This window comes from Pseudomonas sp. B6002 (assembly GCF_013385985.1).
Classification (GTDB): domain Bacteria; phylum Pseudomonadota; class Gammaproteobacteria; order Pseudomonadales; family Pseudomonadaceae; genus Aquipseudomonas.
Map to the genome: position 1 here is coordinate 456,800 of NZ_JACAOY010000004.1, position 56,070 is coordinate 512,869.

56 protein-coding genes and 5 tRNA genes (2 of these 61 only partly in view) are annotated in these 56,070 nt (G+C 60.5%); 22 read left to right on the forward strand and 39 right to left on the reverse strand.

The genetic code is table 11. The features are described 5' to 3' along the window. Positions 1-736 carry the 5' portion of a phosphoenolpyruvate--protein phosphotransferase gene (gene ptsP, locus HX792_RS05590; RefSeq protein WP_176995133.1) on the reverse strand. 2,123 nt of this gene lie to the left of the window's left edge, so only the first 736 of its 2,859 coding nucleotides appear in the window; it begins with the start codon at positions 734-736; its stop codon lies off the left edge, out of view. Positions 737-1,030: 294 nt separating this feature from the next. Here ptsP and cra point away from each other — a divergent pair, with 294 nt between their 5' ends. Then, positions 1,031-2,026: a catabolite repressor/activator gene (cra, locus tag HX792_RS05595; protein ID WP_176995134.1), complete on the forward strand. Its 996-nt coding sequence runs from the start codon at positions 1,031-1,033 to the stop codon at positions 2,024-2,026. A gap of 2 nt (positions 2,027-2,028) precedes the next feature. Further along, positions 2,029-2,805 carry a TatD family hydrolase gene (locus HX792_RS05600; protein ID WP_176995135.1) on the forward strand — a complete coding sequence of 259 codons (777 nt, stop codon included), beginning with the start codon at positions 2,029-2,031 and terminating at the stop codon, positions 2,803-2,805. On the opposite strand, the gene HX792_RS05605 is transcribed toward HX792_RS05600, so the two are convergent. From HX792_RS05605 to HX792_RS05625, 5 genes are all read right to left on the reverse strand, one after another. Beyond that, entirely contained in the window at positions 2,752-3,189 is a 438-nt protein-coding gene (locus HX792_RS05605) for a hypothetical protein (RefSeq protein ID WP_176995136.1), read from the reverse strand. The genes HX792_RS05600 and HX792_RS05605 overlap by 54 nt on opposite strands. Before the next feature lie 127 nt (positions 3,190-3,316). Beyond that, positions 3,317-5,347 (reverse strand): methyl-accepting chemotaxis protein, encoded by a 2,031-nt coding sequence (locus HX792_RS05610; RefSeq protein WP_176995137.1) that lies wholly within the window; start codon positions 5,345-5,347, stop codon positions 3,317-3,319. A 152-nt stretch (positions 5,348-5,499) separates the two neighbouring features. After that, positions 5,500-6,336, reverse strand: coding sequence for a regulatory signaling modulator protein AmpE (gene ampE / locus HX792_RS05615; RefSeq protein ID WP_176995138.1), 837 nt, complete (start codon positions 6,334-6,336; stop codon positions 5,500-5,502). Continuing rightward, complete coding sequence (ampD, locus tag HX792_RS05620) at positions 6,333-6,896, reverse strand: 1,6-anhydro-N-acetylmuramyl-L-alanine amidase AmpD (protein WP_176995139.1); 564 nt, start codon at positions 6,894-6,896, stop codon at positions 6,333-6,335. The genes ampE and ampD overlap by 4 nt, the downstream gene beginning before the upstream one ends. Positions 6,897-6,957: 61 nt before the next feature. After that, positions 6,958-9,114, reverse strand: a complete 2,157-nt coding sequence (locus tag HX792_RS05625) for a DUF1631 domain-containing protein (protein ID WP_176995140.1) — start codon at positions 9,112-9,114, stop codon at positions 6,958-6,960. Between the two features lie 244 nt (positions 9,115-9,358). On the opposite strand from HX792_RS05625, the gene nadC reads away from it, so the two are divergent. After that, on the forward strand, positions 9,359-10,207 hold the full coding sequence (gene nadC, locus HX792_RS05630) for a carboxylating nicotinate-nucleotide diphosphorylase (protein ID WP_176995141.1): 849 nt from the start codon (positions 9,359-9,361) through the stop codon (positions 10,205-10,207). Positions 10,208-10,302: 95 nt separating this feature from the next. On the opposite strand, the gene HX792_RS05635 is transcribed toward nadC, so the two are convergent. From HX792_RS05635 to HX792_RS05650, 4 genes are all read right to left on the reverse strand, one after another. Continuing rightward, positions 10,303-10,608 (reverse strand): DUF6388 family protein, encoded by a 306-nt coding sequence (locus HX792_RS05635; protein WP_176995142.1) that lies wholly within the window; start codon positions 10,606-10,608, stop codon positions 10,303-10,305. Between the two features lie 150 nt (positions 10,609-10,758). Further along, positions 10,759-10,831 (reverse strand) — tRNA-Thr (locus HX792_RS05640). Positions 10,832-10,870: 39 nt separating this feature from the next. Continuing rightward, the gene (locus HX792_RS05645; RefSeq protein ID WP_176995143.1) at positions 10,871-12,280 is read right to left on the reverse strand and encodes an O-antigen ligase; all 1,410 of its coding nucleotides are present in this window, start codon (positions 12,278-12,280) and stop codon (positions 10,871-10,873) included. Positions 12,281-12,316: 36 nt separating this feature from the next. Next, positions 12,317-12,721: a pilin gene (locus HX792_RS05650; protein WP_176995258.1), complete on the reverse strand. Its 405-nt coding sequence runs from the start codon at positions 12,719-12,721 to the stop codon at positions 12,317-12,319. Between the two features lie 202 nt (positions 12,722-12,923). Between HX792_RS05650 and HX792_RS05655 the strand changes: the two genes are divergently transcribed. Genes HX792_RS05655 through yacG form a run of 4 tightly spaced genes read left to right on the forward strand, consistent with a single transcriptional unit; the run spans position 12,924 to position 15,812 of the window. Beyond that, positions 12,924-14,132: a type II secretion system F family protein gene (locus tag HX792_RS05655; RefSeq protein ID WP_176995144.1), complete on the forward strand. Its 1,209-nt coding sequence runs from the start codon at positions 12,924-12,926 to the stop codon at positions 14,130-14,132. Continuing rightward, positions 14,129-14,995 carry an A24 family peptidase gene (locus tag HX792_RS05660; protein WP_176995145.1) on the forward strand — a complete coding sequence of 289 codons (867 nt, stop codon included), beginning with the start codon at positions 14,129-14,131 and terminating at the stop codon, positions 14,993-14,995. Before HX792_RS05655 ends, HX792_RS05660 begins: the two co-directional genes overlap by 4 nt. Next, entirely contained in the window at positions 14,992-15,615 is a 624-nt protein-coding gene (gene coaE, locus HX792_RS05665) for a dephospho-CoA kinase (protein ID WP_176995146.1), read from the forward strand. The genes HX792_RS05660 and coaE overlap by 4 nt, the downstream gene beginning before the upstream one ends. Further along, complete coding sequence (gene yacG / locus HX792_RS05670) at positions 15,612-15,812, forward strand: DNA gyrase inhibitor YacG (RefSeq protein WP_003188437.1); 201 nt, start codon at positions 15,612-15,614, stop codon at positions 15,810-15,812. The genes coaE and yacG overlap by 4 nt, the downstream gene beginning before the upstream one ends. Here the strand turns inward: yacG and HX792_RS05675 are convergent. The 3 genes from HX792_RS05675 to HX792_RS05685 all read right to left on the reverse strand — a co-directional run bounded on the left by HX792_RS05675 (position 15,809) and on the right by HX792_RS05685 (position 17,254). Next, positions 15,809-16,024: a hypothetical protein gene (locus HX792_RS05675; protein ID WP_003171680.1), complete on the reverse strand. Its 216-nt coding sequence runs from the start codon at positions 16,022-16,024 to the stop codon at positions 15,809-15,811. The genes yacG and HX792_RS05675 overlap by 4 nt on opposite strands. 76 nt (positions 16,025-16,100) lie before the next feature. Further along, on the reverse strand, positions 16,101-16,790 hold the full coding sequence (locus HX792_RS05680; protein ID WP_176995147.1) for an energy-coupling factor ABC transporter permease: 690 nt from the start codon (positions 16,788-16,790) through the stop codon (positions 16,101-16,103). Continuing rightward, positions 16,787-17,254: an FAD/FMN-containing dehydrogenase gene (locus tag HX792_RS05685; protein ID WP_176995148.1), complete on the reverse strand. Its 468-nt coding sequence runs from the start codon at positions 17,252-17,254 to the stop codon at positions 16,787-16,789. The genes HX792_RS05680 and HX792_RS05685 overlap by 4 nt, the downstream gene beginning before the upstream one ends. Positions 17,255-17,355: 101 nt before the next feature. Here HX792_RS05685 and HX792_RS05690 point away from each other — a divergent pair, with 101 nt between their 5' ends. The 3 genes from HX792_RS05690 (at position 17,356) to HX792_RS05700 (ending at position 19,607) form a co-directional block, all read left to right on the forward strand. Further along, entirely contained in the window at positions 17,356-17,985 is a 630-nt protein-coding gene (locus HX792_RS05690; RefSeq protein WP_083360208.1) for a DUF1780 domain-containing protein, read from the forward strand. A gap of 89 nt (positions 17,986-18,074) precedes the next feature. Beyond that, positions 18,075-18,248, forward strand: a complete 174-nt coding sequence (locus tag HX792_RS05695; RefSeq protein WP_176995149.1) for a DUF3094 family protein — start codon at positions 18,075-18,077, stop codon at positions 18,246-18,248. A 60-nt stretch (positions 18,249-18,308) separates the two neighbouring features. Next, complete coding sequence (locus tag HX792_RS05700; protein ID WP_176995150.1) at positions 18,309-19,607, forward strand: NAD(P)/FAD-dependent oxidoreductase; 1,299 nt, start codon at positions 18,309-18,311, stop codon at positions 19,605-19,607. 52 nt (positions 19,608-19,659) lie between these two features. On the opposite strand, the gene HX792_RS05705 is transcribed toward HX792_RS05700, so the two are convergent. The 9 genes from HX792_RS05705 to rluD all read right to left on the reverse strand — a co-directional run bounded on the left by HX792_RS05705 (position 19,660) and on the right by rluD (position 26,602). Then, positions 19,660-20,547 (reverse strand): LysR family transcriptional regulator, encoded by an 888-nt coding sequence (locus tag HX792_RS05705; RefSeq protein WP_176995151.1) that lies wholly within the window; start codon positions 20,545-20,547, stop codon positions 19,660-19,662. Positions 20,548-20,579: 32 nt separating this feature from the next. Next, entirely contained in the window at positions 20,580-21,323 is a 744-nt protein-coding gene (locus HX792_RS05710; RefSeq protein WP_176995152.1) for a cysteine hydrolase family protein, read from the reverse strand. 167 nt (positions 21,324-21,490) lie between these two features. Next, a tRNA-Pro gene (locus tag HX792_RS05715) sits at positions 21,491-21,567 on the reverse strand. A gap of 94 nt (positions 21,568-21,661) precedes the next feature. Continuing rightward, positions 21,662-21,737: transfer RNA gene (locus tag HX792_RS05720), tRNA-Lys, on the reverse strand. Positions 21,738-21,742: 5 nt separating this feature from the next. Next, a tRNA-Pro gene (locus tag HX792_RS05725) sits at positions 21,743-21,819 on the reverse strand. Positions 21,820-21,828: 9 nt separating this feature from the next. Then, positions 21,829-21,904 (reverse strand) — tRNA-Asn (locus tag HX792_RS05730). Between the two features lie 302 nt (positions 21,905-22,206). Then, entirely contained in the window at positions 22,207-24,771 is a 2,565-nt protein-coding gene (clpB, locus tag HX792_RS05735) for an ATP-dependent chaperone ClpB (RefSeq protein WP_176995153.1), read from the reverse strand. A 146-nt stretch (positions 24,772-24,917) separates the two neighbouring features. Next, entirely contained in the window at positions 24,918-25,643 is a 726-nt protein-coding gene (gene pgeF / locus HX792_RS05740; protein ID WP_176995154.1) for a peptidoglycan editing factor PgeF, read from the reverse strand. Next, positions 25,640-26,602, reverse strand: coding sequence for a 23S rRNA pseudouridine(1911/1915/1917) synthase RluD (gene rluD, locus HX792_RS05745; protein WP_010213248.1), 963 nt, complete (start codon positions 26,600-26,602; stop codon positions 25,640-25,642). The genes pgeF and rluD overlap by 4 nt, the downstream gene beginning before the upstream one ends. A gap of 149 nt (positions 26,603-26,751) precedes the next feature. Between rluD and HX792_RS05750 the strand changes: the two genes are divergently transcribed. After that, positions 26,752-27,777: an outer membrane protein assembly factor BamD gene (locus HX792_RS05750; RefSeq protein ID WP_176995155.1), complete on the forward strand. Its 1,026-nt coding sequence runs from the start codon at positions 26,752-26,754 to the stop codon at positions 27,775-27,777. Positions 27,778-27,902: 125 nt separating this feature from the next. Beyond that, a complete protein-coding gene (locus HX792_RS05755) occupies positions 27,903-28,136 on the forward strand; it encodes a PP0621 family protein (RefSeq protein ID WP_176995156.1) in 234 nt (77 codons plus the stop codon). Here HX792_RS05755 and thiO read toward each other — a convergent pair. The 5 genes from thiO to pilV all read right to left on the reverse strand — a co-directional run bounded on the left by thiO (position 28,123) and on the right by pilV (position 31,434). Further along, positions 28,123-29,232, reverse strand: a complete 1,110-nt coding sequence (gene thiO / locus HX792_RS05760; protein WP_176995157.1) for a glycine oxidase ThiO — start codon at positions 29,230-29,232, stop codon at positions 28,123-28,125. The two genes, HX792_RS05755 and thiO, sit on opposite strands and share 14 nt — an antisense overlap. A gap of 62 nt (positions 29,233-29,294) precedes the next feature. Then, positions 29,295-29,696, reverse strand: a complete 402-nt coding sequence (locus HX792_RS05765) for a type IV pilin protein (RefSeq protein WP_176995158.1) — start codon at positions 29,694-29,696, stop codon at positions 29,295-29,297. Positions 29,697-29,707: 11 nt separating this feature from the next. Next, a complete protein-coding gene (locus HX792_RS05770) occupies positions 29,708-30,238 on the reverse strand; it encodes a PilX N-terminal domain-containing pilus assembly protein (RefSeq protein ID WP_176995159.1) in 531 nt (176 codons plus the stop codon). A gap of 6 nt (positions 30,239-30,244) precedes the next feature. Next, positions 30,245-30,952, reverse strand: coding sequence for a PilW family protein (locus HX792_RS05775; protein WP_176995160.1), 708 nt, complete (start codon positions 30,950-30,952; stop codon positions 30,245-30,247). Further along, on the reverse strand, positions 30,949-31,434 hold the full coding sequence (pilV, locus tag HX792_RS05780; protein WP_176995161.1) for a type IV pilus modification protein PilV: 486 nt from the start codon (positions 31,432-31,434) through the stop codon (positions 30,949-30,951). The genes HX792_RS05775 and pilV overlap by 4 nt, the downstream gene beginning before the upstream one ends. 205 nt (positions 31,435-31,639) lie before the next feature. On the opposite strand from pilV, the gene HX792_RS05785 reads away from it, so the two are divergent. After that, positions 31,640-32,218 (forward strand): GspH/FimT family protein, encoded by a 579-nt coding sequence (locus HX792_RS05785; RefSeq protein WP_176995162.1) that lies wholly within the window; start codon positions 31,640-31,642, stop codon positions 32,216-32,218. On the opposite strand, the gene ispH is transcribed toward HX792_RS05785, so the two are convergent. The 6 genes from ispH to murJ form a co-directional block, all read right to left on the reverse strand. Beyond that, entirely contained in the window at positions 32,172-33,119 is a 948-nt protein-coding gene (gene ispH, locus HX792_RS05790) for a 4-hydroxy-3-methylbut-2-enyl diphosphate reductase (RefSeq protein ID WP_176995163.1), read from the reverse strand. The genes HX792_RS05785 and ispH overlap by 47 nt on opposite strands. A gap of 185 nt (positions 33,120-33,304) precedes the next feature. After that, on the reverse strand, positions 33,305-33,742 hold the full coding sequence (gene fkpB / locus HX792_RS05795; protein ID WP_173390393.1) for an FKBP-type peptidyl-prolyl cis-trans isomerase: 438 nt from the start codon (positions 33,740-33,742) through the stop codon (positions 33,305-33,307). 7 nt (positions 33,743-33,749) lie between these two features. Beyond that, positions 33,750-34,259, reverse strand: a complete 510-nt coding sequence (gene lspA / locus HX792_RS05800; protein WP_105697447.1) for a signal peptidase II — start codon at positions 34,257-34,259, stop codon at positions 33,750-33,752. Further along, positions 34,252-37,083: an isoleucine--tRNA ligase gene (gene ileS, locus HX792_RS05805; protein ID WP_176995164.1), complete on the reverse strand. Its 2,832-nt coding sequence runs from the start codon at positions 37,081-37,083 to the stop codon at positions 34,252-34,254. The genes lspA and ileS overlap by 8 nt, the downstream gene beginning before the upstream one ends. 14 nt (positions 37,084-37,097) lie before the next feature. Beyond that, a complete protein-coding gene (gene ribF, locus HX792_RS05810; protein ID WP_176995165.1) occupies positions 37,098-38,036 on the reverse strand; it encodes a bifunctional riboflavin kinase/FAD synthetase in 939 nt (312 codons plus the stop codon). Between the two features lie 119 nt (positions 38,037-38,155). Further along, positions 38,156-39,694 (reverse strand): murein biosynthesis integral membrane protein MurJ, encoded by a 1,539-nt coding sequence (murJ, locus tag HX792_RS05815; RefSeq protein WP_176995166.1) that lies wholly within the window; start codon positions 39,692-39,694, stop codon positions 38,156-38,158. Between the two features lie 254 nt (positions 39,695-39,948). On the opposite strand from murJ, the gene rpsT reads away from it, so the two are divergent. After that, positions 39,949-40,227, forward strand: a complete 279-nt coding sequence (gene rpsT / locus HX792_RS05820; RefSeq protein ID WP_003171647.1) for a 30S ribosomal protein S20 — start codon at positions 39,949-39,951, stop codon at positions 40,225-40,227. Positions 40,228-40,526: 299 nt separating this feature from the next. On the opposite strand, the gene HX792_RS05825 is transcribed toward rpsT, so the two are convergent. Next, on the reverse strand, positions 40,527-41,012 hold the full coding sequence (locus tag HX792_RS05825) for a peptidylprolyl isomerase (protein ID WP_176995167.1): 486 nt from the start codon (positions 41,010-41,012) through the stop codon (positions 40,527-40,529). On the opposite strand from HX792_RS05825, the gene HX792_RS30550 reads away from it, so the two are divergent. From HX792_RS30550 to HX792_RS05840, 3 genes are all read left to right on the forward strand, one after another. Next, a complete protein-coding gene (locus HX792_RS30550; protein WP_176995259.1) occupies positions 41,011-41,301 on the forward strand; it encodes a DUF3565 domain-containing protein in 291 nt (96 codons plus the stop codon). The two genes, HX792_RS05825 and HX792_RS30550, sit on opposite strands and share 2 nt — an antisense overlap. Before the next feature lie 79 nt (positions 41,302-41,380). Then, positions 41,381-43,480: a phosphate acetyltransferase gene (gene pta, locus HX792_RS05835; protein ID WP_176995168.1), complete on the forward strand. Its 2,100-nt coding sequence runs from the start codon at positions 41,381-41,383 to the stop codon at positions 43,478-43,480. Further along, positions 43,481-44,380, forward strand: coding sequence for an acyltransferase (locus HX792_RS05840; RefSeq protein WP_176995169.1), 900 nt, complete (start codon positions 43,481-43,483; stop codon positions 44,378-44,380). Positions 44,381-44,556: 176 nt separating this feature from the next. On the opposite strand, the gene cysN is transcribed toward HX792_RS05840, so the two are convergent. The 3 genes from cysN to HX792_RS05855 all read right to left on the reverse strand — a co-directional run bounded on the left by cysN (position 44,557) and on the right by HX792_RS05855 (position 48,409). Then, positions 44,557-46,455 carry a sulfate adenylyltransferase subunit CysN gene (gene cysN, locus HX792_RS05845; RefSeq protein WP_176995170.1) on the reverse strand — a complete coding sequence of 633 codons (1,899 nt, stop codon included), beginning with the start codon at positions 46,453-46,455 and terminating at the stop codon, positions 44,557-44,559. 9 nt (positions 46,456-46,464) lie between these two features. Beyond that, the gene (gene cysD, locus HX792_RS05850) at positions 46,465-47,382 is read right to left on the reverse strand and encodes a sulfate adenylyltransferase subunit CysD (protein WP_005784641.1); all 918 of its coding nucleotides are present in this window, start codon (positions 47,380-47,382) and stop codon (positions 46,465-46,467) included. 268 nt (positions 47,383-47,650) lie between these two features. Next, positions 47,651-48,409, reverse strand: coding sequence for a Nif3-like dinuclear metal center hexameric protein (locus HX792_RS05855; RefSeq protein WP_176995171.1), 759 nt, complete (start codon positions 48,407-48,409; stop codon positions 47,651-47,653). Between the two features lie 102 nt (positions 48,410-48,511). On the opposite strand from HX792_RS05855, the gene algW reads away from it, so the two are divergent. Beyond that, positions 48,512-49,666 (forward strand): Do family serine endopeptidase AlgW, encoded by a 1,155-nt coding sequence (algW, locus tag HX792_RS05860; protein ID WP_176995172.1) that lies wholly within the window; start codon positions 48,512-48,514, stop codon positions 49,664-49,666. A gap of 111 nt (positions 49,667-49,777) precedes the next feature. Then, entirely contained in the window at positions 49,778-51,871 is a 2,094-nt protein-coding gene (locus HX792_RS05865) for a TonB-dependent siderophore receptor (protein ID WP_176995173.1), read from the forward strand. Positions 51,872-52,009: 138 nt separating this feature from the next. Here the strand turns inward: HX792_RS05865 and hemH are convergent, their stop codons facing one another. Together hemH and HX792_RS05875 are read right to left on the reverse strand one after the other, a co-directional pair. Continuing rightward, positions 52,010-53,032 carry a ferrochelatase gene (gene hemH / locus HX792_RS05870; protein ID WP_176995174.1) on the reverse strand — a complete coding sequence of 341 codons (1,023 nt, stop codon included), beginning with the start codon at positions 53,030-53,032 and terminating at the stop codon, positions 52,010-52,012. A gap of 14 nt (positions 53,033-53,046) precedes the next feature. Continuing rightward, a complete protein-coding gene (locus HX792_RS05875; protein ID WP_176995175.1) occupies positions 53,047-53,946 on the reverse strand; it encodes a TIGR01777 family oxidoreductase in 900 nt (299 codons plus the stop codon). Positions 53,947-54,156: 210 nt separating this feature from the next. Here HX792_RS05875 and HX792_RS05880 point away from each other — a divergent pair, with 210 nt between their 5' ends. The 3 genes from HX792_RS05880 to HX792_RS05890 all read left to right on the forward strand — a co-directional run. Continuing rightward, positions 54,157-55,143 (forward strand): NAD(P)/FAD-dependent oxidoreductase, encoded by a 987-nt coding sequence (locus HX792_RS05880; RefSeq protein WP_176995176.1) that lies wholly within the window; start codon positions 54,157-54,159, stop codon positions 55,141-55,143. Then, on the forward strand, positions 55,140-55,355 hold the full coding sequence (locus tag HX792_RS05885; RefSeq protein ID WP_176995177.1) for a TIGR02450 family Trp-rich protein: 216 nt from the start codon (positions 55,140-55,142) through the stop codon (positions 55,353-55,355). Before HX792_RS05880 ends, HX792_RS05885 begins: the two co-directional genes overlap by 4 nt. A 111-nt stretch (positions 55,356-55,466) precedes the next feature. After that, a protein-coding gene (locus tag HX792_RS05890) for a DUF523 and DUF1722 domain-containing protein (RefSeq protein WP_176995178.1) crosses the window boundary here: on the forward strand, positions 55,467-56,070 show its 5' portion. Its footprint extends 356 nt past the window's final position; the window shows 604 of its 960 coding nt (coding positions 1-604); its start codon is at positions 55,467-55,469; the stop codon falls past the right edge of the window.

Sequence of the window (56,070 nt, forward strand, 5' to 3'; positions counted from 1 at the left end):
GCAACGCTTGGTGCGCCTCGCCGAGGCTGGCCAGGCAGAACACGCCATTGAGGGGCTGGCCGAGGTAACGCATGGGTTTGTCGGGGGTGACGAAGGCAAGGCCGGGGCGCTTCACCGTCTGCTCACTGTGCAGCCACCAGAGGCCATCACCCAGGGGCAGGGCGTCGACTTGCTGCAAGACGGCGGCGAAACCATTGCTCACGCAATCGGCCTGGCGCAGCAGGCGTGCGCCTCGCCATACCAGCTCTTCAAAATCATCGGCGGACACGCCCAGGCTGATCATCTGTGCATCCAGCGCCAGTTCCTGTGGCGCACCTTGCAGCAGTTTCAGCAAGGCTTCGGCGGAACCGGCACGACGCAGCGCCTGGCCCAGGTCGGTTTCACCGAGGGCGCGGGTAAGCAGTTGCAGCAGGCGCAGGTGTTCATCGGATTTGGCGGCAATGCCGATGGCCAGGTAGACGATCTGGCCGTCGCCCCAATCCACCCCTTCGGGGAACTGCAGCAGGCGCACACCGGTGGAGAACACTTGGTCGCGGGTTTCGGGAGTACCGTGGGGAATGGCGATGCCTTGGCCGAGAAAGGTCGAGCCTTGGGCTTCACGGGCTTGCAACCCACTGAGGTAACCCTCGGCGACCAGGCCGTCGGCCACCAGTTTGTCCGCGAGCAGGTGCAAGGCAGCAGATTTATCCACAGCCACCTGGCCCATGGAAATCTGCTCTACAGTGAGCTCAAGCATGCCGTTCTCCTAGTTAGTGCGAGGGGCGCACTAGGTATTGTTTTGAATAAATCAGCGCACGGGTGTTCAAAAATAACTGACTGAGTGGTCAATTGGCAGTAGCCACTGAGTCACGAACGTCGTAAAAATACGCCAGCTGAAACGTTTAATCTAGAATTTATGGCAGGTTAACCGCTAATTGAGCATCCTTGAAGAACCACTCGGCGCTTGAGCCCAGACGTTAGTCGCGTGCAGGAATCGGTTACGATTGGACAAAATGTCGGGGCAAGCTCTAAAAAACAAGGAAATCCCGGTTTGAAACTCAGCGATATTGCACGTCTGGCCGGTGTGTCCGTGACCACCGCCAGCTATGTCATCAATGGCAAGGCCGAACAGCAACGCATCAGCAACGCGACCGTCGAGCGCGTGCGAGCGGTGGTCGAAGCCCATGGCTTTACGCCCAACCCCCAGGCGGCCGGACTGCGCAGTCGGCATACGCGCACCTTGGGCTTTATCCTGCCGGACCTGGAAAACCCCAGTTACGCACGGATCGCCAAGTTGCTGGAGCAAGGCGCCCGCGCCCGGGGCTATCAGTTGCTGATCGCCAGCTCTGACGATGAGGCCGACAGCGAACGCCAACTGCTGCAACTGTTTCGCGCCCGTCGCTGCGACGCACTGTTTGTGGCCAGCTGCCTGCCAGCCAGCGATGACAGCTACCGCGAGCTGCAAGCCAAAGGCCTGCCGGTGATCGCCATCGACCGGGTGATGGACACGGGCCAGTTCTGCTCGGTGGTCAGTGACGACCGCCAGGCCTGCCAACAACTGACCAGCAGCCTGCTGCAACCACTACCCAAACAGATCGTGCTGATCGGCGCACACCCCGAGCTGAGCATCAGCCAGGAACGCGCCGCCGGTTTTCGCGAGGCACTGCGCGACTTCAAGGGCGACGTGCTGATCGAACAGGGCGAAGCCTTCAGCCGCGACTGCGGTCGGCAGTTGATGGAACAACTCCTGCAGCGTCTGGGGCATTTGCCGGATGCACTGGTGACGACGTCCTACGTGCTGCTGCAAGGCGTGTTCGACGCGCTGCATGACTTCCCGCTCAAATCGCGACCGTTGCGCCTGGGAACCTTCGGTGATACGCAGTTGCTGGACTTCCTGCCTTTGCCCGTCAACGCCATGGCCCAACAGCATCAACTGATCGCCGACACCGCCCTGCGCCTGGCCCTGGCCGCGATTGAAGAAGAACAGTACCAACCCGGCGTGCACGCCATCAGCCGTACCTTCAAGCAGCGTATTCACGAGGCCTGAGTGTGGAGCTGATCGACACCCACACGCACCTGGACTTCCCGGACTTCGACAGCGATCGCCGGGAAGTCCTCGCCCACAGCCGCCAACTCGGGGTGCGGCGCATGGTGGTGTTGGGGGTCTATCAGCAGAATTGGCAGCGCGTGTGGGATCTGGTGCAGGGTGACGACAGCCTCTTCGCCGCCTTCGGCCTGCATCCGGTCTACCTCGATGAACATCGCCCGGCCGACCTGACGGAATTGGGTGATTGGCTGAGCCGCCTCCAGGGCCACCGGCAAGTGTGCGCGGTGGGCGAGATCGGCCTGGACTTTTTTCTTGAGCACCTGCACCGCGAGCGTCAGCAAAACCTGTTCGAGGCACAACTGAAACTGGCCGCGGACTTCCAACTGCCAGCGCTGTTGCACGTACGCCGCAGCCACGCTGCCGTGATCGCCACACTCAAACGTATGCGCGTGCCACGAGGCGGCATCATCCACGCGTTTGCTGGCAGCTACGAAGAAGCCCGCGAGTACATCAAGCTCGGTTTCAAGCTGGGCCTGGGCGGTGCCGCGACCTGGCCCCAGGCCTTGCGCATGCACAAGGTTCTCGGCCAACTGCCCCTGGACGCCGTAGTGCTGGAGACCGATTCACCGGACATGGCGCCCGCCATGTACCCCGGCCAACGCAACAGCCCGCAACACCTGCCGGACATCTGTACCGCCCTGGCCGAACGCATGGGCATCAGCCCGTCACGACTGGCTGAGACGAGCACACGCAATGCGTGCGAGCTGTTCAATTGGTAACCCGCCGACAGGTTTGGCAACTTGCAGGCTGAGCGTTATCCGCTGCCGATGATGGGCATAACGCAACACCAGGAAATGGACCAATACCACCACCAGCGAAATATTGAGTTGCTCAATCACGCTGACCAAACCCACCCACTCGGCGACCAAGGCCACGACCAACACCATGCAGGTCAGTATGACCATGCTCGGATGCACCAGGGCCCAGTGATCCAGCGCCTTGAACTGACGCAGTTGTTTGGGACAGTTCAATTGCAACGTTCGCTGGCAGTACGGGCAATCAAAAGGTTCATGGATAGCAATGGCATTCAATTGCCAAGACTTGAGTTCAAACGTGATATCGCAATGGGCGCAGTGCCCTTTGATGCCGATGGCAATGGTCATGGTGGTGCCCTCCCCTGATCCGTGACTAGCTGAAACAAATTCTCACCCATTCACTCAATCAAAAAAGGGACACGGGGAAATCAAGACATGCACCACGCCCCATACCGAGTATTCCTACCCAAAAGCCCTACACGCGAAACGCGCCGATCAATTGCTTCAACTCGATGACCTGCATCGATAGCTGACGGCTGGCTGCTTCAGTCTGATGCGCACCCTGCGCTGCATGCTCACCCGCACGGTTGATTTCGACGATGTTCCTGTCGATATCGTGGGCCACCGCGGTTTGTTGCTCGACGGCGGCAGCAATCTGTTGGTTCTGATCGACGATCATGCCCACAGCACCAAGGATGTTTTCCAACGCCTGCTGAACCTTTTCCGACTGCCCAACCGTTCCGCTGGCCATGGCATGGCTGGTGCCCATGGCCTTGACCGCCGCGCCGACGCCCGTGTGCAGCCGGCTGATCATCTGTTCGATCTCTTCGGTCGAACGCTGGGTGCGACGCGCCAGGGTGCGCACTTCGTCCGCCACCACCGCGAAACCACGCCCCTGCTCGCCGGCACGTGCGGCCTCGATCGCGGCATTGAGCGCCAGCAGGTTGGTTTGCTCGGCAATGCTTTTGATCACTTCCAGCACACTGCTGATGGCCTGGCTGTCCGTGGCCAGTTGGTTGATAACCTGCACCGACGCATCAATTTCGGACGCCAAGCGCGCGATGCTGCCCTGCTGGGATTGCACCAACCCACGGCCGCTGACCGTCTCATCGTTGACGCTATGGGCACTCCTGACGGCCGCGGCTGCGCTACGCGCCACTTCCTGGGCGGTGGACGACATCTGGTTCATGGCCGTGGCCACTTGTTCGATCTGGCTGCGTTGGCCGGAAACCGCCTGGTTGCTCTGGGCCGACACGCTCTCCACTTGGCCGGCTTGCACCTCGACCTGGCTGACGGTCTGGCCGACGCGCTCGATCAGATCGTGGATCTTGGCGACCGTGCCGTTGAACACCTTGCCCAACTCCCCCAACTCGTCGCGGCTGTGCGCCACAAAGCTGACCGTCATATCGCCCGCTGCCACGTTGTCCATCATCAAGCCCAGGCGCCGCAAGGTGGTGCGGGTGGACGCATAGAACCCTGCATACAGGTAGAAAATCAGTGAAAACACCGCTGCCAGTGCACACACCAGCACCACCATGTGCGTACGGTTTTGTGCCAGGCGCTGCTCCAGTTGCTGTTGAATGAAGGCCAAAGTGGCGTCATCCAACTGGTAGGTCTTGGCCATCAATTGGCTGACGCTGGCATAGAACCCTTGCCACGGGGCGTCGAGGGTTTCGGCCATCACCACCTGTTCCTCGAACAATTCGCTGCCTTGCTTGAGGCTGGCCTGGCTGGCTTGCGCCATTGAATCGAGGGCGCCATGCGCGGCGTTGCTGGCACCCAGTGCGTCTTGCAGTTTCAGGGCGTATTCGCCTTGCAGCTTCTCCAACTGCTGCAACAACTCATCAAACCGAGTGCTGGAAGAGGAATTGATAAACCCCTGGCCCAGAGAGTAAGCACCCATTGCACGCCCTTCGCCGAGGGCCTGGGTCACTTGCGGAGTGATCCCGGTCACTAGGTCGCTGAGCTGGCGCAGATCACTCTGCGAGTCGCGACTCAAGCCGGATTGGCTGGCAATAATCTGGCTGAGCATCTGGGCTTTATTGAGCAGCTTGCCGATCAACGCACTTTTGTTCAGCAGTGACGTTTCCTGCTGTTGGGCCTTGAACGCTGTGATCAATTCGTCGCGCTTGCTATCAAACGCAGCAATTTGCTCGGGGTCGGTCGCCATGGCGGTGAGGCCTTGCAGGCGCGAGAGCACGTTGTGCTCCAAAGCGCTGATCTGGCCTTCAAGGTCGCCCGCCTTGCCAGACTGGCCGAGGGTTGCGTTGATTTGTACCTGGTTGTTGAGGGTTTCCAGATCACGCCGCAGGGTCAGGCTGCTGCCAAGCAAATCGAGGCTTTGCAACTCAATACGCGTACCCTGGAATTCACGCCAGGAATCACGCACCAGGAAATAGTTGGTCGCCAGCATCGGCAGCAAAAACAGCACGCTGATCAGGCTGAACTTCATGCCGAAGCTCAAGCGGTTCATCAGCGCGACGGCGGGATAGAGCAAGCTCTTCACAGGTGAACTCCCTTTCTTTTATTTTTATTGAGGCGCAGGGCGGCGGCAGATAGCCACTATTTGGCGCTCTGTCTGTATAGCTCAATTCGAAAGGGAGTTTTGTAACGTAAGGTTAACGGCAGGGAAGGCTGAAGCTTCCCTGCCGGTGGGTATCAGGGCAACACGGTCCAGATGGCGAACCCGGCATACCACAGCACCGCCGCACGCAGCAGCAGTTCCCACAGGCGATCCAGGCTGTTGATGCCATCGGCACCCACCACCGGTGGCGGAATTTCTGCCGCAACCAAACCAACCTTTTCTACCAGTTGGGCAGCGCTGATGTCCCAACTCAGCAACTCGTGGAGCATCACCCGGCTGACCGCGACAAAATTGCCCACCAACGCAAAACTGGCTGCCAGCAAGCGGACCGGCAACCAGTCGAACGCATGCCGCAGTTGCCCGGCGCGCTCGGCCACCAGAGGGTTCTGGCTGTGCTCGCTGGCCAGCGCCAGCAGGCGATAAGCCAGGGCCGCCACCGGCCCGAGCAGGAAGTACCAGAAAATCACCGCGAAAAAGCTCTGGTACGCCTGCCACAGCAGATGCCCCTGAACCCGTTCGAGCAGTTGCTCGCCGCTGTCTGCAGCGAGCTTGAGATCACGTTCGGCCACATGTTCGGCGGCCTGCAAGTCACCCCGTCGCCAGGCATCACGGAAAGGCCCGAGCCCAGCCAGCAGGTCGCCCCGCCCCAGGCTGTAGATCACCACCAGCAGGTGCACCGGCAATGCCAGCAGGCCATAGGCCACGGGTTCAAGCACCACCAGCAACAAGGCCAGCAAGGCCACCGGCAGCAATACCAGCAACGTAAGAATCAACCAAGGCTGTTTGCCCATGCGGGGGCTCGATTCCAGCTTGGCCAGTTCACGCAGCCATCCGCCGTCGCGCTGCAGCCGCTGGCGCAAGGCCGAGAACTTCTCGATCCACACCGCCAGCACCAACACCAGGAAACTCATTGTGCGTGTCCTCCATCCTGCAGGGCGCTGCGAAAGCGCGCCCAATCAAAAGCGGGGCCCGGGTCTGTCTTGCGGCCCGGGGCAATATCGCTGTGACCGCAGATACGCTGGCGGGTGATGCCTGGGTAGGCCGCCAGTAACTGACGCGTCAGGTCAATCAGCGACGCATATTGCGCGTCGGTGAACGGCAGCTCGTCGGTGCCTTCCAATTCAATCCCCAGTGAATAGTCATTGCAGGTGTCCCGCCCTTCAAAGCTGGAAACCCCGGCATGCCAGGCACGGTCCTGGCACGCCACAAACTGCGTCACGGCACCGTCGCGCTCAATCAGGAAATGCGCTGACACACGTAGGTGAGCGATCCCTTCATAGTAGGGATGTTCCGTGACATCCAGCCGGTTCTGGAAAAACTCCTGCACTTTGCCCGTGGCGAACTGCGCCGGTGGCAAGCTGATGTTATGCACCACCAACAGAGAGATTTCGCCTGCCGGGCGCTCGTTGAAGTTGGGCGAAGGGCAATGACGAATGCCCTTGCACCAACCGCTGGTGGGGTCCAACTGCATACGGGTTCCTTGATTAAGACGAGGTGTTACCAGTATGCCGCGTTCAGCCCTGCGGTTGCGATCACTTGCCGCGATTGAGTTGACGCAGGTTGTCGGTCACGGAGGCCAGCGCACGCTCAAACAGCAAGCCTTCGTCCAAACGGCGCAAGGTGCCGCCCTTGAACGCCAAAGCCAGTTGGCCCGCGCTTTTCTCCTGGACCTTGAGCCCCATGCGGCTGACGAAAATGTAGGTGTTGGACGGCGCAACAATCGCCATCAGCTTGCAACGCAGGGCTGCGGCATCGTTCTGCTGGAACTCAAACCAGCCACCGGCCTGCAGCTGTCGCGCCTTGAGCAGGTCAGGGTCATCGCCCGGCAGGGTATCGACAGCATCGGGCAACCCGCTGTCGAGCACAAACGGCTCACGCACTTCCATCAATGCCTCAAGCCCCTCACCGTCAAACGCCTGCACATGCATGGCCTGCAAGCGCACGAAGAATTCACGGGTACTGAACGGGTCGAACGCGGCGCTGGTCAACCCGTCACGCAGCGCCTTGAGCAACCCGGGCAGTTGCTCCAGCAAATGCCGTCCGGCCTCGGTGTCTTTCTGCAGGCCTACGCTCCAGATCAGCTCGTCCATGGTGCGCAGCCCCGCCTGCCACTGCACCGACTGCTCGCCATGCTTGAGGCTGGCCAACAACAGCACCTGGCTCCAGGCCTGCTGCAGAAACTGCACCACTGCCTGGGGCAGCGTCTTACCCAACAACCGCCGATTAAGCACGTCGGCGACACGTTGGCGGGCGGCATCCGTGCGCATCCGACCTTCTTCGGCATCGCGGGTGTGTTGTTCCAGCAGCTCGCAGCGTCGGCGCTCATCAGCAGTAAAAGTGCAGAACTCGGCCAGCAGTTGGGAGAAAATCCCCTGGTCCTCGACGAACTCATTCAATAAACGCTGCACCACCTGCTCGATGCGCAGGTACAGGCTATCGCGCAGGTAATCATCGTTCGGGCTCCAGCCCAGGGCAGCCCTGGCAATTTCGTTGAGCAAACGACGCGCCGGGTGGCTGGTGCGGCTGAACAAGCTTTTGTCCAATACCGCGACTTTTAGCAAGGGCACTTGCAAGCGGGCGATCAAGGCCTTGAAAGCGTCGGGCACGGCGTGATCTTTAAGGATGAACTCGAAGAGCAGCGCGATCAGATTGATAACGTCTTCGTCGGCGTTTTCCACCACCCGGGACTTGCCACTCTTGACGCTGACCCGGGTCAGCAACTGCTCAAGATGGTTGCGCAGATCGAAATCGTCCTCGGCCTCGGGCTCAGGTACGTATTGCTGCAAGTGAGAGAGCAGGCGCAACAGGTCACGCGAGGCAATGGGTTGTGGCTCGGCACTGGCTTCAAGGGTAGGGGCCACACGACCGCGCACGGCCACCAATAAGGCTTGCAGGGCGGTGAAGGCTTCATGGCCATTATCTTCGAACGGCGGCTCGGTCATCGGCTGCCGGCCTTCGCGTTGCTGGTCACGTTCTGCTCGACCGCCGGGGCGACGTGACGGCACCGCCTTGAGCTGGGGCAGTACGCCGATAGCCACCAGCAACTGATTAGCCTCGCCATACAGTTGGTCAGCGTCACTGAGTACGTATTTCTCAAACAGCTTGAGCATGATCAGTTTGACACGGATCTCCACACCCAGGCTGCGCCCTGCCCGCAGGAAAAACTCGCAGAGCAGCGCCGGGCCCAAGGGGTTCTCACGTTCTTCCAGTTGCTTGTCCAACAACGCACTCAAACGTGCGGTGAGTTGCGCAAGCGCCAAGCCATCGCGATGTCGTACGCGACCGAGCATAGCCTCCAGTGCCACGGCCTTTTCCAGATCATCACGGGAGGTGCCCGGTATTGCATCGTAAGACACCACCGGCACCAGGTGCAGGTCGCTGCGCCCTGACTGCCCCAGCAGCGCGAAGGCGGCGAACAGTTGCTCCATGAACACGCGTTCGAAATTCTTGCGCTTGAGGCGCAAGTCGCGCATGGCTTCGAAAAAAATATGGTGATCGACGTTGCTTCGAGCCTTGTCGGCCATTTCGAACAGGGTGTCGTCGGCGTTATCGAACAGTTCCTGCAGGCCCTGCTGCAGCTGCTGCGCCGCCTTGTCACGCACCTGCAACAACACCACCGGCAGGCGCGCGAGCGGCGATGGCGTGGCATGTACCTTGTTGATAGGCACCACCTTTCCGTCATTGTGCATCCTGGCCTCCTGAAACGGCGGTGTTGATGGGGAAATGCTCGGGCACAGGCCCGGACGGGCACTGCGAATACCCAGTCATTACCAAGACGTCAAAGCTATGACGCCAATTGCAAGGCGCGAGATTATCTTGCAAACGAGGGCTGTTGCGCCAGCAAACTCTGTCATTTGGTCGTAAATGAGCAGGTCGCTGGGTTCAAACGCGCACTGCCCCTATAATCGGGGCACTTTGTTTGTGGAGCCTGTTATGCCGAATCTCCGTCTTGCCGACCTCACCGCCGAAATCGAAGCCAACGTGCGCCGCGCACTGCTGGAAGACATCGGCAGCGGCGACATCACTGCACAGTTGATCCCGGCCGAACGGCTGGCCAAGGCCACGATCATCACCCGTGATGCGGCTGTGATTGCCGGTACAGCGTGGGTAGATGCTGTGTTCCGCCAACTGGACCCGCGTGTGGCAGTGCATTGGCAGGTGGCCGACGGTGAGCGCGTCAGCCCCAATCAGGCGTTGTTCCATCTCGAAGGCCCGGCACGCTCGTTGCTCAGCGGTGAACGTTGTGCGCTGAATTTCCTGCAGCTGCTGTCCGGCGTGGCCACCCGTGCGCAAGACCTGGCGGATTTTGTCGCCAGCACCCAGGTCAAGCTGCTCGATACCCGCAAAACTCTGCCGGGGCTGCGCCTGGCGCAAAAATACGCGGTGACCTGTGGCGGCTGTCACAACCATCGCATCGGGCTGTATGACGCGTTTTTGATCAAGGAAAACCATATCGCCGCGTGCGGCGGTATCGCCCAGGCCATTACGGCCGCGCACAAGATTGCGCCAGGCAAGCCGGTGGAAATCGAAGTTGAAAGCCTGGAAGAACTGCGTGAAGCACTGGCGGCGGGTGCCGATATCATCATGCTCGACGAATTGAGCCTGGATGACATGCGTGAAGCCGTGCGCCTGAACGCCGGCAAGGCCAAGCTGGAGGCCAGCGGCGGAATCAACGAAACCACGCTGCTGCCCATCGCGCAAACCGGGGTGGACTACATCTCCATCGGGGCGATGACCAAGGACGTGAAGGCAGTGGACCTCTCGATGCGCCTTAGCATCTGAAGCACTGCAGGAGCCGGCTTGCCGGCGATAGGGCTCGTGAGATTACCTTGAACCTCACAGGCCTCATCGCCGGCAAGCCAGCTCCTACGGGGTAATCAGACGACCAGGTCGTTCATCTCGCAATATTCTTCCCAGTCGACACCCAGCACCTCGGCGGCCTCTTTGTGCAAGGCCAGCCGTGCGGCTTCAAACGCTTCCGGTGTGGAGGTGTACTTGAGGGTCAACTCCCAAGGCTGGTAGCCCTGGCTCTCCGCCTCGTCCTCGAATGCCCATTGGATCTGGTCGCGCTGATCATCGGCGCTCAGGTCTTTGATCTCTTCTTTAAGCTGCGGCGTGTCCTCAAGGTATTTCTTGAGGGCTTCTTCGTGCCGAACTTCCTGGGTCATTTCAGTCGTGGTCATATTGTTCTCTTAGATCGAGGAATGGGGATGCATCTGGGTCATCAAGGTTGCGCAGATACAAAAGAACAGGCAGGAATGCCGGCTCGTCTGGCCTTCAGAACCATTCTGGGATCATCTGAAAACGTTGCCTTTGAAGCAGTGTTGCCTTTTTGCCCGAGACAGGAATCGAACCTGCGACCTTCGCGTTACGAGTGCGCTGCTCTACCGGCTGAGCTACACGGGCGGTGGGCTAAAGCTAGCACCGCATCGGGCGTCCGGCAACTTACTGGCCAGGGAGTGCGATCACACCCTGGGCCCAGAAGCGTGGCTGCAGGTGATCATGACCGGCGCGCAGGTAGTCCGCCTGGTCTTGCACGGTATGAGGCAGGTCGCGTGCAGCGATAAATAACATCAGACCAACGGCCATCACACCGGCTATTTGCCACGCTGCGCCCGCCCACTTCAGCCCGCTGTCCAAGGGAGTTCGCCCTACGTGCAACGCCATCAACCAACCTACCACCAGCGCCAGCCATACCTGTGAGTTGGGCATCACGATGACACCGTCGACCATCGACTGCACCAACGTACCCACCAACGCCGCAAACAGGCACAGCCGCAGCAGGTCTTCACCGGCCTCAGACAATGCTCGTGCGCGCACTATCCTGCACGTCGCCCAGCCAGCCCGCCACGCCAGGACGGCCACACATAGGGCTGACGGCACGCCCCACTCACTGGCCCACTGCAGAACCGCCTGGTGCGGGTGGGCCGCTATTTCATTGGCGATATCGGCAAAATGCATGGGACCGAAGCCTAGCCAGGGGCGCTCTTCAATCATGTGCCAAGCTTGTAACCAGATCGGACCGCGCCCCGACAGCGAGGTGGTCAGGCGATCGCCTGCGCCACTGCCAACTTCAATCCCCAGATAGCCCGCCAACCCCACGAACAACAGCCAATACAACACCAGGCCGCCACATAGCGCCGCCAGTTGCCAGGCAACCCAACGCCGCCCCCAAGGCCCCAGCACCGTCAACACCCCAGCCGCCACCGCCAGGCCAAGCCACGTACCGCGCGTGCCGCCACTGATGGCGATCAACCACCAGACACACAGCAGCGCAAACACCCCGGCACGCATGGCGCGGGTAACATTCGCTAAAAGCAAAGGGAGCGCCAACAGCGCCAAGGTGAAGGTCTGAAACTGGCCATAAAATCGCTTGTTGGAAAACCCCGACAGCAGATGGTCGAGGTTCAGCACATCGTTACCACTGGTAAAGGCCGATGCTGCGGCCCACAGGTACTGCAAAGACTTGACCAGGCACAGCAGCAAGACAATCAGGATCAGGGCGCGATCCATCGGCTCACCACCCTGACGTCGAAGCAAGGCGAACGCCACGGCGATCGCGCCACAACCGACAAACAGCGCCACTTCGGTGAGCGCCCACAACGGCTGATGAGCCAGTACGGAAGAGATCACGCCCAGCCCGATGATCGCCATCAGCCCATAGGTGCTGGGCCGGTCCAACAACCGCTCGCCTGAACCGGCCGACAGCCCATACAGCACCGCGCCCAGGCTCATGACAATCTGTGTGGAACGTTGCAGATCATGCCCACTGAACGGCAAGCAGATGCCCACCGCCAACAGGCATGCAGCCACTACCAGAAACACATTGCCTCGCTGTTGCAGGGACAACGACATGGGCCACCCTTACTTCCGTGTTGTGAGGTCAGGCAATCAGGCGCCGCAACCTTTGGTGACGTACTGCGCATCCGCCGTGGTTGCGCACTTCCAACCCGTGGTTGCACTACGCGTCAACGTGATGGTCTTGCCCAGCACAGGCGCCGGGGCGTCAAGGATTTCGCAACTGATGGACCCTGCCCCCGTGGCCACGTCCCCAACTACGTCGATCTTGCAATTGGCGGTAGGGCTGGTGCCGCCGATCAAGGCCAGGGTCGGTACAGTGCCTTGATTGAGGGTGTCTTCATAGCCGGCCTTCAATGCGGAGATTTCCGCCAACCCCGCCGTGAACTTGGCCTTGGCCTGGTGCTTGGTGTACATGGGCAAGCCGATGGTGGCCAAAATGCCGATGATTGCCACGACGATCAATAACTCGATCAAGGTAAAGCCTTTCTGACGCATCACATTCACTCTCCAGGATAGAACTCATGACAAGGCGCGTCCTGCGCCTCGTGGTTTATTGCCGCGCCAGTGTACTCACCCAAATGGGGTCAATCGCGCTCAAGACGCACATTCTGACATTTTATCGTGCAACACCGGCCGGCCCGAATCCGTCATCTGACTAAGCTATAAATCTTCCACTCCCTCAGTGCGCAAACGAGACATGAACGACACTTCGACGATCTACGCCTGGGAAGGCATCAACCGCAAGGGGCGCAAGGTGTCCGGGCAAACCGTTGGCCACGATGTGGCACTGATCAAGGCACACTTGCGCCAGCAGGGCATCTGCCCCGAACGCGTGCGCAGGAAACCTGCCGGCATGCCCCGCCTGGCCGCAACGATCAAGCCTGCGGACATTGCCCTGTTCACCCGGCAGTTGGCGACGCTGCTGAAGGCCGGCATTCCCCTGTTGCAGGCCTTCGACATCATCAGCGAAGGCTTCGAGAACCGGCAGGTGCGCGAACTGGTAAAAGGGCTCAAGCACGCGATAGCAACCGGCAACAGCCTGGCGACGGCACTGCGCAAGCACCCGCGCTACTTCGATGAGCTGTATTGCAACCTGGTTGCCGCAGGGGAATTGGCCGGTGCTTTGGAAACTCTTCTGGAACGCGTCGCCATCCACCTGGAGAAAAGCGAACAGCTCAAGGCCCGCATCAAGAAAGCCATGACCTACCCCATCGCGGTACTGCTGGTCGCCAGCGTGGTCAGCACGGTGTTGCTGATCCATGTCGTGCCGCAATTCCAAAGCCTGTTCGCCGGGGTCGACAGCCAGTTGCCCGGGTTCACCCGACAGGTCATCGCCCTGTCGGAGTTTCTGCAGCGCGCCTGGTGGGGTGTTGCACTGGGGCTGGGTACCGCCATGATCGCAGTACGCCAAGCCTATCGGGGGTCCCGTAGTTTTCGATACAAAATAGATACGGGTTTGTTGAGGGTTCCACTAGCAGGCACACTGCTGAAAAAATCCGCCGTCGCTCGTTACGCCCGCACGCTTTCCACCACCTTTGCAGCAGGCGTGCCCCTGGTACAAGCGCTGGGCTCCGTGGCAGGCACCGTGGGCAATGGGCCCTTTAAACAGGCAATCGAACACATGCGTCACGACGTCTCAACCGGCATGCCGCTGAACCAATCCATGGCCGCCAGCAACCTGTTCCCGGGCATGGCAATCCAGATGACTGCGATTGGCGAAGAATCAGGCACCCTGGACCACATGCTGGAAAAGGTCGCCAACCACTATGAGGCCGATGTGGAACACCTGGTCGATAACCTCACCAGCCTGATGGAGCCGTTGATCATGGTGGTGCTGGGCGGCATTGTCGGTGCGCTGGTGATTGCCATGTATCTGCCTGTCTTCCAATTGGGTTCGGCATTTTGAGCCTGCTGTTGAGTGAGCACCCGTGGGCGTTTACCGCGATGGCGCTGGTGCTGGGCCTGATTGTCGGCAGCTTCCTCAATGTGGTGGTGTGGCGCCTGCCGAAAATGCTCGAACGGGACTGGCGTATCCAGGCCCAGGAAGTGCTTGGGTTGCCTGTTGACCCTCCCGGTCCCACCTACAATCTGATGCGCCCCAATTCTTGCTGCCCGCATTGCAACCAACCGATTCGCCCCTGGGAAAACATCCCGCTGCTCAGTTACCTGATGCTCAAGGGGCGTTGCGCCCGTTGCCACGCGCCCATCAGCACCCGCTACCCCTTCACCGAGCTGGTCTGCGGGCTGCTCTCGGCCGTGGTTGCCTGGCATTTCGGCTTTGGCGGGCAAGCCTTTGTGGTGCTGGTATTGAGTTGGGGCCTGCTGGCAATGAGCCTGATCGACGCCGACCACCAACTGTTGCCGGACGTGCTGGTGCTGCCCCTGTTATGGCTGGGACTGATCGTCAACTACTTCGAACTGCTGGTGCCACTGCCCGATGCCTTGTGGGGCGCAGTGATCGGCTACATGAGCCTGTGGTCGGTGTTCTGGTTGTTCAAACTGGTCACCGGCAAGGACGGCATGGGTCATGGTGATTTCAAGTTGCTGGCGTTGCTCGGCGCCTGGGGTGGCTGGCAAGTGCTGCCCATGACCCTACTGATGTCCTCGCTGGTCGGGGTGTTTGTCGGGCTGCTGTTACTGCGCCTGCGCAAGGCCCAGGCGTCGACCCCGATGCCGTTTGGTCCGTATCTGGCCATTGCCGGCTGGATTGCATTGCTCTGGGGTGGTCAAATAACCGACTTCTATTTGCAGTCTGTCGGTTTCAGATGACCACTCCTGTTGTAACACCCTGGATTCTTGGCCTCACGGGCGGCATCGGCAGCGGTAAAAGCGCCGCCGCCCAGCACTTTATTGACCTTGGCATTGACCTGGTCGACGCAGACCATGCTGCCCGGTGGGTCGTGGAACCTGGCCGGCCGGCGTTGGCTAGCATCGCCGAACACTTTGGTGCAGGCGTGCTGCAACCTGACGGCCAATTGGACCGCGCTGCGTTGCGCAAACTGATCTTCGAAGTGCCCGAAGAGCGGCGCTGGCTCGAAGCCCTGCTGCACCCGCTGATTGGCGAGGAAATTCGCAGCCACCTGGCGCGTGCTCAATCGCCCTACGCGATCCTGGTGTCGCCGCTGCTGATCGAATCGGGCCAGTACAGCATGACCCAGCGCATCCTGGTGATCGACGTGCCGCAATCATTGCAGATTCAGCGTACCCTGCAGCGCGACGGCATCAGCGAGCAACAGGTGCAGGCGATTCTCAAGGCCCAGTCCAGCCGTGAAGACCGCCTGAAACATGCCGACGATGTACTGGTCAATGACAAGGACCTCGCGTGGTTGCACAGCGAGGTCGAGCGACTGCACCACTTTTACCTTACTTTGCGTGGAGGCCGATCATGAGCCAACCCCTGACTGTCGACTGCCCAACCTGCGGCGCCCCCGTGGAATGGAAAGCGACCAACCTCAACCGCCCGTTCTGCTCGGACCGTTGCAAACTCATCGACCTGGGCGCCTGGGCAGCTGAAGAACACAAGATTCCCGTAGCACCGGACGCCGAAGACGAGCTGTTTTCAGAAGACCTGCCGCCACGCCACTAAGGGCGCATAAAGGCGTACTCCTGCTGGTCGTCGAGGTTCTCTGCAAGGTATTGCAGCTCGTCGGCCAGGTCTTCGAAACTGCGCACGCCTTTGCTCTGCTGCACCACCGCACTGAGCATGGCGCGCAGCGTCAGGCCCGGGTCAAAGCCGATTTCTTGCGCGGCATCCTGGCTTCTACGCAGCTCTTGCCGTGCCCATTCGTACACACTCATGATTCGTGCTCCCACCTTTGCCCAGGAAAATTTCGCAGAGCATGGGCTTGCTCGGCTGTGCGGGATTTGATCCAGGTCAACGCTGCGAATCGTCATCCTTCCAGGGCGCCGAGAGATAGCGCGTACGGTTGAAGGTCTCCAGCCATTCAGGGCAGAACACCACGAGGGCGCTGATTACCATGCCGTTGATAAAGGCCTCGGGAAAGATCATCAGCCACAGGTAGCCGACGAAATCTTCCAGCCATTCCGGCATCGCGAAACGGCCGTCGAACCACAACAGGCCCAGCCCCATCAACAGGCAGAGCAACGCCGATAGCGCGGCGGCAAAAAAGCCGGAGCAGAAGATGTACACGAAGGGGTTCCTGGGTTGCGCCCGTTCGACCAGCAGCGCACAGGTCTCGGTCACCAGCACGGGCAAACCGATCAACAGCAGGCCGTTGACCCCCACCGCTGCCAGGTCCTGGCGCCCCAACAGCACCAGGCCCATTTGGGCCGCAACACCGCCGACGATTGCCAGCGGCCAGTCAAGCAACAAGGTGACGGCGGTCATGCCGATAAAGTGATAGGAAACGCCGGTGTCGAAATCCCGCCGCACCAGCCACAGCATGAACAACGCGAACACCGTGCCGAACAACAGGTGCTGGCGCCGACGGTCGGCGAACAACTCAAGCCAGGACGAGCGCAGGACCGCCCACATCACCACGGGTGCAAACAACAGCCACCCGATCGTGAGGGTTTCTGGCGCCAGCACCGCGGCACTGATCACGGTGCCACCTGCTCCAACGCCTGACGCAGCTCAGCGGCAGAACCGTATTCACGCTGCGCAACCAGCTTGCCCTTATCCAGTTGCAACCACAGCACTTTATCCACAGGCCCCGGGTAGCGCGGCACGACACGCGCGTCGCGATCCAGCATCACCCGATAGCTGTAGGCCTGCATGGCCGGCACCGCGAACAACTTGGCGATCAGCCGAGGCATGCGCTGGATGTCAGCGACAAACACTGCCTGACGCGCTTCCAAATACCCCTTGGGCTGGCCTTGCAACGCCGCATCCACCAGCTTTGCGCCTTCCATGCTGCGGGCGACCAACAGAATCTGCGCCTGATCATTCAAACTGTAGGCCTGATCGAACTGGTCCAGCAACGTCCAGGGCGCAAGCCGCTCACCCACTTCAACGGCCTGGGCCCAAAGGGGCAGAAGACTCAAAAACAGCACAACAAAAAACTTCACGACGCACTCCCCATGCCCGATTGACCTTTGTACGGCCAGTCTACACCGCGCTTTTGCAGCAGGACTTCCTGCGGTCATCATTTGGGCGCTAAGCTGCAAGCATGGATGACTCAGATTACTTGCGCCTGCTCACTGTAGCGGCCGAACAAGCCAATGCGTTCTTGTCCAATGCCCGCAAATGGGAGCGTGAGCGTTGGGTCTGCCAGCGCCTGCTGCAAGGCTTGAATGTGCCCTACCGCGCCGAAGAGTTTCACGCGGCTGGGCAGGAGCCGCCGGACGTGCTGTTTCGAGACGCCAGTTTCGAGGTGTTTTTCGTTCTGGATGAAGGCCGGCGCCTGAACGACGAATGGCGAGATGAGCTGCTCAGGCGGCGCAGCGCATTCTCCCTGAGCCAACTGGTGCGGCGCGAAGCCAAGCCGCGACGCATCCCCGCCCATGAATTTCTGCTGCGCCTGGCACCGACGCTGCGTAAAAAAGCGCACAACTATAAAGAACGGGGCATGGACCTGGGGGAGCTGGACCTGATCGCGTTCACCAGCCTAAAGCGCGAGGTGCTGGACCTCAACAGCCACTTCCCGCCGCCCACCGAGTACCTGCGCCAGGGTTGGCGCTCGCTGTCGCTGGTGGGGCCGACCTTTGCGCGGGTGCTGTTCGCCCACCCCGACGCACCGGATTTCTTGCGCAACAACCTGGGGCGCAGCATAGTATTCGACGTAGGTATCAGTCTGTGACGCGGGCACCGGCTAAGCTTGTGGCGATGCCGCCCACTCACAGACTGTAACGTGGGGCCCTTTTGCAACGTCTACCTGACGAGGCCTTTATGACCAGCCGCCTGAACCCCGATGACCAACAGCATGTCGAAGAGTACCTGCAACTCTCCCAGAACCGAGTCGAGCGCAAGCCTTTCAGGCCGTGGCTGCTCCTCGTTGTGGTGCTGGCGGCCGTGATCGGGCTTGGCCTGCTGAGTCGCCTTCTGAGTTACCTGACGCTATGAGCTGCCTGGCGCTCGCGGGGGTAACTGCTCCGATTTCTTTTAGCCTTGCGAGATATCCCCATGACCCATCGTATTATTATCGTCGGCGGCGGCGCCGGCGGCCTGGAGTTGGCTACCCGCCTGGGTAAGACTCTGGGCAAGCGCGGCACGGCCAGCATCACGCTGGTGGACGCCAACCTCACCCACATCTGGAAGCCTCTGTTGCACGAAGTGGCCGCCGGCTCCCTGAATTCATCGGAAGACGAACTCAATTATGTCGCCCAGGCAAAATGGAACCACTTCGAGTTCCAGCTGGGGCGCATGAGCGGGCTTGATCGTGAACAGAAGAAAATCCAGCTGGCCGCCACCCTCGATGAAGAAGGCCGTGAACTGGTGCCCGCGCGCGTGCTGAGCTACGACAGCCTGGTGATCGCCGTTGGCAGCACCACCAACGACTTTGGCACCGAGGGCGCGGCGCAACACTGCCTGTTCCTCGACACCCGCAAACAGGCCGAGCGCTTCCACCAACAACTGCTCAACCACTACCTGCGCGCCCATGCCGGGCAAACCGACGTGGAAGAGAAAATCAGTGTCGCCATCGTCGGCGCCGGTGCGACCGGTGTTGAACTGGCCGCCGAGCTGCACAACGCTGCGCATGAACTGGCGGCCTATGGCCTGGATCGCATCAAACCGGAAAACATGCACATCACCCTGATCGAGGCTGGGCCACGGGTGCTGCCTGCCCTGCCGGAACGCATCGGCGGGCCTGTGCATAAAACCCTGGAAAAGCTCGGCGTGACCGTGCTGACCAATTCGGCGGTCAGTGAAGTGACAGCCGATGCGCTGATCACCAGCAGCGGCCAGGTGATTCCAGCCAGCCTCAAGGTGTGGGCGGCCGGCATTCGTGCGCCGGGGTTCCTCAAAGACATCGACGGCCTGGAAACCAACCGCATCAACCAGTTGCAAGTTCTGCCAACACTGCAAACCACCCGTGACGAAAACATCTTTGCCTTCGGCGACTGCGCTGCCTGCCCGCAACCGGGCACCGACCGCAACGTTCCGCCACGCGCCCAGGCTGCTCACCAGCAGGCATCGCTGCTGGCCAAGTCGCTGAAGCTGCGTATCGAAGGCAAAGACCTGCCAACCTACAAGTACACCGACTACGGCTCGTTGATCTCGCTGTCGCGGTTCTCGGCGGTGGGTAACTTGATGGGCAACCTTACTGGCAGCGTGATGCTGGAAGGCTGGTTGGCGCGGATGTTCTACGTGTCGCTGTACCGCATGCACCAGATGGCGCTGTACGGGTTCTTCCGTACGGCCATGTTGATGCTGGGTAGCAAGATTGGTCGCGGGACCGAGCCTAGGCTCAAGCTGCACTGATTGACGATCTCGCTGCAAAAAAAATCCCCCTACCAAACGGCAGGGGGATTTTTTATTGGGCCGCGTAAAACTCGGCCATGTGGTCGACAAACGCCCGGACCTTCGGCGCCAGATGCCGGGACTGCGGATAGAGCGCGTAGTAGTGCCGCTCGCCCAGCGAATAATTGGGCAGGATCGGTACAAGCCGTCCCTGCGCCAAGTCATTGCGCACCGTTGCCTGGGTGAAGCATGCAATGCCCGCCCCGGCCAATGTCGCCGCGTGCAGTGCACTGATGGTATTGCTTCGAAACTGCCCCGAGGGCGTGACCTTGATGGTCTCGCCCCGCGCCGGGCTCAGCGCCCAATCCGAAGTCGCGCCAATGAAGGTCAGCAAGCGATGCGCGTCGAGTTCCTGGGCCGAACGGGGCAAGCCATGCCGGCCAATGTAGCTCGGTGATGCCACCAATACCTGCCTGGAGACCGTCAACGTGCGCGCTATCAAGGTCGTGTCCGCCAAGGCGCTGGCGATGCGTACCACAACGTCAAAACCATCAGCGACCACGTCAACGAATTGATCGTCGCCATGCAATTCAAGCTCGATATCGGGGTAACGACGCTGAAAACCCGGCAGCCAGTGCGGTAGCTCCAACGTGCCCACCACCAGCGGCACGCTGACCCGCAGCAGGCCTTCCGGGCGCTGATGTCCCTGGGCAATGGCTTGGGACGCGGCCTTGACACGATCGAGGATATCGACACACGCCGCGTAGTACTGCTCTCCCGCCGAGGTCAGACTGAAACGCCGTGTATTGCGGTTGATCAGTTGGGCGCCCAGTTCAATCTCCAGCTGTTGCAACTGCCGTGAAATCGTCGAATGCGTGGTGTCCAGGCGTTCTGCGGCGGCAGAAAAACCCTTGGCTTCAACGATGCACCGAAAGGCGCGCATGGCGGACAACTGGTTCATGAAGCAGACGATCCCTGGCTGTTCAGAAGGGCTCAGTTAACCGGCAAGGCGATGATTTGCGCCGTGCTCAGCACCGAGCCGAAGGTGTCTTCGATCTCGGCCAGCGCCGAGTTTTGCAACTCATCCTTGGTCACCGAACGGCCATCGGCACGGGTGATGGCCCGCGTGGCGGTGGCATCGGATGCTACCACAACGTCATAGCCCAACGGCGCAGCGTCTCGAGCGGCGCCGGCGACACAGGCGTGAGTCATCAGGCCGGTGATAATCAGGGTTTTGACGCCCACTTGCTTCAATTGCGCATCAAGATCGGTGCTGGCAAATACACTGACGGAGGTTTTCTGCACGAGCTTGTCTTGCGGACGCGGCTTCATCAGCCGTTGAAAATCGACGGTTTTGCCGTTTGTGGCGAATACCGCCGCATCCTCCGGGGCGATGTGCTGCACGTGGATGACCTGAATATGCTCCTTGTCGGCAAATTTGATCAGACGCTGGGTGTTGTCCAGGGCCTTCATGCCGTCGGGGATCGGCATACGGCCGGTGAAGTATTCATTCTGGAAATCGATGACCAGCAAGGCTGTGGTTTTCGGATCCAGCCGACCGATGGGCTCGGCGCCTGACATGGCGCGAATGGTCGGGTGCTTATTCGCCGCAGCGTCGGCAGCAACGGCAAATTGACCGAGGCCCATGATCATGCCCAAGCCCACGAGCGTGGATTTGATCAACTGAGGTAATGAGCGAGCAGGTTGAGCAGCGAGGAAAGAAGCGGTGCGGTTCATGATGCGAATTCCTGTTGGGGAGAGATACTGACGTGGCCCAGTCTAGGAGCACACCGCGTTCGCACCAACGCACCAATCAGCACAATATCTGTTTGGAATTTGCACAAATCGAGCTGAAAAAAAGGCAAAAAAAATCCCCGTATCTTTCGATACGAGGATTTTTAATATGGTCGGGGTAAGGGGATTCGAACTCCTGACATCCTGCTCCCAAAGCAGGCGCGCTACCGGACTGCGCTATACCCCGGTAAAAAAAAGGCGACCTTTCAGTCGCCTTCTTCGATCAGCGCTTTTGGCCTCTGATCTTAAGATTCGATTCCAGCGTTAACTGGTTTCAAAAATGGTGGGTCGTGTGGGATTCGAACCTACGACCAATTGGTTAAAAGCCAACTGCTCTACCAACTGAGCTAACGACCCAAATATGGTCGGGGTAAGGGGATTCGAACTCCTGACATCCTGCTCCCAAAGCAGGCGCGCTACCGGACTGCGCTATACCCCGGTTTGAAATTGGCTCCGTGACCAGGACTCGAACCTGGGACCCAATGATTAACAGTCATTTGCTCTACCGACTGAGCTATCACGGAACTACATATTTCAAAGTACAACTTCTACTGCGGTGTAACCTTCTCTTCGAGTCTTCCGTATCGCTACGTTGTCATGTCTGAGGCGCGCTATTCTACAATCTTAAAAACCTCTGTCAACCCTTTAAATTGCTTTTAAGACAATGATTTGCGCTTGTTTCTGATTTCTTCTTGGGGAGAAGAAACCCGTGGGCTGACGTTGTTGCGGGGCGCACTTTACTAGCCTTTTCCTTACAGTTCAACGCCCTATCGAAAAAAAAGGCCCCGCGATGCGGGGCCTCCTTTTACAACGCCACTGACTGGGATTAGTGGAAGACGATTTCGTCGTTTTCCACCGTCGCCTCGACGCTGGTACCCGGCATAAAGCTGCCCGACAAAATCAACTGCGCCAGCGGGTTTTCGATCCAGCGCTGAATCGCACGCTTCAGAGGCCGTGCGCCATACACCGGGTCGTAACCCACCGCGATCAGCTTATCCAACGCCTCGCCGCTCAGCACCAGGTCCAGCTCGCGCTCCGCCAGGCGGCCACGCAGGCGACCCAGTTGGATCTCGGTAATGCCCGCAATCTGATCCCGCGCCAGAGGCTCGAAGATCACCACTTCATCGACCCGGTTGATAAATTCCGGGCGGAAGTGGCTGGTCAGCGCATCCATGACAGCAGCGCGCTGGCCTTCACGGTCCCCCACCAGTTCCTGGATCTGTGCCGAGCCCAGGTTGGAGGTCATCACGATCACCGTATTACGGAAGTCCACGGTACGCCCGTGGCTGTCCGTCAGGCGGCCATCCTCCAGCACTTGCAGCAAGATGTTGAACACATCCGGGTGTGCCTTCTCGACCTCATCCAGCAAGATCACCGAGTAAGGCTTGCGCCGCACGGCTTCGGTCAGGTAACCGCCTTCTTCGTAACCCACATAGCCTGGTGGTGCGCCGATCAGGCGAGCCACCGAGTGTTTCTCCATGAACTCGGACATGTCGATCCGCACCATGGCCTCTTCCGTATCAAAGAGGAACTCAGCCAAGGCCTTGCACAGCTCAGTCTTACCCACGCCGGTCGGGCCGAGGAACATGAACGAGCCACTTGGGCGGTTCGGGTCGGACAAGCCGGCTCGCGAACGCCGTACCGCGTTGGCCACCGCCACCACGGCCTCTTCCTGACCGATCACGCGCTGGTGCAACAGGCTTTCCATCTTCAGCAGCTTGTCGCGCTCGCCCTCAAGCATTTTCGACACGGGAATACCGGTCCACTTCGAGACGACCTCGGCGATTTCTTCCTCGGTCACTTTGCTGCGCAGCAACTGGTTTTCACTGTGGCCATGCTGGTCGACCATCTGCAGGCTGCGCTCCAGGTCCGGGATCACCCCGTACTGCAACTCGGCCATGCGGTTCAGGTCGCCTTTACGGCGTGCAGCTTCCAGCTCCTGGCGGGACTGCTCGATTTTCTGCTGGATCTGCGCAGAGCCCTGCACTTCAGCTTTTTCCGAGGTCCAGATTTCTTCCAGGTCCGAATACTCACGTTCCAGGCGCACGATTTCTTCCTGGAGTTTTTCCAGGCGTTTCTTCGCTGCGTCGTCCTCTTCTTTCTTCAGGGCCTGGGATTCGACTTTCAGTTGAATCAGGCGCCGATCCAGACGGTCGAGCACTTCCGGCTTGGAGTCGATCTCCATGCGGATACGGCTGGCCGCTTCGTCGATCAGGTCGATGGCCTTGTCGGGCAGTTGGCGATCGGTGATGTAGCGATGGCTCAACTTGGCCGCCGCAATGATCGCGCCGTCAGTGATTGCCACCTTGTGGTGGACCTCATACCGCTCTTTCAGGCCCCGCAGGATCGCGATGGTGTCTTCTTCGCTCGGTTCTTCCACCAGCACTTTCTGGAAGCGACGCTCAAGGGCCGCATCCTTTTCAATGTACTGACGGTATTCGTTGAGCGTCGTGGCGCCCACGCAGTGCAACTCGCCCCGCGCCAACGCGGGCTTGAGCATGTTACCGGCATCCATGGAACCTTCGCCTTTACCGGCGCCGACCATGGTATGCAGTTCGTCGATAAACAGAATGATCTGCCCTTCCTGCTTCGACAATTCATTAAGCAGGGATTTGAGGCGCTCTTCGAACTCGCCACGGAACTTGGCGCCGGCAATCAACGAGCCCATGTCCAACGACAGCAGGCGCTTGCCTTTAAGGCCGTCCGGCACTTCACCATTAATGATGCGCTGGGCCAGGCCTTCGGCAATCGCGGTTTTACCCACGCCAGGCTCACCGATCAGCACTGGGTTGTTCTTGGTGCGACGTTGCAGTACCTGAATGGTGCGACGAATTTCATCGTCACGGCCGATCACCGGGTCGAGCTTGCCCTCTTCGGCGCGCTTGGTCAGGTCGACGGTGTATTTGTCCAGGGCCTGGCGCGACTCCTCATGATTGGGGTCGTTTACCGCGTCACCGCCACGCAGGTTGTTGATGGCGTTTTCCAGGGCTTTCTTGCTCACGCCCTGGCCCAGCAACAATTTGCCGAGCTTGCTGTTCTCGTCCATGGCGGCGAGCAGCACCAGTTCGCTGGAGATGAACTGGTCACCTTTCTGCTGCGCCAGGCGATCGGCCTGGTTGAGCAGGCGCGCCAATTCCTGCGACATGTTCACGTCGCCGGTCGGATTTTGGATTTTCGGCAGTTGGTCGAGCTCTTTGCTCAACTCCTTGCGCAGGCTGTTGACGTCAAAGCCCACCTGCATCAGCAAGGGCTTGATAGAACCACCTTGCTGTTCCAAGAGCGCCTGCATCAAGTGCGCAGGCTCAATGGCCGGGTGGTCGAGGCCCACCGCCAAGGATTGAGAGTCAGACAGTGCCAACTGCAATTTGCTGGTTAAACGATCAATACGCATTAGTCACCTTCCTTTTGAGCAGGCCGGAGCTATAAAACATCCTGAATGAAGAAACCTGCCAGATACCCCTATAGATGGGGTGGATTCTGGAAGATTCAAGCGAACGATGGCTGATATGGATCAGGTTTGATCCAGGTCAAGAGAGTCTAGCGTTCAAGCCAGACAAGGGAGGCGAAACGTCCGGTGCGAGGGCTGCGCCGGTAAGAAAAGAAGCGAGGGTCGGTCACCGTGCAGAACCCACCACCATAAACAGCAGTAACACCGCGTGCGGCAAGACGCAGGCGGGCCAGCTGATAGATGTCGGCCATGAACTTGCCCGGGTTGTGGCTGGGCACAAAGGCTTCTGCTGTGATCGGCAGTTGCTGCATGAAGGCTTCACGCACTTCCGGGCCGACTTCGAAGGCTTTTGGGCCGATTGCCGGGCCGAGCCAGACCAGAACATCTTCGGGCTCAGCGTCCAGGCGTTCGAAAGCAGCTTCCAGCACACCCGCCGCCAGGCCGCGCCACCCGGCATGCGCCGCCGCTACGCGGGTACCGGCGCGATTGCAAAACAACGCGGGCAGGCAATCGGCAGTCATTGATGTGCAGGCAATGCCTGGAGTGCTGGTCCAACTGGCGTCGGCTTCAGCGGTGCGCGCAGGATCAGCCTCGACCACATTTACGCCGTGAACCTGGCGCAGCCAGGCCGGCTGAATGCCGAAGGCCTCACTGAGACGACGGCGATTCTCAAGGACGGCCTCAAGGTCGTCTTCGACATGATCGCCCAGGTTGAGGCTGTCGAACGGCGCCAGGCTGACGCCGCCCGCCCGGGTGGTGACGCAGGCTTTCACCTGAGCCGGCGCAGGCCAGTCAGGAATCAGCCAGTCACTCATCCGATAAATGCCTCGCGATCCTGCTTGAGCAGCGACAGCAACCAGACCAGATCGTCTGGCAGAGGCGATTCCCAACTCATCCGCTTACCGCTCGTCGGATGATCCAGTTCCAGGAAGCGTGCATGCAGGGCCTGGCGCGGGAAGTTTTTCAGCGAATCAACCATGGTCGCACTGGCCGCAGGCGGAATACGGAAGCGGCCACCGTAGGCCGGATCTCCGACCAACGGGAAGTTGATGTGGGCCATGTGCACGCGAATCTGGTGGGTACGGCCGGTTTCCAGCTTGACCCGCACGTGAGTGTGGGAGCGGAAACGCTCGAGCACGCGGTAGTGGCTGACGGCCTGCTTGCCGCCTTCCATCACCGCCATACGCTGGCGCTGCTGGCCGTGGCGGCCGATAGGGGCGTTGATCTTGCCACCGGCCACTACGACGCCGATCACGATGCACTCGTAGATCCGGCTGACGCTACGGCTCTGCAATTGTGTGACCAACTGCGTCTGCGCCTGGATGGTCTTGGCCACCACCATCAGGCCGGTGGTGTCCTTGTCCAGGCGGTGCACGATGCCGCAGCGCGGTACGTTGATGATGTCCGGCACGTGGTGCAGCAAGGCATTGAGCAAGGTGCCATCAGCGTGCCCAGCTGCCGGGTGAACCACCAGGCCTGCGGGTTTGTTGATGACCAGGATGTCGTCGTCTTCATAGACGATGTCCAGCTCGATGTCCTGGGCGACCCATTCTCCCTGGGCTTCCTGCTCGGCAGTCAGTTCGAGAATCGCACCGCCATGGACTATGTCTCGCGGGCGGATAACCGCTCCATCCACAGTCAGGCGGCCGTCTTTGATCCAGGCGGAAAGGCGCGAGCGCGAGTGCTCAGCGAATAATTGTGCGGCGACTTGATCGAGGCGTTGGCCGCCCAATTCGGACGGCACCTCTGCGCGAAGTTCAATTTTATCGGACATGCTCAGACTAGGCGTGGCACAGCCTTTGGTTTCGGCTGCGCGCTTGTGGTTAAATACGGCGTCTTTTGCCCCGAGGCTTTCAACGGGGCGCTCATCATAACAGGACGGCCCCGCCCAAGACAGCGGCCGTCATAGGGACGCAAGCCGCCATGCAAGTGAAACACCTGCTGCTGATCGCCATCCTCGCCATGACTGCTGCTTGCTCGTCAACAAAGGAAGTCGTCGACGAAAACCTGAGCGAAGTCGAGCTGTACCAACTAGCTCAGAAAGACTTGGACAATAATAGCTACACCAGCGCCACAGCCAAGCTGAAGGCCCTGGAGTCGCGCTATCCGTTCGGACGCTACGCCGACCAGGCCCAGCTCGAGCTGATCTACGCCAACTACAAGAACGCCGAGCCGGAAGCTGCCAAGTCCGCCGCCGAGCGCTTCATTCGCCTGCACCCGCAGCACCCGAACGTGGACTACGCCTACTACATGAAGGGCCTGACCTCGTTCGACCAGGACGTTGGCCTGCTGGCGCGCTTCCTGCCGCTGGACATGACCAAGCGTGACCCGGGTGCTGCCCGCGACTCCTACAACGAGTTCGCCCAGCTGACCAGCCGCTACCCGAATAGCCGCTACGCGCCAGACGCCAAGCAGCGCATGATCTACCTGCGCAACCTGCTGGCTTCCTACGAAATTCACGTAGCCCACTACTACCTGACTCGTCAGGCTTATGTAGCAGCCGCCAACCGTGGCCGTTATGTAGTGGAAAACTTCCAGGAAACCCCTTCCGTGGGTGATGGCCTGGCCGTGATGACCGAGGCTTACCAGCGCCTGCACCTGGACGCCCTGGCGGCCACCAGCCTGGAAACCCTGAAACTCAACTACCCGGACCATCCAAGCCTGAAAGACGGCCAGTTCGTGCCTCAGGTTGCCGAGGCGGACAACCGCTCGTGGTTGAGCAAGTACACCCTGGGTCTGATCGAATCCCGTCCACCGCTGCCGCCGGGCGAAACCCGCGCCAACCAGGACGTGATGAAGCAATTCCAGGACGCCAAGGACGCGATCCCTTCGGACCTCAAGCCGCATGATGAAAATGGCGACGTGATTGAAGAAGAGACACCGCAGGCCCTGGGCAATAACCAGGACCGCTCGTGGTTCAGCTACATGACCTTCGGTGTGTTCGACTGATACGTCGACGCAACGCAAAAGGGAGCCCCTCGGGGCTCCCTTTTTTATGGGCGAGCATTATTGCGCTGTGCGCCTGCCACGTCCTTGGCTAAACTGGCGCATTCCCTGTCGAGAAACTGCCCATCATGGTTCGTCTACTGTTCTGGATTGCCGTTATTGCTGCCGCGGTTTGGTTCTGGCGCAAACTCAAAAGCCCGGCCGCCAAACAGCAAAGGACCAGCGAGCCCGACGCAGCCCTGATGGTGCGCTGCGCCCACTGCGGCGTGCACCTGCCGCAGGACCGCGCCCTAAGCTCACGCCAGGAGTGGTACTGCACCCAGGCGCATCTTGAGCAAGGCCCGAAGTCTATCCAGCGTTGAGTCGGCCTTCTGGCGCATAAGGCGCCGGATCAATAATCGGTGCTCGGTCCAGCAACAAATCAGCAAACAGCTGGCAGGATGCAGGGGCAAGCACCAGCCCATTGCGGTAATGCCCGCAGTTGAGCCAAAGCCCGTCAAAACCGGGCACCTTTCCGATGTAAGGAATGCCTTCGGGTGAGCCAGGACGCAATCCGGCCCAATGCCCTACCACTTCGGCATCCGCCAGCGCGGGAATCAGCTCAACCGCCGAGGCCTTGAGGCTTTCCAAGGCCACGTCAGTCGGGGTCTTGTCGAACCCCTCATGCTCCAGCGTACTGCCGATCAAGATGTGCCCGTCACGCCGCGGGATCGCATAACGCCCCTTGGCCAGGACCATGCTCGACAGGAAGTCCGAGGCGCACTTGTACAGGATCATCTGGCCTTTGACCGGTTCCACGGGCAGAGACAGGCCCAGCTTGCCCAGCAACTTGCCGCTCCAAGCCCCTGCAGCCAGCACGACCTGATCGCCAAGAATAGGCCCCACCGCCGTTTCCACCCCCACGACCTTGTCGCCGTTCAGGACAAACCCCGCCACTTCGCACTGTTCATGAACCGTGACACCGGGCAGCGCCAACAACGCCGCCTTCAGGGATTTGACCAGCCGCGGGTTCCGAACATTGGCCACGTCAGCCATGTAGATCGCCTGGGAGTAACCGCTACCCAGTACCGGAACCGCGTCATGGGCCGCCGACACATCCACCTTGCTCAATGGCCGGCCTTCTCGGGCCGCCCACGCGAGAGCGTCGGCTTCATCCTCCAAGTCGAGCCAGTACAAACCTGTGGTGTGAACTTCGGGGTCAATGCCGGTGGCGGCAAACAATCGTTGCGCCAATTGTGGATAAAAGTCCTGGGACCAATGAGCCAAGGCCGTCACTGCCGGGCTATAGCGCCACGGATACAGCGGCGAAACAATGCCGCCCCCCGCCCAGGAGGATTCCTGCCCAAGCCCTGAGCGCTCCAGCAAGACCACCGCCTGCCCTTGACTGGCAAGGTTGAACGCCGTCAACAACCCGATCACCCCGCCACCGACAATCACCACTTGTTGCTGCTTAGCCATCATTTGATCCAGACGATAAAAAGGGAAAAGCGCCCCTGGCGCCCACGCATGCAGCACGCTCATCATTGCCCCCAGCACGCTTTGCGCGATTGCTCGGATGCAGCACCAGGGTTGCTTCGTTCACCCGTACTGGTCAGCTGAAACGCTGCACAGGGGTCGCCCGCCATGACAGAGTCGGCGGCGGGTGTGGCTACCAGGCTGAAATCCTGAGGGTTCAGTGCAGCGGTGATTCTATAGCGATCGTTGCCCGCACTGATGCCGCTTGCATCAATAAAAGTGCCGTTCCTCGTATAAAACCGCTCCAGGGACTGGGCCTGCTCAGTGAGTAGCGCAACGATTTCTGCGCGATAGACCTTTTTTATATGCCGGGTGTACCCGGGGTAAGCGATAGCAGCCAACAACGCGATGATCGTCACCGCCACCAGTAACTCGAACAGGGTAAACCCTCGGCAATCCTTGCCCATTAAAACGCTCCTTATTGAAGTTGCCGCCACAAAATTCGTTGAAAGCGCGGGCCAGCGCCTTCATCCACCCGAGCAAACACCGACTCCAGCACCGAGCGCGACTGGCCACTGAACCCCACGGCCGTCACTCGGAACAGCACCGCAGGCGTTTGAGGCGGCAAATGCGCCAGCCCCACGCCCGCCCCTATTGATTGAACGCCATAAAGCCCCCCTTTCATTGCCACCCAGGAGACTTCTGAAAGCGGATTCGTGCCTGCTCCCATCACAGAGGCTGACTCGCTCGGCGGCGCACAGGTGATGATCGAGTGGCACACCGGCAGCGCATCTCCTGCACGCTGGACAATCGACTCCCCCATCCTCAGGCCGCTTTCAGCACTTTGAAACGATTGATTGCTGTGCCAGGCACTCCCCGCCATCTTTTGCTGGGACACTGCCCCCTGCATCGATGACAAACCGAGCAAGGACAGCAACAGTAAAAACACCAGGCTGATCAGCAACACCATGCCCGCCTGTCGTGAATGAAAACCCGCACTCAGCGTCATGGCGCCCTACCCCAACCGATTACGCAGCGCCGCCACGACGCTGTAGGTTTGATCCTTCACGCGCCCCGTCGGGTCGCGCAGCGTCATGAGAATCCGCACGCTGCGTATCAGCGATTCGTCCGCCGGGTTGGCGTCGTATCGTTCCACCTGTGTCGAGTCCTGCCGGGCTGCCAGGCCGAAACTGATATCGAACGCCTGCACGTTATCCACAAGCACCGCCTTGGCCGGCGCCGCAGGTGAGCTGATCTTCAATTGGGCAGCCTCAAACGTGTAGGTCAGCTGGCGTATGGCAAATCGGATCTGGCCAGGTGCCGGAGGTGGCGAACTTCCCGCATAGGCTTGCGCGGCGCCCGTACAGTCGGAGAGAACCGTCCAGTCGGGCTTACCACCCTCCGCACCAAAATCGGCAGCGACAACGGTCAGTGACCTTGCCCCGCCCTCTGCGCTCCAGCCGATAGGACGGTCAAATGCAGGCGGTGCGTTATCGATAAAGGCCGGCGCCAGACAGCCAAACATGCCGGCAAGGCGAATGTCCTGGAGGATCTTGCCAAAGGCAAACCGAGCATCGTCCTGCAGCACCATCGCTGCCTGCTGGCTGGCGTGGGTGGCTCGCGCACTGATAGCCACCTGGCCTACCCCCAGCACCAGCACCAAGCCGACGGCCAAGACCATCAACAGCTCCACCAGACTGAACCCCCTGACCAAGCACCTCATTGCTCCACCTGCGCTTCATTGCCGATGCGACTGGTCAAGGTGAAGGTCTCACGGGCGCCCGAGCGATTCGCCCCCCTGCTGTCATCCCAGGTGATGCTGACGGTCACTTCATTGGCACTGATCGCCACCGTGCCTTTGGCACCCTTGCCGGCAAAGCCAAGAATATTGGCTTCGAAATCGTGTAGGTCCACATCACGCACGCTAGTGGTAGCGATGCTCGCCACCGAGTGTTTGCCCTGCTCCCATGAATAATCGACACCGGCGTTTGCACGAATCCGGTCGAGCATGTCGTAGGCGATGAAACTGGCCTGGCTGGTCATCCTTGAGCTGTCGGTGTACTTGAGCGCATTGAGCTGCATGACCGCAGCCCCCAGCAGGCCGATGGCAAGGATCAGGACGGCCACTAGTACCTCTATCAAGGTCATGCCGGTTTGGTACCGAGGTAAAGCACTTGGAAGCAGTAGGTTATGGAAGGCAAACATTACCGTCGTCGTCCGTGTCGAAGGCCAAGAAACGCAGGTAACTCCTGCTGTACGGCCCAAGACTAGCGCCGGTTTTTAGCGGGCGCTGCAACCGGAACAAAGGGAAATACTTTGGACATAAAGGCCATCACTCGACACCCAATGGCCAGGGCTATACCTACCCTTTCAACGTGAAACGCTTACCCCGCCCATGGAGGGACGGCACATGACCCAACGCGGCTTTACCCTGATCGAACTGCTGCTCAGCCTGGTCCTGAGCGGCATCCTTGCGCATCTCGCGGTCCCCAGCTTCAAGGGTTTGCTTGAATCGCAAAAGCTGCAAAGCGCGGCGCAGTCCCTGGCCGCAGGGTTGCGCTATGCGCGCACCGAGGCCATTTCACGCAATCGCGCGGTGATCATTCATGCACGGGATGATGACTGGAGTCGGGGCTGGCGGGTGATTCTGGATATCAGCGGGCGCGGGCATCTGGACGATGACAATCCGGTGCTGCTGGAGCAGCAGGACGATGGTCGAGTACCCATCGTGGGAAATGGCCCGGTCAAGAACCAGGTCCGCTTCAGTGGGCTGGGCGAACCGGTATTTTCGGGCGGAGGGTTTCGAGCCGGGACTGTGCATGTGTGCGCCACAGACCGGGCGCACAGCGTGCATCAGGTGGTGCTTGCGCCCAGCGGGCGCATCAGCCTGCGCAGCGAGGCCGCCGAGCAGGCATTGTGCCGCAGTGACGGCACCCTGGCACTCAGAGCAGCGAACGAACCCGCAGCTCCTTGGGCATCGAGAAGGTGATGTTCTCCTCTCGGCCGGCCAACTCATCGGCACCGGTAGCTCCCCACGCATGCAACTGCTGGATCACACCACGCACCAGCACTTCCGGCGCCGAAGCGCCTGCGGTGATACCGATACGCTCGACGCCGTCGAACCAGCTGCGTTGCAGGTCTTCGGCACCGTCGATCAGGTACGCGGGTGTTGCCATGCGCTCGGCCAATTCACGCAGGCGGTTGGAGTTGGAGCTGTTGGGGCTGCCAACCACCAGGACCACATCGCATTCATTGGCCAGTTGCTTGACCGCGTCCTGGCGGTTTTGCGTGGCGTAGCAGATGTCGTCCTTGCGCGGCCCACCAATCGCCGGGAAACGACTGCGCAGCGCGTCGATTACACGGCTGGTGTCATCCATGGACAAGGTGGTCTGAGTGACAAATGCCAGGCGCTCAGGGTTGTGCACTTGCAGGTTGGCGACGTCTTTTTCGTCTTCCACCAAGTAGATCGCGCCGCCATTGCTGGCGTCGTACTGGCCCATGGTGCCTTCGACTTCCGGGTGCCCGGCGTGGCCAATCAGGATGCACTCACGGCCATCACGGCTATAGCGGGCAACCTCGATGTGCACCTTGGTCACCAGCGGGCAGGTGGCATCGAAGACTTTCAGGCCACGGCCTGCGGCTTCGGTACGCACGGCCTGGGAAACACCGTGGGCACTGAAGATAACGATCACGTCGTCCGGTACCTGGTCCAGTTCTTCGACAAAGATGGCGCCGCGTGCGCGCAAGTCTTCAACCACGAATTTGTTGTGGACGACTTCATGGCGCACATAGATCGGCGGCCCGAAGACTTCCAGGGCGCGGTTGACGATTTCGATCGCCCGGTCCACGCCGGCGCAGAAGCCACGGGGGTTGGCGAGTTTGATTTGCATGCTGTGCCTCGTGTCTTGCTGGGCAAGAAGTTGGATCAACTCAGCTCTATAAGAGTAAGCCTTTGTGGGAGCCGGGCTTGCCCGCGATGCAGACGACTCGGTTTATCAGGTACACCGAGGTGATGCAATCGCAGGCAAGCCAGCTCCCACACAAGCCCGACACCCACAGGCGCTGGTTTCGTCAATCAGATCGCTTTAACGTCGATGATTTCAACATCAAAGGTCAAGGTTTTACCGGCCAACGGGTGGTTGAAGTCGATGGTCACTTGCGCGTCATCGAAGGTTTTCACCACGCCAGGCAGTTCGGTGTTCGCCGCATCGTTGAAGATCACCAACAAGCCCTCCGACAGGTCCATGTCCTGGAACTGCGAGCGCGGGATGATCTGCACGTTCTGCGGATTCGGCTGGCCAAAGGCGTTTTCCGGCAGGATCTGCAGGGTGCGCTTGTCGCCAGCCTTGAAACCGAACAGGGCCGCTTCGAAACCCGGCAGCAGGTTGCCATCGCCGACCTTGAAGGTCGCCGGGGCTTTGTCGAACGTGCTGTCGACCGTGTCGCCGTTTTCCAGGCGCAGTGCGAAATGCAAAGTGACTTCCGTGTTCTGGCCGATGCGTTGCTCAGCCAATACCTGATCAGTCATTGACGGTCTCTCCGGTTTTCTTACTTTTGAACATATCCAACGCCAGCATGATTGCACCGACGGTGATGGCGCTGTCGGCAAAGTTGAACGCCGGGAAGTACCAGCGGTTCTGCCAATGCACCAGAATGAAATCGATCACATGGCCCAGGGCGATGCGGTCATACAGGTTGCCCAACGCGCCGCCCAGCACCAGGGCCAGCGCGATAGCCAGCCAGGTATCATCGCGACCCAGGCGCTTGAGCCACACCACCAGCACTGCACTGACCACCACGGCGATCAGTGCAAACAGCCAGCGCTGCCAGCCGGAGCTGTCAGCCAGGAAGCTGAAGGCAGCGCCGGTGTTGTAGGCCAGGGTCCAGCTGAAGTAGTCGGGAATGACCACGATCTGCTGATACATCTGCAAGGCGCCTTCGAAATGAACCTTGCTGACTTGGTCGATGACCAGGACCAGCACGCTCAGTACGAGCCAACCCAGACGTCCAAAACGACTGGCTTTAGGCATAGTGGCGAACCTCGCCGGTACCCGAGATGTTGTCGACGCAACGACCGCAGATTTCCGGATGCTCAGGGTTCACGCCGACGTCTTCACGGCAGTGCCAGCAACGGGCGCACTTGGCGAAAGCCGACTTGACCACTTTGAGCTTGAGGCCCGGTACTTCGGTGGCCACGGCGTCTGCCGGTGCCTGGGCAAACGGCGCCAGGCTGGCGGTCGAAGTGATCAGCACGAAGCGCAGTTCGTTACTCAGCTTGGCCAGGTCGGCGGTCAGGCCTTCCTCGGCAAACAAGGTGACTTCGGCTTGCAGGTTGCCACCGACGGCCTTGGCCGCACGCTGCACTTCCAGCTCCTTGTTCACAGCGACCTTGACGGCCATCACGCCTTCCCAATACTCGCGGCCCAGTTCGAAGTCGGCCGGCAGTTCGGTCAGGCCTTCGTACCAGGTGTTGAGCATCACGGACTCGTTGCGCTCGCCCGGCAGGTATTCCCACAGTTCGTCGGCGGTGAAGGCCAGGATCGGCGCGATCCAGCGCACCAGCGCTTCAGAGATGTGGAACAGCGCGGTCTGCGCCGAACGGCGCGCCTTGCTGTTGGCGCCGGTGGTGTACTGGCGGTCCTTGATGATGTCGAGGTAGAAACCACCCAGCTCCTGCACGCAGAAGTTGTGGATCTTCGAGTACACGTTCCAGAAGCGGTATTCGCCGTAGTTTTCCTGCAGCTCGCGTTGCAGTAACAGGGTACGGTCGACGGCCCAACGGTCGAGGGCAAGCATGTCCTCGGCCGGCAGGATGTCGGTGGCCGGGTTGAAACCGGTCAGGTTCGACAGCAGGAAGCGTGCGGTATTGCGGATACGACGGTAGGCATCGGCGCTGCGTGCCAGGATCTGGTCCGACACGGCGATTTCGCCCGAGTAGTCGGTCGACGCTACCCACAGACGCATGATGTCGGCGCCCAGGGTGTCGTTGATCTTTTTCGGCTCGATCACGTTCTTCAGCGACTTGGACATCTTGCGACCCGTCTCATCGACGGTGAAGCCGTGGGTCAGCAGTTCGCGGTACGGCGCGTGGTTGTCGATGGCGCAACCGGTGAGCAACGACGAGTGGAACCAGCCACGGTGTTGGTCCGAGCCTTCCAGGTACAGGTCGGCACGCGGGCCGGTCTCGTGGCCCATCGGGTGCGAGCCGCGCAGGACGTGCCAGTGCGTGGTGCCCGAGTCGAACCAGACGTCGAGGGTGTCGCTGATCTTGTCGTACTGCGGCGCTTCGTCGCCCAGCAGTTCGGCAGCGTCCAGCTTGAACCAGGCTTCGATGCCTTCCTGCTCAACACGCTGGGCAACGATTTCCATCAGTTCGACGGTACGTGGGTGCAGCTCGCCGCTTTCCTTGTTCAGGAAGAACGGGATCGGCACGCCCCAGTTGCGCTGGCGGGAGATGCACCAGTCAGGGCGGTTGGCGATCATCGAGTGCAGGCGCGCCTGGCCCCAGGCCGGAACGAACCTGGTGTCTTCGATGGCTTTGAGCGAGCGTACACGCAGGGTGTCGCCGCTGGTGGGCTCTTTGTCCATGCCGATGAACCACTGCGCAGTCGCGCGGTAGATCAGCGGAGTCTTGTGGCGCCAGCAATGCATGTAGCTGTGCTGGATGGTGGCGGTTTGCATCAGCGCACCGACTTCACGCAGTTTTTCGATGATCGGCTGATCGGCCTTGAAGATGAACTGGCCGCCGAAGAACTCCAGCGACGGCACGTACACGCCGTTGCTTTGCACCGGGTTGATGATGTCATCGTTGACCAGGCCGTACTTCTTGCAGATCACAAAGTCGTCCACGCCATAGGCGGGCGAGCAGTGAACGATGCCAGTACCCGAACCCAGTTCGACGTAGTCAGCCAGGTACACCGGCGACAGACGGTCGTAGAACGGGTGACGGAAGTTGATCAGTTCCAGCGCAGAGCCGGTGGTGGTGGCGATGACCGAACCTTGCAGCTCGTAACGGGCCAGGCAGGCTTCAACCATTTCCTCGGCCAGCACCAGCAGGCGATCACCGACATCCACCAGGGCGTAGGTGAATTCCGGGTGCACGTTCAGCGCCTGGTTGGCAGGGATGGTCCACGGGGTGGTGGTCCAGATCACGATGGCCGCAGGCTTGCTCAGGCTCGCCAGGCCAAAGGCCTCGGCCAGCTTGGTGTCGTCGGCGATCGGGAAGGCCACGTCGATGGTCGAGGACTTCTTGTCTTCGTACTCGACTTCCGCTTCGGCCAGGGCCGAACCGCAGTCGAAGCACCAGTTCACGGGCTTGAGGCCCTTGAACACGAAACCGCCCTTGACGATTTCGGCCAAGGCACGGATTTCACCGGCCTCGTTCTTGAAGTTCATGGTCTTGTACGGGTTGTCCCACTCGCCCAGCACACCCAGGCGGATGAACTCGGACTTCTGGCCTTCGATCTGCTCGGTGGCGTAGGCACGGCACAGTTCGCGGGTTTTATCCGCGCCCAGGTTCTTGCCGTAGGTCACTTCGACCTTGTGCTCGATCGGCAGGCCGTGGCAATCCCAGCCCGGCACGTACGGCGCATCGAAGCCCGACAGGGTTTTCGAACGCAGGATCATGTCCTTGAGGATTTTGTTCAGCGCATGACCGATGTGAATCGTGCCGTTGGCATAAGGAGGGCCGTCGTGCAGGACGAATTTCGGACGATCCTTGCCAATTTCGCGCAACTTTCCGTACAGGCCAATACTGTCCCAGCGCTGCAGGATCTGCGGTTCGCGCTGTGGCAGGCCGGCCTTCATTGGGAAGGCGGTGTCCGGAAGGTTTAGCGTGGCTTTATAGTCGGTCATTTAAGGCTCTTCGGTTAGCGATGGGCGCTAGGTGCGGCTAGTGCACGGGCGGCGGCGACATCCGCATTGATCGCCGTTTTCAACGCCTCAAGGGAGGCGAAACGCTGCTCTTCACGCAGCTTCTGGTGGAAAACCACCGTCAAACGCCGGTCATACAGATCACCGGCAAAATCCAAAAGGTGAACTTCCAGGTGGGCCTTGCCATCACCTGCAACCGTGGGCCTGACGCCTATGTTGGCGACTCCCGGCCACGATTGACCGTCGATGTCGACGCTCACCAGGTAAACCCCGGTGAGCGGCACACGACGGCGCTTGAGTTGCACGTTGGCGGTTGGCGTGCCCAGTTGGCGCGCCAGCTTCTGGCCGTGCAGTACCCGCCCGGCAATGCGGAACGGGCGACCGAGCAAGCGCTCGGCCAAGGCGAAGTCGGCAGCGGCCAGGGCGTTACGCACCTGGGTACTGCTCACGCGCAGGCCGTCCAGTTCGACGGTTTGCGCGGCTTCGACGGTAAACCCCTGGCTGACGCCCGCCTGTTGCAGGAAATCGAAATCTCCCACACGGTCGCAACCAAAGCGGAAGTCGTCGCCGACCTCCAGGTGCTGTACGCCCAGGCCGTCCACCAGGATACGGTCAACGAACTCGGCGGCGCTGAGGCTTTGCAAACGTTGGTTGAAGGCCAGGCAGAGGACGCGGTCCACGCCTTCTTCGGCCAGCAATTGCAGCTTGTCCCGCAACCGGGCCAGGCGTGCCGGCGCCGTCTCAGGACTGAAATATTCCCGCGGCTGTGGCTCAAAAATCACCACGCAGCTGGGCACGCCCAACTCGACCGCCCGCTCACGCAGCCGGGCCAGGATAGCCTGGTGGCCACGGTGAACACCGTCAAAGTTGCCAATAGTGGCGACGCAGCCCCGATGCTGGGGGCGCAGGTTGTGGAGACCTCGAACCAGCTGCATAACGCGCTTCTTGCTCATAAAGTGGTCGATTATAACCACACCCGGGCCCGGACGACAGGCAACAGAACAGGCCAAATGGATCGAATCGATAAAACAACCGTTTTATCGCGGCAAAGTCTCTATCCCAGGGACTTTCGATTGAAATCCCGCAGACGGAAGCCCTGCAGCAGCAACATCCCGAAGTACACCACCACGCCAGCCACCACCAATACGCCAAGGCGCAGGAAGCGTTCCAGCATATGGCCTTCATCCCAGGCAGGCATGAAGTGCATCAAGCCAAGCAACACAGCCGACATCGCCGAAACCGCCACCAACAGCTTGAGTGCAAACATGCCCCAGCCCGGCTGTGGCTGGAACATCTGCTGCTTGCGCAGTTGGTAGAACAGCAGGCCGGCGTTGATGCACGCCCCGGCACTGATGGCCAACGCCAGGCCGGCATGGGCCAACGGGCCGATGAACACCAGGTTGAGCAGTTGGGTGACGATCAACGTGAATACCGCGATTTTCACTGGGGTACGGATGTTTTGCTGGGCATAGAAGCCCGGCGCCAGAACCTTGATCACGATGATGCCGAGCAGACCCACGGAATAGGCGATCAGCGCACGCTGGGTCATGGACGCATCAAACGCACTGAATTGACCGTACTGGAACAGTGACACGGTCAACGGCTCGGCCAGGATGCCCAAAGCCAGAGAGCAAGGCAGCACCAGCACAAAGCACAGGCGCAGGCCCCAATCGAGGATACGTGAGTACTCCTGGCGGTCCTTGCTGGCATAGGTGCGCGACAGTGTTGGCAGCAGGATCGTACCCAAGGCCACGCCCAGTACGCCGGACGGCAGCTCCATCAGCCGGTCGGCGTAATACATCCACGACACCGAGCCCGAGACCAGCAGCGAGGCGAACGCGGTGTTGATGATCAGGGAAATCTGACTCACCGACACCCCGAGGATCGCCGGCAGCATGTTGCGCATCACGCGCCACACCCCGGTGTCCTTGAGGTTCAGGCGCGGCAGCACGAGCATGCCGATCTTCTTGAGGTGCGGCAGTTGGTAGAGCAGTTGCGCCAGGCCGCCAGCCAGTACGGCCCAACCCAGGGCCATCACCGGCGGATCAAAGTATGGGGTGAGGAACAGCGCGAAGATGATCATGCTGACGTTCAACAGGGTCGGCACGAACGCCGGCACCGAGAAGCGGTTCCAGGTATTGAGGATCGCGCCGGCCAGGGACGACAGGGAGATCAGCAATATATAAGGAAAGGTCACGCGCAGCAGGTCGGTGGTCAGCGCGAATTTTTCCGGCGTATTGGCAAAACCGGGGGCCGTGGCCCAGATCACCCAAGGGGCGGCGAGCATGCCGACGACAGTCACCAGCATCAGCACCAGGGTCAGCAAGCCCGAAACGTAGGCAATAAAGGTGCGAGTGGCCTCCTCGCCCTGCTGGGTCTTGTATTCGGCCAGGATCGGCACGAACGCCTGGGAAAATGCGCCTTCGGCGAAGATCCTTCGCAACAGGTTGGGCAATTTAAAGGCGATGAAGAAGGCATCCGTGGCCATGCTGGCGCCAAAAATACGCGCCAGCAAGGTGTCACGCACAAACCCCAATACCCGGGAGATCATCGTGATAGAGCTGACGGCGGCCAACGATTTGAGGAGGTTCATTGAAAGAGTTTGCGCCTATTAGATAAACAGCAGGCGAACAACGCGCCCACTTATGCGATACTGCGCGCCTGCAACAGCACAGAGCCAAAGCTCGCGAGTTTACAGGTCAAGCGCCGGAAATAAATCACCCGCCTCTTCAGATCGACCACTCAGCAGTTCGCATCAGCCGCCCTTGACAACCCATCAAGTCATCGGCATGATTCGCGGCCTATTTTGTTTGCTATTTCCTAAAAAGTCTTTCGAGGAGCTCGACGGTGGCCAACACACCTTCCGCCAAAAAACGTGCAAAACAGGCTGAGAAGCGTCGCAGCCACAACGCCAGCCTGCGTTCCATGGTTCGTACCTACATCAAGAATGTAGTTAAAGCCATCGACACCAAAGACGCTGAAAAAGCTCAAGCAGCTTACGTTCTGGCTGTGCCTGTTATCGACCGTATGGCCGATAAAGGCATCATCCACAAGAACAAGGCCGCTCGTCATAAGAGCCGCCTGAATGGCCACATCAAGGCTCTGAACGTCGCTGCAGCAGCCTAAGTGGTAACAACTGCCACGTAACCCAGGTTGCGTAACAGTTAAGAAATGCCCCGTACCGAAAGGTCCGGGGCATTTTTGTTTGTGCCTGAAATATGGTTTGCACGACTCAAAAATGTGCGAGCGAGCGTGTGTGGGAGCGGGCTTGCCCGCGATGGCGGTGGGCCAGTAATCCATATCAAGCTGATCCACCGCTATAGCAGGCAAGCCAGCTCCCACATTTTTTGACCGCATACATTCTCAGGCACAAAAAAAGCCCCGAACAAGTCGGGGCTTTTTGCTACCGATTGATCAAACCACAATCAATGGTGGTGACCACCTTCACCGTGGACGTGGCCGTGAGCCACTTCTTCCTGGGAAGCGTCGCGGATGGCAACGATCTTCACTTTGAAGTTCAGGCGCTGGCCAGCCAGAGGGTGGTTGCCGTCGACGGTCACGTCGTCGCCGTCCAGGTCACGGATGGTGACGATCTGCATTTGGCCGTCTGGCGCGGAAGCATGGAATTGCATGCCCACTTCCAGCTCGTCGACGCCTTCGAACATGCTGCGGCTCAGGGTGCTGACCAGTTCGGCCGAGTACTCGCCATAGGCATCTTCAGGTTCTACGGCAACGGTCAGCTCATCACCGACGTTCTTGCCTTCCAGCGCCTTTTCCAGGCCTGGGATGATGTTACCTGCGCCTTGCAGGTAGACCAGCGGCGCGCCGCCGGCGGAGCTGTCGATGACCTCACCAGCGTCGTTGGTCAGGGTATAGTCGATGGAGACAGCCTTGTTAGCGGCGATCGTCATGGGGCGAGACCTTTTGCATAAGAATGAAGAACGGACAAGTCTAAACAAGGATTTGCCCGAAAGCGAACAGAACCCGGACAGACGGGGCCGATCGACGGCATCCTTCATCATCGGGTTCCACTTGGACGACGACCAGCACTGGGTGGCCGAGCTGTCCTGCGGCCATACCCAGCACCTGCGCCACCAGCCGCCCTGGCAGTCCCGCGCCTGGGTGCTCGACCCGGCGCAACGCCTTGAAAAAATAGGTCAGCCCTTTGCGTGCGGCTGGTGTGCGCAAGCACGCGAATAACGATAACCTTGACGCCTGATCAGCGGTAGGCACTCAGCCATAGGGCGCCACCGAAGCCATGCACCTCCAGAGAATTCGCATGCAGACTTTTTTTATCGCGCCCACCGATTTTGGTGTGGGTCTGACCTCCATCAGCCTTGGGCTGGTGCGTACCCTTGAACGAGCCGGGCTGAAAGTCGGCTTCTTCAAGCCGATTGCCCAACCGCATCCGGGCGACACTGGCCCTGAACGCTCCACCGAGCTGGTGGCGCGCACCCACGGCCTCAAACCGCCGCAACCGCTAGGCCTGGCGCACGTAGAGCGCATGCTCGGCGACGGCCAGCTCGACGAGTTGCTCGAAGAAATCATCACCCTGTACCAGCAAGCCGCCGTGGGCAAGGACGTGTTGATTGTCGAAGGCATGGTACCGACCCGCAGCGCCAGCTACGCGGCACGGGTCAACCTGCACCTGGCCAAGAGCCTCGACGCAGAAGTGATCCTGGTCTCCGCGCCGGAAAACGAAGTGCTCACCGAACTCTCCGGCCGCGTGGAATTGCAGGCCCAGCTGTTTGGTGGCCCGAAAGACCCGAAAGTGCTGGGCGTGATCCTCAACAAGGTGCGCACCGACGAAAGCATGGAGGTGTTCTCGGCCCGCCTGAAAGAACATTCGCCGTTGCTGCGCAGCGGCGATTTCCGCCTGCTGGGCTGCATCCCGTACCAGCCGGAACTCAACGCACCGCGCACCCGCGACGTGGCTGACCTGATGGGTGCGCAGATCCTCAACGCCGGCGACTACGAAAGCCGGCGCATGACCAAGATCATCATTTGCGCGCGCACCATGCGTAACACCGTGGAGCTGCTCAAGCCCGGCGTCTTGGTGGTAACCCCCGGCGATCGCGACGACATCATCCTCGCCGTCAGCCTGGCCGCCATCAACGGCGTGCCCTTGGCCGGCCTGCTGCTGACCAGCGACACCCTGCCCGACCCGCGCATCATGGACCTGTGCCGTGGCGCGTTCCAGGCCGGACTGCCGGTGCTGTCGGTGAGCACCGGCTCCTACGACACCGCCAACCAGCTCAACAGCCTGAACAAAGAAATCCCCATCGACGACCGCGAACGCGCCGAGATCATCACCGACTTCGTCGCCAGCCACCTCGATGCGCGCTGGCTGCACCAACGCTGCGGTACGCCACGGGAGATGCGCCTGTCGCCCGCCGTGTTCCGCTACCAGTTGATCCAGCGCGCCCAGGCTGCCAACAAACGCATCGTGCTGCCCGAAGGCAGCGAGCCACTCACCGTACAAGCCGCCGCCATCTGCCAGGCGCGTGGCATCGCCCGCTGCGTGTTGCTGGCCAAGCCTGCCGATGTAGAAGCCGTGGCCCGTGCCCAAGGCATCGAATTGCCCGAAGGCCTGGAGATTCTCGACCCGGACCTGATTCGCCAGCGCTACGTCGAACCGATGGTGGCCCTGCGCAAGAGCAAGAGCCTCAACGCGCCGATGGCCGAGCAACAACTGGAAGACACTGTGGTGATCGCCACCATGATGCTCGCGCTGGATGAAGTGGACGGCCTGGTCTCCGGCGTCATTCATTCCACGGCCAACACCATCCGCCCCGCCCTGCAGCTGATCAAGACGGCGCCGGGCTGCACGCTGGTGTCGTCAGTGTTCTTCATGCTGTTCCCCGAGCAGGTGCTGGTGTACGGCGACTGCGTGATGAACCCGCACCCAAGCGCGGCTGAGCTGGCAGAGATTGCCTTGCAAAGCGCCGACTCGGCGGCGGCGTTCGGCATCACCCCGCGCGTGGCGATGATCAGCTATTCCAGCGGCGATTCGGCCAGCGGTGAGGAAGTTGAGAAAGTCCGCGAAGCCACGCTGCTCGCCCACGAACAACAAAGCTCACTGCTGATCGACGGCCCGTTGCAGTACGACGCCGCCGCCAACGAAACCGTGGCCCGGCAACTGGCCCCCAACAGCCAGGTCGCCGGCAAGGCCACGGTGTTCGTGTTCCCCGACCTCAACACCGGCAACACCACGCACAAGGCCGTGCAGCGCAGCGCCGATTGCGTAAGCCTGGGGCCGATGCTCCAGGGCCTGCGCAAACCGGTCAACGACCTGCCACGCGGCGCCCAGGTAGACGACATCGTGTACACCATCGCGCTGACTGCGATCCAAGCCGCCAACCGACCTATGGATATCTAAATGCTGGATTTTCTACCTGCCGCCGTGCGCGGGGTGATCGCCTCGCTGTTGTTGGCGCTGAACACGATCCTGCTGTGTTCGTTCCTGTTTATCGTCGCGCTGTTCAAGGCCTTGCCGTTTGCCAAGCGCTTCAGCGAATGGCTGATGAACCACACCCACGAAGCCTGGGTGACCAACAACAAGGGCTGGATGAACCTGGTGCGGCGCACGCGCTGGCACGTGACCGGCCTGGAGGGGTTGGACTACCAGCACTCGTATCTGGTGACCAGCAACCACCAGAGCTGGGTGGACATCATGGTGTTGCAATACGTGCTCAATCGGCGGATTCGCCCACTCAAGTTCTTCCTCAAGCAGGAACTGATCTGGGTGCCGGTGATTGGCCTGGCGTGGTGGGCACTGGGTTTTCCATTCATGAAGCGCTACACCAAAGCCTACCTGGAGAAACACCCGGAGAAGAAAGGCAAGGACCTGGAAACCACCCGCAAGACCTGTGCGAAATTTCGCGACAACCCGGTAGGTATTTTCAACTTTGCCGAAGGTACGCGGTTCACGACGGGTAAGCATGCACAGCAAAAGTCGCCATTCCGTTACCTGCTCAAGCCTAAAGCTGGCGGTATCGCGTTTGTGCTGGATGCCATGGGTGAACAGTTGAAGTCACTGGTCAACGTGACCATTCACTACCCGGCCGGTCGCCCTGGGTATTGGGATTTGTTGTGCGGAAATGTGAAGGACGTGGTGGTGCAGTTTGAAGAGGTGCAGATCCCGGCCGCGTTCATTGGCAAGAATTATGAGCAGGATGGGGAGTATCGGACGGCGTTTCAGGGGTGGATCAACCAACTGTGGGAAGACAAAGACCAACTGCTGGAAAAACTGCACACACAATTCCCAGGCAAACACTGATCAAAATTGTGGGAGCTGGCTTGCCTGCGATAGCAGTGGGTCAGCTACACATGTATCAACTGGCAGGCAGCTATCGCAGGCAAGCCAGCTCCCACATTGACCGAGTGCACATTTGAGAAAATGTAAAAAGCCCGCCACCGAGTGATCGGTGGCGGGCTTTTTTGTACGCGTGACGCTTAGATCGCGCCGCGTTTGCGCAACAGCTCCAGCACTTGCTTGACGCTCTCTTCCAACGACAGGGCCTGGGTGTCGATCACCAGATCGGCATTCAACGGCACGTCGTACGGGAAGGACTCGCCCGGGATGTTATCCCCACCCGCAGCGTACAGGCCTTGCGGATCACGCTCGGCGCACACCAGCGGCGACGCTTGCACGTAAATGGTCAGCAGACGGTCGCCGCCGATCAGCGCCTTGGCCTGTTCGCGGCCTTCGGCATCCGGTGCAACAAACGCGGCCAAGGTCAGCAAGCCGGCTTCGTTGAACTGACGCGCCACGTGAGCGGCACGACGCCAGTTCTCGGTGCGGCCGGCACGGTCCTGCGGCAAGCCCTTGTTCAGGTCGTGACGCAGGTTCTGGCCGTCCAGCACGAACACCGCACGGCCCATGTCGAACAGCTTGCGCTCGACGGCATACGCCAGGGTGCTCTTGCCAGCGCCCGACAGGCCGCTGAACAACACGGTGGCCGGTTGCTGGCCGAAGCGCAGTGCACGCTCCTCGGTGGCTACATGGGCCAACTTGCCGTGCTGCGCCGCGCCGCCATGGCTCACCGGTGGCGCGATGATCATGCCCGCTGCCACGGTGCCGTTGGTCAAACGGTCGATGACGATGAACGCACCGGTGGTGCGGTTGCTGTCGTAACCATCCAGGGCGATGGCGGCATCGAGGCTGACCTTGACCCGGCCAATCTCGTTTAACTGCAAGGAGCTCGCCGGGCCTTCGGCCAGGGTGTTCACGTCCACGCGGTGCACGATGCTGGTGATGGAGCCCGGCACGTAGCTGGTGGCGCGCTTGATGTCGTATTTCTTGCCGGGCAGCATCGGTTCTTCGGCCATCCACACCAGCATGGCGTCGAAAGCGTCAGTCACTTGCGGCACGTTGTCGGCATGCACCAGCAGGTCGCCACGGGAGATGTCGATCTCGTCTTCCATGGTCAGGGTCACGGCCTGGCCTGGGCCTGCGTTCTCCAGTTCACCTTCAAAAGTGACGATGGATTTGACGCGGCTGCTCTTGCCCGACGGCAGCACCACCACTTCGTCGCCCTTGTGCACGATGCCGCTGGCCAGGGTGCCGGCGAAACCGCGGAAGTTCAGGTTCGGACGGTTGACGTACTGCACCGGGAAACGCAGGTCGGTGTAGTTGCGGTCGTTGGCGATCTCGACGGTCTCGAGGATCTCCATCAGCGACTGGCCGGTGTACCAGGGCGAACGCTCGCTCTTGTTCACCACGTTATCGCCCTTGAGCGCCGACATCGGCACGAAGGCCAGGGTGCTTGGCTTGAACGCGATACCGTCGGCAAACTTCAGGTAATCAGCCTTGATCGACTCGAACACGTTCTGATCAAAGCCATTAATGTCCATCTTGTTGACGGCCACCACGATGTGTTTGATACCCAGCAACGAGGCGATGAAGCTGTGGCGACGGGTCTGGGTCTGCACGCCGTAGCGGGCGTCGATCAGGATGATCGCCAGGTCACAGGTGGAGGCACCGGTGGCCATGTTGCGGGTGTACTGCTCATGGCCGGGGGTGTCGGCGATGATGAATTTGCGCTTGGCGGTAGAGAAGTAGCGGTACGCCACATCGATGGTGATGCCCTGCTCACGCTCGGCTTGCAGGCCGTCGACCAGCAACGCCAGGTCGATGTCGTCACCGGTGGTGCCGACTTTCTTCGAATCGCGGGTGATGGCTTCCAGGTGATCTTCGTAGATCATCTTGGAGTCGTGCAGCAGGCGCCCGATCAGGGTGCTCTTGCCGTCGTCGACGTTGCCGCAGGTCAGGAAGCGCAACATTTCCTTGCGCTCGTGCTGGCCCAGGTAGGCGAGGATGTCCTCGCTGATCAAATCAGATACGTGCGACATGACAACCCCTTAGAAATAACCCTGACGTTTTTTGTCTTCCATCGAGCCTGCACCATCGTGGTCGATGACACGGCCCTGGCGCTCGGAAGTTCGCGTCAGGAGCATTTCCTGAATGATGTCCGTCAGCGTCTCGGCTTCGGACTCCACCGCGCCCGTCAACGGGTAGCAGCCAAGGGTACGGAAACGGACTTTCTTTTTGACGATCCGGGCTTTGTCTTCGTCGGACAAGTGCTCAAGGATGCGGTCGTCGTCGATCATGATCAACGTGCCGTTCTTCTCGATCACTTCACGTTCGGCGGCAAAGTACAGCGGAACGATCGGGATGCCTTCCAGGTAGATGTACTGCCAGATGTCCAGCTCGGTCCAGTTGGACAGCGGGAACACGCGGATCGACTCGCCCTTGTTGACGTTGCCGTTGTAGACGTTCCACAGCTCCGGGCGCTGGTTCTTCGGGTCCCAGCGATGCTTGCTGTCGCGGAACGAGTACACGCGCTCTTTGGCGCGGGATTTCTCTTCATCACGACGGGCACCGCCGAACGCGGCGTCGAAACCATGCTTGTCCAAGGCTTGCTTGAGGCCTTCGGTCTTCATGATGTCGGTGTGCTTGGCGCTGCCGTGGGTGAACGGATTGATGCCCTGCGCCACGCCGTCCGGGTTGACGTGGGTGATCAGGTCCAGGCCCAGCTCTTCGACCATCTTGTCGCGGAACTTGTACATCTCCTGGAATTTCCAGCGGGTGTCGACGTGCATCACCGGGAACGGCAGCTTGCCCGGGAAAAAGGCCTTGCGTGCCAGGTGCAGCATCACGGCGGAGTCTTTACCGATCGAGTAGAGCATCACCGGGTTGTCGAACTCGGCGGCGACCTCGCGGATGATGTGGATGCTTTCCGCCTCCAGCTGTTTCAGATGCGTCAGTTTGTCGACCATGGCTACTCACGAAAACGATCTTATGGACGGCCAGCGGGCCGTGTTCGAGCGGGGCATGCTAGCACAGCACCTGCTTCTATTCAGGGAGCCAACTAGATCGAAACGGTATATGAATATGCCCCTCAGTTTGGGCCGAAACGCGGTCAAGGGTGGGAGCTGGCTTGCCTGCGATGGCATCACCCGGGTTTTTCTGAATCACCGAGGTGTCTGCATCGCAGGCAAGCCAGCTCCCACACAAGCCTGCCACATTATTGTTCAGCAGCGAGGATCAAATGGGATTCGGGCAATCGATGAACAGATGCTCCAGGGCAAAGCGCCGTGCCAGGTAATCGCCCAGCGCCTGCACGCCATAACGCTCGGTGGCGTGGTGGCCAGCCGCGATGAAACTGACGTCGTTTTCGCGCGCACTGTGGAAGGTCTGCTCGGAGGCTTCACCGCTCAGGTACAGGTCGACACCGGCCGCAATCGCGTCGTCGATGTAGCCCTGGCCACCCCCTGTGCACCAGCCGACACGGCGGATCATTTCACTGCCTTCGATCAGCAGCGGCTCGCGCCCCATGACTTCCTGCACACGGCGCGCGAAGTCGCGGGGTGACAGTGGTTCGGCGAGTGAACCGACCAGGCCGACGACCTTGGGGTTGCTCGGGTCCAGCGGGCCTTCGACGGTGATGTCCAACTGGCGGGCCAGTTGCACGTTGTTGCCGACGTCGGGGTGCAGGTCCAGCGGCAGGTGATAGGCCAGCAGGCTGATGTCGTGCTTGAGCAGGGTTTTCAGCCGGCGCTGCTTCATGCCGGTGATGCAGGGGTTCTCGCCTTTCCAGAAATAACCGTGGTGCACCAGGATCAGATCGGCCTGGGCTTCGACGGCCGCGTCCAGCAGGGCTTGGCTGGCAGTCACGCCACTGACGATGCGCGTCACCTGCGGGCGGCCTTCGACCTGCAGGCCATTGGGGCAATAATCGGCAATTTTTGCGCTGCCGAGGTAGCGGTCCGCTTCCTCGACGAGGGTGCTAAGGGGGACGGCCATAAAAGACTCCTAAATATCCCGTTCCGAGGCGCTCGCAGCCTCGTATAATGCGCGACATTATGGGCGCTCTCCCGCCCCCTGCAACCTGTCAGGACTTACTTGATGCTCAAGGCACTGCGTTTTTTTGGATGGCCATTGTTGGCTGGCGTGCTGATCGCGATGCTGATCATTCAGCGTTTCCCCCAGTTTGTAGGCCTACCCAGCCTTGATGTGAACCTGCAACAGGCCCCGCAGACCAGCGCGGTGGTGCAAGGCCCGGTGACCTACGCGGATGCTGTCGTCATCGCGGCGCCTGCCGTGGTCAACCTGTACACCACCAAGGTCATCAACAAGCCGGCTCACCCGCTGTTCGAAGACCCGCAGTTCCGCCGTTACTTCGGTGACAACGGGCCCAAGCAACGGCGCATGGAATCCAGCCTGGGTTCCGGGGTAATCATGAGCCCTGAAGGCTACATCCTCACCAACAACCACGTGACCACTGGCGCCGACCAGATCGTGGTGGCCCTGCGTGATGGCCGCGAAACCCTGGCCCGCGTGGTCGGCAGCGACCCGGAAACCGATCTCGCCGTACTCAAGATCGACCTCAAGAGCCTGCCATCGATCACCATCGGCCGCTCCGAAGCCTTGCGCGTCGGCGACGTGGCGCTGGCCATCGGCAACCCGTTCGGCGTGGGCCAGACCGTCACCATGGGCATTATCAGCGCCACCGGACGTAACCAGTTGGGGCTCAACAGCTACGAAGACTTCATCCAGACCGACGCGGCGATCAACCCGGGCAACTCCGGGGGCGCGCTGGTGGATGCCAATGGCAACCTGACCGGTATCAACACGGCCATTTTCTCCAAGTCCGGTGGTTCACAAGGCATCGGCTTTGCGATCCCGGTGAAGCTGGCGATGGAAGTAATGAAGTCGATCATTGAACACGGCCAGGTGATTCGCGGCTGGCTGGGGATCGAAGTGCAACCGCTGACCAAGGAACTGGCCGAGTCGTTTGGCCTGACCGGGCGCCCTGGCATTGTGGTCGCGGGGATTTTCCGCGACGGCCCGGCGCAAAAAGCCGGCCTGCAATTGGGTGATGTGATCCTGAACATCGATGGCGAGCCGGCCGGTGATGGCCGCAAATCGATGAACCAGGTGGCGCGGATCAAACCGACCGACAAGGTGGCGATCCAGGTCATGCGCAACGGCAAAGAGATTAAGCTGATGGCCGAAATCGGCCTGCGCCCACCGCCTGCACCGGTGAAAGAAGAGGAATAACGCCCGCGAACAGGTGCTCGTTTTCGGGCACCTGTAAGGCAATGTTTCGAAGCGATTCATTCTCATTGGGCATGTTATATTGTTTCAATATCGCTATTGGAACGCTCTATCATGCCGTCTCGAAAGTTTGCCCCCTTGGCTGGCCTGGCCTTGGGTTTGCTGCTCGACCCCGCCTACGCCGAAGACAACACCGTTGAACTGGACACCATCAGCGTCACCTCCGACGCCTACGAGTCCGCCAATGGCCCGGTCAACGGCTATCGCGCCACCCGTTCCGCCAGCGCGACCAAAACCGACACGGCCCTGCGCGACATCCCGCAATCCATCAGCGTGATTCCCGCCACCGTGCTCAAGGACTTGGGCAGCACCAGCGTGGAACGCGCGCTTGAATTTGCCGGCGGCGTGTCCAAGCAAAACAACTTCGGCGGCCTGACACTTTACGAATACAGTGTGCGCGGCTTCACCACCTCGGAGTTCTACGTGGACGGGTTCAGCGCCAACCGCGGCTACCCGAGCACACCGGACGCGGCCAATATCGAGCGCATTGAAGTGCTCAAGGGCCCCGCCGCCAGCCTGTACGGACGCGGCGATCCGGGCGGCACCGTGAACATCGTCACCAAAAAACCCCAGCCCGACGCCTTCACCACCCTGCAAACCAGCGCCGGTAGCTGGGACCGCTATCGCACCGCCCTGGATGTGAACACACCCCTGGACCCCGAGGGCCGCGTGCTGTCACGTGTGAACCTGGCGGTCGAAGACAACCACAGCTTCCGCGACCACGTGGGCGCCAAGCGTGTCTTTGTCGCACCGTCCTTGAGCTGGCAGTTGGACCCGGACACCAGCCTGCTCGTCGAAGGCGAATTCGTGCGCCACCGCTCCACGTTCGATCGCGGCATCGTCGACGCCCCCGGCGTATCCCGCAGAACCTTCCTCGGCGAGCCCAACGACGGCGACATCAGCAACCACAACAACCGCCTCCAGGCGGCCCTCGAACATCACCTCAACGACGCCTGGAAACTGCGCCTGGCCAGCCACTACAAACAAGGCAGCCTGTGGGGTGACGCATCGGAAAGCCGCGCACTCAACGCCGATGGGCATACCGTCAACCGCCGCTACCGCGAGCGCTCCACCGGTTGGCACGACAGCATCACCCAGCTTGAACTGCGCGGGCTGTTCGACGTTGGCAGCTGGCAGCACGAACTGCTGATCGGCACCGAATACGAGGACTACCGCAAGAAAGAACGCGTGACCGCCATCGCCGGCAGCCCCTACGCCATCGACCTCTACAACCCGGTCTACGGCCAGCCCAAACCCAACGGCCTGCGCTCGGGCACCGATTTCTTCGAGCAGACCAAAAGCCACGCGCTGAACCTGCAGGACCAAATCATCTTCACCGACCGCCTGCGCGGCATGCTCGGGGCGCGCTTCGAGCATTTCGACCAACACATCGAAGACTTCACCGGCGCGCCCAAAAGCCACCAGACCCACGACGCCTTCACCCAGCGCGCGGGCCTGCTGTATCAACTCACGCCGCACGTCGGCGTATTCGCCAACGCCTCCACCTCGTTCAAACCCAACAGCGGCCTGGGCGCCGACAAAAAACCCTTCAAACCCGAAGAAGGCGTGGGCTATGAAGTGGGGATCAAGAGCGAACTGTTCGACGACCGCCTCAGCACCACCCTCGCCGCCTTCCATATCGAAAAGGAAAACGTGCTGACGCTGGACCCGGCCACCAACCTCAACCGCGCCATGGGCAAAGCACGCAGCCAAGGGTTCGACCTGCAAATGACCGGGCAGGTGACAGACGCGGTGCGAGTGATCGGCGCGTTCGCCTATATCGATGCTGAAGTGACCAAAGGCGACAAGGCGATTCCAGCCGGCAGCCGGATACTGGGCGTGGCCAAGCGCAGCGGCAGCCTGTTGGGGGTGTATGAATTCCAGGACGGTGCGTTGCGCGGTTCCGACGTGGGCGCGGCGTTCACGTATGTAGGTGATCGCTCCGGCGAAGCAGGCGGTCGCTTTGAGCTACCGGCTTACCATACCGTCGATTTGCTGGCCCATTACAAGGCGACGCAGAACGTCACCCTGGGCCTGAACCTCAACAACCTGTTTGATGAGAAGTACTACGAGCGGTCCTACAGCAGCTACTGGGTCAACCCGGGCGAACCGCGCAACCTGACCGTCAGCCTCACCCTTAACCTGTAAACACGGTAAAAAATGTGGGAGGGCTAATGTGGGAGCGGGCTTGCCCGCGATAGCGGTGCATCAGCCAACAAATCAATCGACTGACACGCCCCATCGCGGGCAAGCCCGCTCCCACATTTTGATCTTCGCTGGCTTCAGCTATAGCGACACTGGTGCTTTTTCGCACAAAGCATTCAGCGCCTTCGCCCACTGCGGGTCGTCATTGAGGCACGGCACCAGCACCAACTCCTCGCCCCCCGCCTCGCGGAACTGTTCCAGCCCGCGATCGCCGATCTCTTCGAGCGTCTCGATGCAATCGGCGACAAACGCCGGGCACATCACTAGCAGCTTTTTCACGCCTTGCTGGGCGAGGGTTTCCAGGCGGGCCTCGGTGTAGGGCTCGATCCACTTCGCCCGGCCCAGGCGCGATTGGAAGGCCACCGACCACTTGTCCTCTGGCAAGCCCATGCGCGCGGCAAAATCCCGTGCCACGCTGAAACACTGCCCGCGATAACAGGTGGCACGCACCTGCGCCGAGGCGTTCGCGCAGCAATCGGTGGCACCGTCGAAGGTGTGGCCAGGGTTGAGTTTTTGCAGATGCCGCTCCGGCAAGCCGTGGAAGCTGAACAGCAGGTGATCGTAATCCTGCTGCAAATGCGGCTTGGCGCTGGCCACCAGGGCGTCGAGGTATTCGGGTTGGTCGTAGAAGGGTTGCAGGATCGCCAGCGGCAGATCGAGTTTTTTCTCACGCAGCACGCGGCGGGCTTCTTCAACCACCGTGGTCACCGTGCTGTCGGCAAACTGCGGGTACAGCGGCGCCAGGGTGACCTTGCGAATGCCTTGGGCGGCGAGACGGGTCAACACGCTTTCAATCGACGGCTCGCCGTAGCGCATCGCCAATTCCACCGGGCCGTGGGTCCATTGCGAGGTCATTTGCTGTTGCAGGCGACGGCTGAGCACCACCAGCGGCGAGCCCTCGTCCCACCAGATGGACGCGTAGGCGTGGGCTGATTGCTCGGGGCGCTTGATCAGGATCAGCGACACCAGCAAACGCCGCACCGGCCACGGCAAGTCGATCACGTAGGGGTCCATCAGGAATTGATTGAGGTAGCTGCGCACATCGGCCACCGAAGTGGACGCCGGTGAACCCAGGTTGACCAGTAACAACGCGTGATCCGTCATGCAACATCCTATGGCTAGAGGCGGCTGGACAAGTCTTCCAGGGCCGCGTGCAACTCTGTGAACTGAAAAGTGAAACCGGCCGCCAGCAAGCGTTCGGGCACCGCTTTCTGGCCGCCCAACAGCAACCCGGACAACTCGCCCAGCCCAACCTTCAACGCAAACGCCGGCATCGGCATGTACGCAGGGCGGTGCAGCACCTGGCCCAGGGTCTTGGCAAACTCGCGGTTGCGCACTGGGTGCGGCGCGCACGCATTATAAGGACCGCTGGCGTCGTTCTTGTGCAGAAGAAAATCAATCAGGGCGATTTGATCCTTGATATGCACCCACGGCATCCACTGCCGACCATCGCCGATCGGCCCGCCCAGCGCCAGCTTGAATGGCAGCAGCAACCGCGACAAAAAGCCGCCCTGCGCCGCCAGCACCAGGCCGGTGCGCACCAGCACTACGCGCACGCCCAAGGCTTCGGCGCGCAAAGCGGTTTCTTCCCAGGCAATACAGAGCTGGCTGGGGAAGTCATCCTGCACCGGGCCGCTTGCCTCGGTCAGTTCGCGCTCGCCGCCGTCGCCATACCAGCCCACCGCAGAGCCGGATATCAGCACGGCGGGTTTGCGCTCCAGACTCTCGATCCACGCCAGCAGGGTTTCGGTGAGGCTGATGCGGCTGCTCCACAACAACGCCTTGCGCTTGCGGGTCCAGGGGCGATCCGCGATCGGCGCACCCGCCAGGTTGATGACCGCATCCACCGGGCCGATCACCTCTTGCAGACGGCCAACGCCCAGCACTTGAGCACCACACCATTTGGCGACCGTCTCCGGCTCACGGCTCCACACCGTAAGTTGATGCCCCTGCGCCAGCCAGTGTTGGCACAGTTGGCGGCCGATCAGACCCGTACCGCCGGTCAGCAAAATATGCATGGGACGCTCCTGATGTAACGTTCGCCGTCGATCACTGGTCTATTTTATAGGAAGGGATCATTTGTAAACGGGCGTAACGTTGGCTAAGCCTCAGCTTTAACCATAGGTCACACCGTTAGAACAGGCACGCCAAAACTTATACCAAAAAACAATATTGTACAGCTATTGGTGTCGGCGTAGTCTGTACCCAAAGGTAAAACGAGGCCTCCCATGACTGTTCCCATCGCGATCATCGGCACCGGCATCGCCGGTCTCTCAGCCGCCCGAGCGTTACGAGACGCAGGGCATGTTGTACAACTCTTTGATAAAAGCCGCGGCAGTGGTGGCCGCATGTCCAGCAAGCGCAGCGATGCGGGCGCCTTGGATATGGGCGCACAGTACTTCACCGCCCGCGACCGGCGCTTCGTCAACGAAGTGCAACGCTGGCAAAGCAACGGTTGGGCCGAGCAATGGAAGCCCCAGCTGTACAACTTCAAGTCCGGCCAACTCACCCCCTCCCCCGATGAACAGATCCGCTGGGTCGGCACGCCACGCATGAGCGCCATCACCCGCGCCCTGCTCGATGACCTGCCGGTGGAGTTTGGTTGCCGTATCACCGAAGTGTTCCAGGGCACCCAACACTGGAACCTGCTGGATGCCGACGGCGGCAATCACGGCCCCTTCAGCCATGTGGTCATCGCCACGCCGGCGCCGCAGGCCACCGCTCTACTGGCCGCAGCGCCCAAACTGGCGAGCGCCGCCGCAGGCGTGAAGATGGACCCGACCTGGGCCATCGCCCTGGCTTTCGACACGCCGCTGGACACCCCCATGGAAGGCTGCTTCGTACAAGACAGCCCCCTCGACTGGCTCGCCCGTAACCGCAGCAAACCCGGGCGCGACACCACCCTGGACACCTGGGTGCTGCATGCCACCAGTGCTTGGAGCAAGGCGCACCTGGACCTGCCCAAAGAAGCGGTGATCGAACACCTGCACGGCGCCTTCGCCGAATTGCTGCACAGCGCCATGCCCGCACCGTCCTTCAGCCTGGCGCACCGCTGGCTGTATGCGCGACCGTCCAGCAGCCACGAGTTCGGTGTGCTGGCCGACGCCGACCTGGGCTTGTATGTGTGCGGCGACTGGTGCCTCTCGGGCCGGGTCGAAGGGGCATGGCTCAGCGGCCAGGAAGCCGCGCGACGCTTGATCGAACACCTGCAATGAACCGCATCAACCCTGCCAAATTGCTGCTGTCGAAATGGACAGCAGCCCATCCACGCCACAAGGAAAAACACTTCCTGGTCACTGAGCTGTTTCGTGACGAAGAAGGCACCGTGCTGGAAATCGAGCTGCAAGCCGTAATGACCCGACGCGCTGAACGCCTGGCCTGGCAAACCCTGCAAAATGCCGAAGCCTGGCGGATGGGCTGGAAGTAACACGCCGCAAATACTTGTACAAAATATTTGACTTGTACAGCATCAAATCTATGATGAGATTTAGTTGTACAAGCTTTTCAGTTTGTATAGGAATCTCGCAGGGGTTTGGCCATGTCCAGCAGTGCAAAACCAAAGATCGCCATCAGCGCCTGTTTGCTGGGCGAAAACGTGCGTTTCAACGGTGGCCACAAACAATCCCTGCTGTGCAGCCAAACCCTTTCTGACTATTTCGACTTTGTGCCGCTGTGCCCAGAAGTCGCCATCGGCCTGGGTATCCCCCGCGAACCGATCCGTTTGGTCGGCGACCCCGCCCACCCGCAAGCCGTTGGCACCGTGCACCGAGAACTCAACGTCACCCAGCCGCTGGACGCATACGGCGAGCAGATGGCGGCGGAACACACTGACCTGTGCGGCTACATCTTCATGCAGAAGTCGCCGTCCTGTGGCCTGGAGCGGGTCAAGGTCTATCGCGACAACGGCACCCCGGTAGACGGCGGCGGGCGCGGCATCTATGCCCAGGCTTTTTGCGCCCGCCACCCCAACCTGCCCGTGGAAGAAGACGGCCGCCTGAATGACCCGGTGCTGCGTGAAAACTTCCTGACCCGCGTCTTCGTGTACGCCAGCTGGCACCAATTGCGTGCCGACGGCCTGACCCGCCACAGCCTGCTGGCCTTCCATTCTCGCTACAAATATTTGCTGATGGCCCACAGCCCGG

What these genes read in the sequence shown, in the direction of transcription:
- HX792_RS05605 (WP_176995136.1), bottom strand. Translation starts at nt 3,189, where the DNA reads ATGACCATTGCCATCGGCATCAAAGGGCACTGCGCCCATTGCGATATC.
- ampE (WP_176995138.1), bottom strand. Translation starts at nt 6,336, where the DNA reads ATGAGTTTCCTGGTGTTGGTGCTGGCGGTGTGGATCGAGAAGTTCTCG.
- ampD (WP_176995139.1), bottom strand. Translation starts at nt 6,896, where the DNA reads ATGCAGTTGGACCCCACCAGCGGTTGGTGCAAGGGCATTCGTCATTGC.
- HX792_RS05625 (WP_176995140.1), bottom strand. Translation starts at nt 9,114, where the DNA reads ATGCACAATGACGGAAAGGTGGTGCCTATCAACAAGGTACATGCCACG.
- nadC (WP_176995141.1), top strand. Translation starts at nt 9,359, where the DNA reads ATGCCGAATCTCCGTCTTGCCGACCTCACCGCCGAAATCGAAGCCAAC.
- HX792_RS05635 (WP_176995142.1), bottom strand. Translation starts at nt 10,608, where the DNA reads ATGACCACGACTGAAATGACCCAGGAAGTTCGGCACGAAGAAGCCCTC.
- HX792_RS05645 (WP_176995143.1), bottom strand. Translation starts at nt 12,280, where the DNA reads ATGTCGTTGTCCCTGCAACAGCGAGGCAATGTGTTTCTGGTAGTGGCT.
- HX792_RS05650 (WP_176995258.1), bottom strand. Translation starts at nt 12,721, where the DNA reads ATGCGTCAGAAAGGCTTTACCTTGATCGAGTTATTGATCGTCGTGGCA.
- HX792_RS05655 (WP_176995144.1), top strand. Translation starts at nt 12,924, where the DNA reads ATGAACGACACTTCGACGATCTACGCCTGGGAAGGCATCAACCGCAAG.
- coaE (WP_176995146.1), top strand. Translation starts at nt 14,992, where the DNA reads ATGACCACTCCTGTTGTAACACCCTGGATTCTTGGCCTCACGGGCGGC.
- yacG (WP_003188437.1), top strand. Translation starts at nt 15,612, where the DNA reads ATGAGCCAACCCCTGACTGTCGACTGCCCAACCTGCGGCGCCCCCGTG.
- HX792_RS05675 (WP_003171680.1), bottom strand. Translation starts at nt 16,024, where the DNA reads ATGAGTGTGTACGAATGGGCACGGCAAGAGCTGCGTAGAAGCCAGGAT.
- HX792_RS05690 (WP_083360208.1), top strand. Translation starts at nt 17,356, where the DNA reads ATGGATGACTCAGATTACTTGCGCCTGCTCACTGTAGCGGCCGAACAA.
- HX792_RS05695 (WP_176995149.1), top strand. Translation starts at nt 18,075, where the DNA reads ATGACCAGCCGCCTGAACCCCGATGACCAACAGCATGTCGAAGAGTAC.
- HX792_RS05700 (WP_176995150.1), top strand. Translation starts at nt 18,309, where the DNA reads ATGACCCATCGTATTATTATCGTCGGCGGCGGCGCCGGCGGCCTGGAG.
- HX792_RS05705 (WP_176995151.1), bottom strand. Translation starts at nt 20,547, where the DNA reads ATGAACCAGTTGTCCGCCATGCGCGCCTTTCGGTGCATCGTTGAAGCC.
- HX792_RS05710 (WP_176995152.1), bottom strand. Translation starts at nt 21,323, where the DNA reads ATGAACCGCACCGCTTCTTTCCTCGCTGCTCAACCTGCTCGCTCATTA.
- clpB (WP_176995153.1), bottom strand. Translation starts at nt 24,771, where the DNA reads ATGCGTATTGATCGTTTAACCAGCAAATTGCAGTTGGCACTGTCTGAC.
- pgeF (WP_176995154.1), bottom strand. Translation starts at nt 25,643, where the DNA reads ATGAGTGACTGGCTGATTCCTGACTGGCCTGCGCCGGCTCAGGTGAAA.
- rluD (WP_010213248.1), bottom strand. Translation starts at nt 26,602, where the DNA reads ATGTCCGATAAAATTGAACTTCGCGCAGAGGTGCCGTCCGAATTGGGC.
- HX792_RS05750 (WP_176995155.1), top strand. Translation starts at nt 26,752, where the DNA reads ATGCAAGTGAAACACCTGCTGCTGATCGCCATCCTCGCCATGACTGCT.
- HX792_RS05755 (WP_176995156.1), top strand. Translation starts at nt 27,903, where the DNA reads ATGGTTCGTCTACTGTTCTGGATTGCCGTTATTGCTGCCGCGGTTTGG.
- thiO (WP_176995157.1), bottom strand. Translation starts at nt 29,232, where the DNA reads ATGGCTAAGCAGCAACAAGTGGTGATTGTCGGTGGCGGGGTGATCGGG.
- HX792_RS05765 (WP_176995158.1), bottom strand. Translation starts at nt 29,696, where the DNA reads ATGGGCAAGGATTGCCGAGGGTTTACCCTGTTCGAGTTACTGGTGGCG.
- HX792_RS05770 (WP_176995159.1), bottom strand. Translation starts at nt 30,238, where the DNA reads ATGACGCTGAGTGCGGGTTTTCATTCACGACAGGCGGGCATGGTGTTG.
- HX792_RS05775 (WP_176995160.1), bottom strand. Translation starts at nt 30,952, where the DNA reads ATGAGGTGCTTGGTCAGGGGGTTCAGTCTGGTGGAGCTGTTGATGGTC.
- pilV (WP_176995161.1), bottom strand. Translation starts at nt 31,434, where the DNA reads ATGTTTGCCTTCCATAACCTACTGCTTCCAAGTGCTTTACCTCGGTAC.
- HX792_RS05785 (WP_176995162.1), top strand. Translation starts at nt 31,640, where the DNA reads ATGACCCAACGCGGCTTTACCCTGATCGAACTGCTGCTCAGCCTGGTC.
- ispH (WP_176995163.1), bottom strand. Translation starts at nt 33,119, where the DNA reads ATGCAAATCAAACTCGCCAACCCCCGTGGCTTCTGCGCCGGCGTGGAC.
- lspA (WP_105697447.1), bottom strand. Translation starts at nt 34,259, where the DNA reads ATGCCTAAAGCCAGTCGTTTTGGACGTCTGGGTTGGCTCGTACTGAGC.
- ileS (WP_176995164.1), bottom strand. Translation starts at nt 37,083, where the DNA reads ATGACCGACTATAAAGCCACGCTAAACCTTCCGGACACCGCCTTCCCA.
- ribF (WP_176995165.1), bottom strand. Translation starts at nt 38,036, where the DNA reads ATGCAGCTGGTTCGAGGTCTCCACAACCTGCGCCCCCAGCATCGGGGC.
- murJ (WP_176995166.1), bottom strand. Translation starts at nt 39,694, where the DNA reads ATGAACCTCCTCAAATCGTTGGCCGCCGTCAGCTCTATCACGATGATC.
- HX792_RS30550 (WP_176995259.1), top strand. Translation starts at nt 41,011, where the DNA reads ATGGGGCGAGACCTTTTGCATAAGAATGAAGAACGGACAAGTCTAAAC.
- HX792_RS05825 (WP_176995167.1), bottom strand. Translation starts at nt 41,012, where the DNA reads ATGACGATCGCCGCTAACAAGGCTGTCTCCATCGACTATACCCTGACC.
- pta (WP_176995168.1), top strand. Translation starts at nt 41,381, where the DNA reads ATGCAGACTTTTTTTATCGCGCCCACCGATTTTGGTGTGGGTCTGACC.
- HX792_RS05840 (WP_176995169.1), top strand. Translation starts at nt 43,481, where the DNA reads ATGCTGGATTTTCTACCTGCCGCCGTGCGCGGGGTGATCGCCTCGCTG.
- cysN (WP_176995170.1), bottom strand. Translation starts at nt 46,455, where the DNA reads ATGTCGCACGTATCTGATTTGATCAGCGAGGACATCCTCGCCTACCTG.
- cysD (WP_005784641.1), bottom strand. Translation starts at nt 47,382, where the DNA reads ATGGTCGACAAACTGACGCATCTGAAACAGCTGGAGGCGGAAAGCATC.
- HX792_RS05855 (WP_176995171.1), bottom strand. Translation starts at nt 48,409, where the DNA reads ATGGCCGTCCCCCTTAGCACCCTCGTCGAGGAAGCGGACCGCTACCTC.
- algW (WP_176995172.1), top strand. Translation starts at nt 48,512, where the DNA reads ATGCTCAAGGCACTGCGTTTTTTTGGATGGCCATTGTTGGCTGGCGTG.
- HX792_RS05865 (WP_176995173.1), top strand. Translation starts at nt 49,778, where the DNA reads ATGCCGTCTCGAAAGTTTGCCCCCTTGGCTGGCCTGGCCTTGGGTTTG.
- hemH (WP_176995174.1), bottom strand. Translation starts at nt 53,032, where the DNA reads ATGACGGATCACGCGTTGTTACTGGTCAACCTGGGTTCACCGGCGTCC.
- HX792_RS05875 (WP_176995175.1), bottom strand. Translation starts at nt 53,946, where the DNA reads ATGCATATTTTGCTGACCGGCGGTACGGGTCTGATCGGCCGCCAACTG.
- HX792_RS05880 (WP_176995176.1), top strand. Translation starts at nt 54,157, where the DNA reads ATGACTGTTCCCATCGCGATCATCGGCACCGGCATCGCCGGTCTCTCA.
- HX792_RS05885 (WP_176995177.1), top strand. Translation starts at nt 55,140, where the DNA reads ATGAACCGCATCAACCCTGCCAAATTGCTGCTGTCGAAATGGACAGCA.